The 57131-nt window shown below is 65.5% G+C and carries 50 protein-coding genes, 1 pseudogene and 1 riboswitch (1 of these 52 only partly in view); of the genes and pseudogenes, 23 read left to right on the forward strand and 28 right to left on the reverse strand.

The features are described from left to right. Positions 1 to 316: 316 nt before the first annotated feature. Positions 317 to 547 (reverse strand): hypothetical protein, encoded by a 231-nt coding sequence (locus tag VGM61_RS18510; protein ID WP_331524395.1) that lies wholly within the window; start codon positions 545 to 547, stop codon positions 317 to 319. Between the two features lie 117 nt (positions 548 to 664). After that, positions 665 to 2266 (reverse strand): electron transfer flavoprotein-ubiquinone oxidoreductase, encoded by a 1602-nt coding sequence (locus VGM61_RS18515; RefSeq protein WP_331524396.1) that lies wholly within the window; start codon positions 2264 to 2266, stop codon positions 665 to 667. A gap of 120 nt (positions 2267 to 2386) precedes the next feature. Here VGM61_RS18515 and VGM61_RS18520 point away from each other — a divergent pair, with 120 nt between their 5' ends. Next, the gene (locus VGM61_RS18520) at positions 2387 to 3790 is read left to right on the forward strand and encodes an amidase (protein ID WP_331524397.1); all 1404 of its coding nucleotides are present in this window, start codon (positions 2387 to 2389) and stop codon (positions 3788 to 3790) included. Here VGM61_RS18520 and VGM61_RS18525 read toward each other — a convergent pair. From VGM61_RS18525 to VGM61_RS18540, 4 genes are read right to left on the reverse strand one after another with little or no spacing between them, the layout of a single operon-like run. Continuing rightward, positions 3787 to 4386, reverse strand: a complete 600-nt coding sequence (locus tag VGM61_RS18525; RefSeq protein WP_331524398.1) for an ABC-type transport auxiliary lipoprotein family protein — start codon at positions 4384 to 4386, stop codon at positions 3787 to 3789. The two genes, VGM61_RS18520 and VGM61_RS18525, sit on opposite strands and share 4 nt — an antisense overlap. Then, on the reverse strand, positions 4383 to 5321 hold the full coding sequence (locus tag VGM61_RS18530; RefSeq protein WP_331524399.1) for an MlaD family protein: 939 nt from the start codon (positions 5319 to 5321) through the stop codon (positions 4383 to 4385). Before VGM61_RS18530 ends, VGM61_RS18525 begins: the two co-directional genes overlap by 4 nt. A gap of 7 nt (positions 5322 to 5328) precedes the next feature. Continuing rightward, the gene (locus VGM61_RS18535; RefSeq protein ID WP_331524400.1) at positions 5329 to 6105 is read right to left on the reverse strand and encodes an ABC transporter ATP-binding protein; all 777 of its coding nucleotides are present in this window, start codon (positions 6103 to 6105) and stop codon (positions 5329 to 5331) included. Beyond that, positions 6102 to 7244: an ABC transporter permease gene (locus VGM61_RS18540; RefSeq protein WP_331524401.1), complete on the reverse strand. Its 1143-nt coding sequence runs from the start codon at positions 7242 to 7244 to the stop codon at positions 6102 to 6104. Before VGM61_RS18540 ends, VGM61_RS18535 begins: the two co-directional genes overlap by 4 nt. A 64-nt stretch (positions 7245 to 7308) precedes the next feature. Here VGM61_RS18540 and gcvT point away from each other — a divergent pair, with 64 nt between their 5' ends. The 5 genes and pseudogenes from gcvT (at position 7309) to VGM61_RS18565 (ending at position 11393) form a co-directional block, all read left to right on the forward strand. Continuing rightward, a complete protein-coding gene (gene gcvT, locus VGM61_RS18545; RefSeq protein WP_331524402.1) occupies positions 7309 to 8415 on the forward strand; it encodes a glycine cleavage system aminomethyltransferase GcvT in 1107 nt (368 codons plus the stop codon). A 55-nt stretch (positions 8416 to 8470) separates the two neighbouring features. Beyond that, positions 8471 to 8869: a glycine cleavage system protein GcvH gene (gene gcvH / locus VGM61_RS18550; RefSeq protein ID WP_331524404.1), complete on the forward strand. Its 399-nt coding sequence runs from the start codon at positions 8471 to 8473 to the stop codon at positions 8867 to 8869. A 555-nt stretch (positions 8870 to 9424) separates the two neighbouring features. Continuing rightward, positions 9425 to 9655: pseudogene (metJ, locus tag VGM61_RS18555) on the forward strand (met regulon transcriptional regulator MetJ); the annotation flags it as partial. Next, positions 9629 to 9973 (forward strand): hypothetical protein, encoded by a 345-nt coding sequence (locus VGM61_RS18560; protein WP_414694916.1) that lies wholly within the window; start codon positions 9629 to 9631, stop codon positions 9971 to 9973. The pseudogene metJ and the gene VGM61_RS18560, both read left to right, overlap by 27 nt. 385 nt (positions 9974 to 10358) lie before the next feature. Then, positions 10359 to 11393, forward strand: a complete 1035-nt coding sequence (locus VGM61_RS18565; protein WP_331524405.1) for a TonB family protein — start codon at positions 10359 to 10361, stop codon at positions 11391 to 11393. Here VGM61_RS18565 and VGM61_RS18570 read toward each other — a convergent pair. Then, positions 11390 to 12799 (reverse strand): serine hydrolase domain-containing protein, encoded by a 1410-nt coding sequence (locus VGM61_RS18570; protein WP_331524407.1) that lies wholly within the window; start codon positions 12797 to 12799, stop codon positions 11390 to 11392. The genes VGM61_RS18565 and VGM61_RS18570 overlap by 4 nt on opposite strands. Positions 12800 to 12966: 167 nt before the next feature. Between VGM61_RS18570 and VGM61_RS18575 the strand changes: the two genes are divergently transcribed. Next, complete coding sequence (locus tag VGM61_RS18575; RefSeq protein ID WP_331524408.1) at positions 12967 to 14298, forward strand: NTP/NDP exchange transporter; 1332 nt, start codon at positions 12967 to 12969, stop codon at positions 14296 to 14298. A 22-nt stretch (positions 14299 to 14320) separates the two neighbouring features. Here the strand turns inward: VGM61_RS18575 and VGM61_RS18580 are convergent, their stop codons facing one another. From VGM61_RS18580 to mtgA, 3 genes are read right to left on the reverse strand one after another with little or no spacing between them, the layout of a single operon-like run. Then, entirely contained in the window at positions 14321 to 14749 is a 429-nt protein-coding gene (locus VGM61_RS18580; protein WP_331524409.1) for a CBS domain-containing protein, read from the reverse strand. A gap of 34 nt (positions 14750 to 14783) precedes the next feature. Beyond that, the gene (locus VGM61_RS18585; protein ID WP_331524410.1) at positions 14784 to 15743 is read right to left on the reverse strand and encodes a glycosyltransferase family 2 protein; all 960 of its coding nucleotides are present in this window, start codon (positions 15741 to 15743) and stop codon (positions 14784 to 14786) included. 3 nt (positions 15744 to 15746) lie between these two features. Continuing rightward, positions 15747 to 16445 (reverse strand): monofunctional biosynthetic peptidoglycan transglycosylase, encoded by a 699-nt coding sequence (gene mtgA, locus VGM61_RS18590; RefSeq protein WP_331524411.1) that lies wholly within the window; start codon positions 16443 to 16445, stop codon positions 15747 to 15749. A 155-nt stretch (positions 16446 to 16600) separates the two neighbouring features. Here mtgA and VGM61_RS18595 point away from each other — a divergent pair, with 155 nt between their 5' ends. Beyond that, complete coding sequence (locus tag VGM61_RS18595) at positions 16601 to 17515, forward strand: Hsp33 family molecular chaperone HslO (RefSeq protein ID WP_331524412.1); 915 nt, start codon at positions 16601 to 16603, stop codon at positions 17513 to 17515. Between the two features lie 11 nt (positions 17516 to 17526). Here VGM61_RS18595 and VGM61_RS18600 read toward each other — a convergent pair whose 3' ends face one another. Beyond that, positions 17527 to 18249 carry a DUF2968 domain-containing protein gene (locus VGM61_RS18600; RefSeq protein ID WP_331524413.1) on the reverse strand — a complete coding sequence of 241 codons (723 nt, stop codon included), beginning with the start codon at positions 18247 to 18249 and terminating at the stop codon, positions 17527 to 17529. 324 nt (positions 18250 to 18573) lie between these two features. Here VGM61_RS18600 and VGM61_RS18605 point away from each other — a divergent pair, with 324 nt between their 5' ends. The 4 genes from VGM61_RS18605 (at position 18574) to VGM61_RS18615 (ending at position 21820) form a co-directional block, all read left to right on the forward strand. Further along, positions 18574 to 19548: an AraC family transcriptional regulator gene (locus VGM61_RS18605; protein ID WP_331524414.1), complete on the forward strand. Its 975-nt coding sequence runs from the start codon at positions 18574 to 18576 to the stop codon at positions 19546 to 19548. A gap of 82 nt (positions 19549 to 19630) precedes the next feature. Then, positions 19631 to 20401, forward strand: a complete 771-nt coding sequence (locus tag VGM61_RS18610) for a hypothetical protein (RefSeq protein ID WP_331524415.1) — start codon at positions 19631 to 19633, stop codon at positions 20399 to 20401. A 17-nt stretch (positions 20402 to 20418) separates the two neighbouring features. Then, a complete protein-coding gene (locus tag VGM61_RS19575) occupies positions 20419 to 20526 on the forward strand; it encodes a YadA-like family protein (protein WP_414694914.1) in 108 nt (35 codons plus the stop codon). 1 nt (position 20527) lies between these two features. Beyond that, a complete protein-coding gene (locus tag VGM61_RS18615) occupies positions 20528 to 21820 on the forward strand; it encodes an OmpA family protein (RefSeq protein WP_331524416.1) in 1293 nt (430 codons plus the stop codon). Positions 21821 to 21829: 9 nt separating this feature from the next. Here the strand turns inward: VGM61_RS18615 and VGM61_RS18620 are convergent, their stop codons facing one another. Further along, positions 21830 to 24730: a bifunctional diguanylate cyclase/phosphodiesterase gene (locus VGM61_RS18620; RefSeq protein ID WP_414694915.1), complete on the reverse strand. Its 2901-nt coding sequence runs from the start codon at positions 24728 to 24730 to the stop codon at positions 21830 to 21832. A gap of 230 nt (positions 24731 to 24960) precedes the next feature. Here VGM61_RS18620 and VGM61_RS18625 point away from each other — a divergent pair, with 230 nt between their 5' ends. Beyond that, complete coding sequence (locus VGM61_RS18625) at positions 24961 to 25938, forward strand: hypothetical protein (RefSeq protein WP_331524417.1); 978 nt, start codon at positions 24961 to 24963, stop codon at positions 25936 to 25938. A gap of 3 nt (positions 25939 to 25941) precedes the next feature. On the opposite strand, the gene VGM61_RS18630 is transcribed toward VGM61_RS18625, so the two are convergent. The 5 genes from VGM61_RS18630 to VGM61_RS18650 all read right to left on the reverse strand — a co-directional run bounded on the left by VGM61_RS18630 (position 25942) and on the right by VGM61_RS18650 (position 30362). Further along, positions 25942 to 26844, reverse strand: coding sequence for a DUF4097 family beta strand repeat-containing protein (locus tag VGM61_RS18630; protein WP_331524418.1), 903 nt, complete (start codon positions 26842 to 26844; stop codon positions 25942 to 25944). Between the two features lie 17 nt (positions 26845 to 26861). Then, the gene (locus tag VGM61_RS18635; protein WP_331524419.1) at positions 26862 to 27275 is read right to left on the reverse strand and encodes a hypothetical protein; all 414 of its coding nucleotides are present in this window, start codon (positions 27273 to 27275) and stop codon (positions 26862 to 26864) included. After that, the gene (locus VGM61_RS18640; protein WP_331524420.1) at positions 27272 to 27817 is read right to left on the reverse strand and encodes an RNA polymerase sigma factor; all 546 of its coding nucleotides are present in this window, start codon (positions 27815 to 27817) and stop codon (positions 27272 to 27274) included. The genes VGM61_RS18635 and VGM61_RS18640 overlap by 4 nt, the downstream gene beginning before the upstream one ends. A gap of 82 nt (positions 27818 to 27899) precedes the next feature. Further along, positions 27900 to 29681 carry a phosphoenolpyruvate carboxykinase (GTP) gene (locus VGM61_RS18645; protein ID WP_331524422.1) on the reverse strand — a complete coding sequence of 594 codons (1782 nt, stop codon included), beginning with the start codon at positions 29679 to 29681 and terminating at the stop codon, positions 27900 to 27902. Between the two features lie 99 nt (positions 29682 to 29780). Further along, positions 29781 to 30362, reverse strand: coding sequence for a TetR/AcrR family transcriptional regulator (locus VGM61_RS18650; protein ID WP_331524423.1), 582 nt, complete (start codon positions 30360 to 30362; stop codon positions 29781 to 29783). A gap of 62 nt (positions 30363 to 30424) precedes the next feature. On the opposite strand from VGM61_RS18650, the gene VGM61_RS18655 reads away from it, so the two are divergent. Both VGM61_RS18655 and VGM61_RS18660 read left to right on the forward strand, forming a co-directional pair. Next, positions 30425 to 31375, forward strand: a complete 951-nt coding sequence (locus tag VGM61_RS18655) for an alpha/beta hydrolase (protein WP_331524424.1) — start codon at positions 30425 to 30427, stop codon at positions 31373 to 31375. Between the two features lie 24 nt (positions 31376 to 31399). Beyond that, positions 31400 to 33871 carry an acyl-CoA dehydrogenase gene (locus VGM61_RS18660; RefSeq protein WP_331524425.1) on the forward strand — a complete coding sequence of 824 codons (2472 nt, stop codon included), beginning with the start codon at positions 31400 to 31402 and terminating at the stop codon, positions 33869 to 33871. A 174-nt stretch (positions 33872 to 34045) separates the two neighbouring features. On the opposite strand, the gene VGM61_RS18665 is transcribed toward VGM61_RS18660, so the two are convergent. Then, positions 34046 to 35647, reverse strand: coding sequence for a peptide chain release factor 3 (locus tag VGM61_RS18665; RefSeq protein WP_331524426.1), 1602 nt, complete (start codon positions 35645 to 35647; stop codon positions 34046 to 34048). A gap of 455 nt (positions 35648 to 36102) precedes the next feature. After that, a riboswitch (SAM riboswitch) is annotated at positions 36103 to 36217 on the forward strand. 82 nt (positions 36218 to 36299) lie between these two features. Between VGM61_RS18665 and metX the strand changes: the two genes are divergently transcribed. From metX to VGM61_RS18680, 3 genes are read left to right on the forward strand one after another with little or no spacing between them, the layout of a single operon-like run. Beyond that, positions 36300 to 37331: a homoserine O-succinyltransferase MetX gene (gene metX / locus VGM61_RS18670; RefSeq protein ID WP_331524427.1), complete on the forward strand. Its 1032-nt coding sequence runs from the start codon at positions 36300 to 36302 to the stop codon at positions 37329 to 37331. Continuing rightward, entirely contained in the window at positions 37328 to 38512 is a 1185-nt protein-coding gene (gene metB / locus VGM61_RS18675; protein ID WP_331524429.1) for a cystathionine gamma-synthase, read from the forward strand. Before metX ends, metB begins: the two co-directional genes overlap by 4 nt. After that, positions 38509 to 39567 carry a homoserine dehydrogenase gene (locus VGM61_RS18680; protein ID WP_331524431.1) on the forward strand — a complete coding sequence of 353 codons (1059 nt, stop codon included), beginning with the start codon at positions 38509 to 38511 and terminating at the stop codon, positions 39565 to 39567. The genes metB and VGM61_RS18680 overlap by 4 nt, the downstream gene beginning before the upstream one ends. Here VGM61_RS18680 and VGM61_RS18685 read toward each other — a convergent pair whose 3' ends face one another. Then, entirely contained in the window at positions 39568 to 41214 is a 1647-nt protein-coding gene (locus VGM61_RS18685) for an APC family permease (RefSeq protein WP_331524432.1), read from the reverse strand. Between the two features lie 83 nt (positions 41215 to 41297). Next, positions 41298 to 42680, reverse strand: a complete 1383-nt coding sequence (locus VGM61_RS18690) for an L-serine ammonia-lyase (RefSeq protein ID WP_331524433.1) — start codon at positions 42678 to 42680, stop codon at positions 41298 to 41300. A 42-nt stretch (positions 42681 to 42722) separates the two neighbouring features. Here VGM61_RS18690 and VGM61_RS18695 point away from each other — a divergent pair, with 42 nt between their 5' ends. Then, entirely contained in the window at positions 42723 to 42959 is a 237-nt protein-coding gene (locus tag VGM61_RS18695; RefSeq protein WP_331524434.1) for a glutaredoxin family protein, read from the forward strand. A gap of 12 nt (positions 42960 to 42971) precedes the next feature. On the opposite strand, the gene VGM61_RS18700 is transcribed toward VGM61_RS18695, so the two are convergent. Genes VGM61_RS18700 through VGM61_RS18720 form a run of 5 tightly spaced genes read right to left on the reverse strand, consistent with a single transcriptional unit; the run spans position 42972 to position 47611 of the window. Further along, the gene (locus VGM61_RS18700; protein WP_331524435.1) at positions 42972 to 44321 is read right to left on the reverse strand and encodes a GTP-binding protein; all 1350 of its coding nucleotides are present in this window, start codon (positions 44319 to 44321) and stop codon (positions 42972 to 42974) included. Between the two features lie 8 nt (positions 44322 to 44329). Continuing rightward, positions 44330 to 44881, reverse strand: coding sequence for a YceI family protein (locus VGM61_RS18705; protein WP_331524436.1), 552 nt, complete (start codon positions 44879 to 44881; stop codon positions 44330 to 44332). Then, complete coding sequence (locus VGM61_RS18710) at positions 44878 to 45456, reverse strand: cytochrome b (RefSeq protein WP_331524437.1); 579 nt, start codon at positions 45454 to 45456, stop codon at positions 44878 to 44880. The genes VGM61_RS18705 and VGM61_RS18710 overlap by 4 nt, the downstream gene beginning before the upstream one ends. Then, the gene (locus VGM61_RS18715) at positions 45440 to 46075 is read right to left on the reverse strand and encodes a YceI family protein (protein ID WP_331524438.1); all 636 of its coding nucleotides are present in this window, start codon (positions 46073 to 46075) and stop codon (positions 45440 to 45442) included. Before VGM61_RS18715 ends, VGM61_RS18710 begins: the two co-directional genes overlap by 17 nt. A 60-nt stretch (positions 46076 to 46135) precedes the next feature. Beyond that, entirely contained in the window at positions 46136 to 47611 is a 1476-nt protein-coding gene (locus VGM61_RS18720) for a GTPase (protein WP_331524439.1), read from the reverse strand. Between the two features lie 104 nt (positions 47612 to 47715). On the opposite strand from VGM61_RS18720, the gene VGM61_RS18725 reads away from it, so the two are divergent. Then, the gene (locus VGM61_RS18725; RefSeq protein WP_331524440.1) at positions 47716 to 51231 is read left to right on the forward strand and encodes a hybrid sensor histidine kinase/response regulator; all 3516 of its coding nucleotides are present in this window, start codon (positions 47716 to 47718) and stop codon (positions 51229 to 51231) included. 7 nt (positions 51232 to 51238) lie between these two features. On the opposite strand, the gene VGM61_RS18730 is transcribed toward VGM61_RS18725, so the two are convergent. Together VGM61_RS18730 and VGM61_RS18735 are read right to left on the reverse strand one after the other, a co-directional pair. After that, on the reverse strand, positions 51239 to 51661 hold the full coding sequence (locus VGM61_RS18730; RefSeq protein ID WP_331524441.1) for a DNA polymerase III subunit chi: 423 nt from the start codon (positions 51659 to 51661) through the stop codon (positions 51239 to 51241). 3 nt (positions 51662 to 51664) lie between these two features. Continuing rightward, complete coding sequence (locus tag VGM61_RS18735) at positions 51665 to 53158, reverse strand: leucyl aminopeptidase (RefSeq protein ID WP_331524443.1); 1494 nt, start codon at positions 53156 to 53158, stop codon at positions 51665 to 51667. A gap of 97 nt (positions 53159 to 53255) precedes the next feature. Between VGM61_RS18735 and lptF the strand changes: the two genes are divergently transcribed. Then, on the forward strand, positions 53256 to 54380 hold the full coding sequence (lptF, locus tag VGM61_RS18740; RefSeq protein WP_331524444.1) for an LPS export ABC transporter permease LptF: 1125 nt from the start codon (positions 53256 to 53258) through the stop codon (positions 54378 to 54380). Next, positions 54377 to 55480 carry an LPS export ABC transporter permease LptG gene (lptG, locus tag VGM61_RS18745; RefSeq protein WP_331524445.1) on the forward strand — a complete coding sequence of 368 codons (1104 nt, stop codon included), beginning with the start codon at positions 54377 to 54379 and terminating at the stop codon, positions 55478 to 55480. Before lptF ends, lptG begins: the two co-directional genes overlap by 4 nt. A gap of 8 nt (positions 55481 to 55488) precedes the next feature. Here lptG and VGM61_RS18750 read toward each other — a convergent pair whose 3' ends face one another. Beyond that, positions 55489 to 56274 (reverse strand): winged helix-turn-helix domain-containing protein, encoded by a 786-nt coding sequence (locus VGM61_RS18750; protein WP_331524446.1) that lies wholly within the window; start codon positions 56272 to 56274, stop codon positions 55489 to 55491. A gap of 194 nt (positions 56275 to 56468) precedes the next feature. Here VGM61_RS18750 and VGM61_RS18755 point away from each other — a divergent pair, with 194 nt between their 5' ends. Next, positions 56469 to 57131, forward strand: the 5' portion of a protein-coding gene (locus tag VGM61_RS18755; protein ID WP_331524447.1) for a M1 family metallopeptidase. It continues 2019 nt past the right edge of the window; the window shows 663 of its 2682 coding nt (coding positions 1–663); the start codon lies at positions 56469 to 56471; its stop codon lies beyond the right edge, outside the window.

The raw sequence follows: 57131 nt of genomic DNA on the forward strand, positions 1-57131 counted from the left end.
GAGGGACTGTGGGAGCGCAGCCGCGTTCCTTGGTCGTCCGAGCCTTAGCCGGCCTGACTACTATTTGTTAATCAACGACGACTCCAGCAACGTAGCCCCAAACACCGCCGCACACCCCACCCCATTACCACCACTGCTACTACACACCTGCTTACCCGCCGTGTCATGAACGACATACGGATCCATGTCTTTGTTGTAGTCAGGATGCGGTCGACTAGTAGCGCACCCTCCCAGGAAGGACGTCAAACCCAAGACGGCAAAAGTGACGGCAATGTTCCTGCTCATGGGCTCAATCCTTGATCGTGGCTAATGTAAGTCAGTTGCTGGCGAGCGTACGGTAAATCGCAGATACACCCATCTGTATCAGGCACCCCGCAGCCGCCACAGTTCCGGACCCCTCGCAATGCACCTGATTCTGCTGCGCTGGCGGTGTGATGCCTTCCCGCGCCGGTGGCAGGTTGTAGTTGTACGACTGGTAATTTGCCCGCTGGGTCGCACAGGCCGAAGCCAGGCAGCACATCAGGGCGATCAGGCAAGCGCGACGCATAACCATTCCTTGTTCGGACAGCGGCCGGCAAATTCTAGCGGATAACCCCTGCGGCTCCACCAGGGGCCCCATATTACTCCTACACCTTTTCGGCAAATGGGCCTCGGCCACCCCACCTCAAAGCCCCTGATAATTAGGCCCAGCCCCCCCCTCCGGCGTCACCCACGTAATAATCTCGTACGGATCCTTGATATCGCACGTCTTGCAATGCACGCAGTTCGCCGAGTTGATCTGCAGCCTCTTCCCCGCGTCATCCTCGACGATCTCGTACACCCCCGCCGGACAAAACCGCTGGCAAGGATTCCCATACTCCGTCGTACACCGGTCAATACAAATGGTCGTGTCCAGCACCTTCAGATGCACCGGCTGGTCCTCATCATGCTCAGTCGCCGCAAAATACACACTGGCCAGCCGATCCCTCGGTGGCAGGCTACGTTCAACGTAGTCCTTCTTCGGCGCCTCATACTGGTCAAGCTTCTTCAACGACGACCAATCCGCATGGTTGCGCAGCGTCCACGGCGAAGCACCGCCAGTCACAGTCTCCCAGGCCGCATTGATCAACCCCCACCACAGCCCCTTGTTGAACCCGGGCCGGATATTCCGCACCTTCCTAAGCTCGGCCATGATCGCCGAACCCCGAAGCTTCGCGTCGAACCCCGCCGGCGCCAAAGAATCAGCCACATGCTCAGCAGCCAGCATCCCAGAGCGTATCGCCTGGTGCGTCCCCTTGATCTTCGGCACATTCAGTAGCCCCGCCGCATCACCGATCAGCAACGCCCCTGGCATCTCCGTCTTGGGCAGCGACTGATATCCGCCCTCGACGATGGCCCGCGCGCCCGCCGAAACAATAGTCCCGCCCTCCAGCAAAGCCTTCACCTTCGGGTGGTGCTTCAACTGCTGAAACGCCTCGAACGGCGAGAACATCGGGTCGGGATAGTCCAGGCCGGCAACGAAGCCGATAGCCACGCGGTCGTTGTCCAGGTGGTAGATGAAGCTGCCGCCATAGGTGTCGTTGGCCAGCGGCCAGCCCAGGGTGTGCATCACCTTGCCCGCCGAGCCCCGTCCGGTAGGGAGCTGCCATAGTTCCTTGATACCAATGCCGTAGGTCTGCGGATCGGCATCCTTGTCCAGCCCGAACGTGCGGATCAGGTTCTTGGTCAGGTGCCCGCGGCAGCCCTCGGCCAGCACCGTCAGCCTGGCGTGGATGTCGATACCTTCGGTATAGCCGGGTTTGTGCGTGCCATCGCGGGCGACACCCATGTCGCCGATGCGCACGCCGGCTACGGCGCCGTCGCGGTCGAAGAGGTTCTCGGCGGCGGCGTAGCCGGGGAACACATCCACACCGAGGGCTTCGGCCTGGGGCGCAAGCCAGGCGCACGTGGCGCCAAGGCTCACGATGAAATTCCCAGAGTTGTGCATCTGCGGCGGGGTGGGCATCTTCGTGGCGCTGGCATGGTCGCGCAGCCACCAGAACTCGTCTTCCTTCACCGGCACGCATACCGGCGGCGGGTTGTCGCGCCAGCCGGGAAGCAGGGCGTCGAGCGGCGCCGGTTCGATCACCGCGCCGGACAGGATCTGCGCGCCGATGCTCGAGGCTTTCTCGATCACGCACACCGTGGTATCGGGCTTGAGCTGTTTCAGGCGGATGGCAAACGACAGGCCAGCGGGGCCCGCGCCAACGACGACAACGTCGTATTCCATCGATTCGCGCTCGCTCATGGCTGGCTCCGTGGTGTGGCCGCTGATTGTGGCGATTCACACGCCGGGCGGCAAATGTCTGCCGGTCATTGCACGGCGTTAACCAGGATTGTTCATAATCGTCGCATCAAAGGAGTGTCCATGAGCGCATTGCCACCGATCGACGACCGTGACATCCGCCGCGCAACGCTGGTGCAGTTGCTGCATTGGCTGGCCATTGGGCGACTACAGCCACTGGAGCTGGCGGCAAGCTACCAGGATGCGATCAAGCGCCTCAATCCGGCGCTGAACGCTTACCTGGAGACATCCGACGCACTGATCCAGGAACAGGCGATAGCGGCCGACCGGCGCCGGCGCGATGGCGTGATGGGCCGCCTGGACGGGGTGCCGGTGGCGATCAAGGACAACTTCGACTTCGCGGGCCTGCCCACGCGCGCGGGCATGCGGCGGCGCAGCAAACCGGCGACCCACGACGCACACGTGGTGGCGCGGCTTCGCGCCTCCGGCGCGGTGATCCTGGGCAAGACCAACATGGACGAAGGCGCGCTGGGCGTCACCACCGATAATCCGCATCATGGCGTCACGCATAATCCGCATCGCCATGGCTATACGGCGGGTGGTTCATCCGGTGGCGCGGCGGTGGCCGTGGCCGCGGGCCTGGCGGCGGCGGCGGTGGGCTCCGATAGCCTGGGCTCGATCCGCATCCCGGCGAGCTACTGCGGCATTTACGCGATCAAGCCGACGCACGGGGAAATCTCCGCCCGTGGCCTGGTGCCGGCAGCCCGGCGCCTTGATGCCGTGGGTATCCTTGCCCGCTCGGTGGACGACCTCACACTACTGCTGCAGGTGCTGGCGGGCTACGACGCGGACGACGCGCGCTCGCGCCGCCGCCGGGTGGCTTTCCAGTTGCCTGATTGGGAACCGGGCCACTTGCGCACCGGGCTATTGCCCGACCTCGCCCATTTCGGCATCCAGCCGGAGGTGATCGACGTGTTCAACCAGGCACTGGAAAAACTCCCCCGTGAATTGGGCGAGCGCCGCGCGGTGGACTTCGACGACTGGGATTTCGCCCGCACGCGACGCGCCGGCCTGCTGCTGATGGAATCGGAGATGCTTAATACCTTCGCCGAGGAATTGGCCGACGAGGCCTATCCGGTGTCCGCGCGCCTGCGCGGCATGCTCGACTATGCCCGGCACAAGTCCGCGGCCGACTACGCCGCCGCCGACCTGGTGCTCGACGCCGCCACCTTGAAGATGCGCCGCCTGTTCGCCCAGGTGGATGTACTGGTGATGCCCACCACGCCCCAGGGCGCGTTCCCGCTCAGCGATACGCCGCCTGCTTCGCAGGCCGACCTCACCAGCTTTGCCAGCCTCGCCGGCTGCCCGGCGGTGAGCATCCCGATGGGCACGCTGCCCAATGGATTACCCATCGGCATGCAACTGGTCGGTGCCCGCGGGTCGGACCTTCGCCTGCTGGAGCTGGCCCAGGTATGTGCGTCCACCCTAGATGCCGATCCAATCTATCCAGTAGAAGCGCGGGCCTAGCGCGCCACCGACCAGGCCACCACCTCAGCCGCCAGCGCATCGCTGGCGCGCCCGAATGCGGCTACCACCTGCGGTACATCCTTGCTGGCCGCGGGCTCACGCACTTCGAAGTTCTTCGTGGCGAGTATCCGGTGGTTGGCGGCGTCCACCAGTTGCACGTCGTAGCGCACCACGGCCACGGGCGCGCCGTTGTCGTACACCGACTGGAACGATCGCAACTGGCCGTCGAGCTCGCGGTCGGCATGCAGGTTGGTGTCATCGTTGCTGACCGCCGCCACCCGGCCGTCGGCACGGAAGGTGTCGATCAGGCGGTCGCGCACCAAGGTGGGCGCACGGTCGCTCCAGCGCGATGCCTTGTACGTGGTGATCGTGTTCCCATCTGGCACCACCGCGATGCGGCTGGAGTCAATCAAACCCGAAGCCTGCGGCGTGTCCACCCTGAGCGTCCACTTGACCGGCGCACCGGTGGCGGCCGGCACCGGCGCCGACGGCAGCAGGTACACGTTGGGCACTTCCGCCTTGGGCAGGATCGAGCAGCCGGCCAGCAGCGATAGCAACAAGGCACCGCCCGTGCTCTTGATCATCCACACACTCATGGTACGAACTCCTTGCTCTTGTCGCGGCCCAAGAGGTAACGGCCGGGGTTTTCATCCAGTTGCCGGGTCACCTGGCGCAGTCCCGCAAGGGTCTGGCGCAATTCACGGATGGCAGGACCGAGGTCGTTCAGGCCCTGCGCGCCGTTGTCCAGGGCGTCGTGGTTGCGGTTGAGTATCTGGTCCACCGTGGCCGTGGTGCGCTCGAGGGACGCCATGGCGTTGCGGGCGCTCTCCAGCGTCTGCTTGCCCGGGCCGTTCACCAGCGTATCGGCATGGCCGATCAGGGCTTGCGCCTGCACAAGCGCCTGGTTCGCTTCCTTGCTGGCCGCGGTCATCTGTTCGATCAGCGTACGCAGGTTGCCTCGCTCATCAGCCAGGGCGCCGGTGGCTTTCTCAATGTGGTCCAGCGTGTTCTGGATGCGGTTGATGTTTTCGTTCGACAACAACTGCGTGGCGCGCAAGGCCGCCTGGCTGAGGTTGGTCACCAGGTCTTCACCGTTGGCGAACAACTTCGCGAAAGGCGAGGGGTCGGCAATGATCACCGGCGGGTTGCCATTGGTGGACACCAGCAGATGGCTGCCGGGCGAGCCACCGGAGAGCTGGATCACCGCCACGCCGGTAACGCCGGTGAGCGTGAGCTTGGCACGGGTATCCTGGCGGATCGGCACGTCGCCGCCGGTGCGGATGCGCGCGATCACGCGCCGCGGGTCGGCCGGGTCAAGCTGCAGGCGGTAGATACTGCCCACGCGGATGCCGTTGTATTGCACGGCGCCGCCCTTGGTCAGGCCCGTCACGGCCTCGTTGAAGATCACGTCGTATTCGTTATAGGCCCTATCCGCGCTGGACTTCACCAGCCACAGGGAAAATCCCAGGCCCAGGGCCAGCACGATGACGGTGAACAGGCCGATAAGGATGTGATGCGCTCGGGTTTCCATGGCACACCTATATAGATAAGGAAGAACGCGCAGCGCGGCCGCGTGGACCATGGAAGTACTCGCGTATCCACGGATCGTCGGTGGCCGCCACCTTCTCCAGCGTGTCGGCCACCAGCACGCGCTTTTGCGACAGCACAGCCACGCGGTCGCACGTGGTGTAAAGCGTATCCAGGTCGTGCGTCACCAGGAACACGGTAAAGCCCAGGGCGTTGCGTAGTGTCAGCAGCAGCTGGTCGAAGGCGGCGGCGCTGATCGGGTCCAGCCCCGCGGTGGGTTCGTCCAGGAACAACACTTCCGCATCCAGCGCCAGCGCACGGGCCAGCGCCGCCCGCTTGGTCATGCCGCCGGAGAGCGATGCCGGGTACTTGCCGGCGGTGTCCCTGGCCAGGCCCACCAGCGCCAGCTTCACCGCGGCCAGGCGAGTGGCGTCCTCGCGGCTAAGCAGCGCGTGCTCGATCAGCGGCAGGGCGATGTTCTCGGCCACCGTCATCGAGGAAAACAGCGCGCCGTCCTGGAACAGTACGCCGAAGCGGCGCTCCAGTTGTGAGCGCTGCTCGGAAGGCAAGGCCAACAGATCCTTTCCGAACACCCGAACCGATCCCGCCGATGGCCTCCGCAGCCCCACGATCGAGCGCAGCAATACCGACTTGCCGGTACCTGATCCGCCCACCACGCCAAGGATCTCCCCGCGATACACGGTCAGATCCAGGTGTTCGTGCACGGTCTGCTCGCCGAAGCGGTTGGCCAGGTCCCGTACCTCGATGATCGGCTCGCGTGCGCTCACCAACCCATCCCCGTATAGAAGAGGGCGGCGATGGCATCGAACAGGATCACCACGAAGATCGACTGCACCACCGCCGAGGTGGTGTGCTCGCCCACCGATTGCGCGCTGCCGGCCACCTTGAAGCCTTCCATGCAGCCGATCACCGCGATAAGGAAGGCGAAGAACGGCGCCTTGGCGATGCCCACCAGGAACTGGCGCAGGTGGATGTCCTCGTGGAACAGGTTAATGAACATCGTGGGCGTGATGCCCAGGGTGGCGTAGCAAACCACCGCGCCGCCGATCACGCCGGCCATCATGGCGATGAAGGTGAGCAGCGGTAGAGCCACCAGCAGGGCCAGCACGCGTGGCAGCACGAGCAGTTCCACCGGGTCCAGGCCCAGGGTGCGGATGGCGTCGATCTCCTCGCGCGCCTTCATCGAACCGATCTGCGCGGTGAAGGCGCTGGCGGTACGGCCGGCGAGCAGGATCGCCGTCAGGATCACGCCGAACTCCCGCAGGAAGGCATAAGCGACCAGGTCGACAGTGAAGATGGTGGCGCCGAAGTCCGCCAGCACCGTGGCGCCCAGGAACGCCACCACCGCGCCCACCATGAACGACAGCAGCGCCACGATGGGCAGGGCGTTCAGGCCGGTCTGCTCGATGTGCGACACCAGCGAGGTGACGCGCCAGCGCTTCGGGCGCCAGAAGGTGCGCCCCAGGGCTTCGAAGACAATGCCGACGAAGCCGAGCAGCTTGAGTGTCTGCTTTCCAAAGCTCTCCACCCCTGCGCCGATCTGGGCGAGGAAATCCTCCAGCCCCTTCGACCGTCGCGGCCGCGCCGGCTTGCAGTACGCGGCCAGGGCATTGCCCACCGTCTGCAGCAGCGCCGCGCGTGCATCGGGCAGGCCCGTACCGGCGGCCAGCCGCGCGACCCGTGCAGGGCCCAGCAGATCGGCCAGCAACGAGGCGCCGGCCGTGTCCAGGGCGCCCAGGCCGGAGAAGTCCACGGCCGTATGGTCGCTTACCTGGTCGCAGCAGATGCGCATGTGCGCGTGCAGGGTGGCGTAGTAGGGGAGGGTCCAGTCGCCGGCGACCACAAGGCGGCCCGTGCCCGACGAAACGTCGATGCTGGCCGTGCCTGGTGTCCCCTCGGTTGCCATGCATGGAAGGCTAGCAAGATTCCAAGGATAATGACTGCTTCCCCAAGCAATCGAGCCCAAGTCGATGACCCAGAAAACCGTCCTCAACGCCACGCATCGCGAGCTCGGCGCCCGCATGGTGGACTTCGGTGGCTGGGACATGCCCATTGCCTATGGGTCGCAGATCGAAGAACACCACGCCGTGCGCCAGGCCGCCGGCATGTTCGATGTGTCCCATATGACCGTAGTGGACCTCACCGGCGAGGCCACGCGGCCGTTCCTGCGGCATCTGCTTGCCAACAACATCGACAAGCTGGCCAAGCCCGGCAAGGCGCTGTATTCGTGCATGCTCAACGAGCGTGGGGGCGTGATCGACGACCTCATCGCCTATTTTCTGCGCGAGGATTTCTTCCGCCTGGTGGTGAATGCCTCCACCCGCGACAAGGATCTCACCTGGATCGAACGCCAGGCCACGGCGTTCGGCGTGGCCGTGCGCGAGCGTCCGGAGTTCGCCATGATCGCCGTGCAGGGACCGACCGCCCGCGACACCGTGCTGGGCCTGTTACCTGAGGACAGCCGAGCGAAGGTTGCAAAGCTGGGCAAGTTCGTCGCCGCCGAGGTCGAGGGACCCAACGGCATCCCGCTGTTCGTGGCGCGCACCGGCTACACCGGCGAGGAAGGGTTCGAGATCATCGTCCCGGACACCCGTGCGGTGGAGCTGTGGCAGGCCCTGGCCGCCGCCGGCGTCGCGCCCGCGGGCCTGGGTGCCCGCGACACGCTTAGGCTCGAGGCCGGCATGAACCTTTACGGTCAGGATATGGACGAAGACGTCACGCCGTGGGAGGCCAACCTCGGCTGGACGATATCGCTCGACGAGGGTCGCGACTTCATCGGCCGCGCCGCGCTCGAGGCACAGAAGAACGCAGGCGTGCCGCGCACCATGGTCGGCCTGGTGCTCGATGAAAAAGGCGTGCTGCGGCACGGCCAGAAGGTGCTCAGCGCCGCCGGTGAGGGTGAGATCCTCTCCGGCAGTTTTTCCCCCACCCTCAACCGCGCGGTAGCCTTCGCCCGCATCCCGGTGGGCGACCCCGGCGATGTGCGCGTGGACATCCGCGGCCGCGAAGTGCCCGTGCGCATCGTCAAATATCCCTTCGTCCGCGACGGCAAGCCGCAGGACGGCATCGTCATCTGATCCAGCATGGCGCCGGTTACAATCCGGCCCGATCTAAAACCCCAGGAGCACCCCCATGAGCGAGATCCCAGGCGACCTGAAGTTCCTCAAATCCCACGAATGGGCACGCGTCGAAGACGACGGCACCGTGCGCGTGGGCATCTCCGACCACGCGCAGACCCAGCTGGGCGACCTGGTCTACGTCGAGCTGCCGGAAGTTGGCGCAACGGTGAAGGCCGGCACCGGCAACGGCGTTGCCGTGGTGGAGTCGGTCAAGGCCGCCTCCGACATCTATTCCCCGGTGTCCGGCGAAATCGTCGAGGTGAACGAGGCCCTCACCGACAAGCCGGAAACGATCAACGAAGACGCCTATGGCGACGGCTGGATCTTCCGCGTCAAGGTGGAAAACCGTGACGAACTGGAAGAACTCCTCGACGCCGACGCGTACGGCGAGCTTGTCGAGAACGACGACTGATTCCATCGCGCCATCCACGCCGCGCGCGGAATATTTGCGCGGAGTGGATGGTCGCCGTCGTGTTCGCGGCGGTGTCGAATATGCAGCGCGAGATGACGGCCAGGGCATCGCCCGGCCGGCGCGCATGAACCCATCGAAGAGTCGCCGATCACCCCCGCGGGGTGTCTCCGGGGTGCCTGGAGGGACTTTTCGGAAATTTTTTTTTACGCCCCGGTTGACTACCGTTCATCGCCCTGGAACGACGTTCGCGGACGTTCGGCGACGTGCATCGGCGATGCTGCATGCCACGCAATCGAATGCTGAACACAAAACGCCGTTGTCACGAAAATCGCTTGATTAAAGGGGTTTTCGTGTAACAGGACAACAATGCGGCAATTTTCATTTGGACTTCCATACGTCTTTCGATAGTGAGGCGAAAACACCGCCCGACCCCTTCGCAGGGGGCCTGGCGACCCTCGAGGGGGAATCGCAACGCCTTAATTTCATGGCCAAAATTGATTGACACCGGATATGGACAGGAATAGCTTCTGCAACAATTGACGGGGAACGGGTGATATGGGTACAGGAAGATTCGTCGCAGCGTATGTCGAACACGGTTCCAAAGCGGGTGCGGTCCGGAAGATCACGGTATCGATTCCACTCCACGTGTTGCGACTGCTTTCCGACGAACGCACTCGCCGACAAGTGAACAATTTGAGGCACGCGACGAATAGCGACTTGCTCGTCGAAGCGTTCCTCCATGCTTTTACTGGGCAACCACTGCCAACCGATGAGGAGCTGAAGAGAACTATGGCTACGACCAAGAAAACTGCAAAGAAAACTGCCAGGAAGAGCGCGGCCAAGAAGGCCGTCCGCAAGACCGTCGCCAAGAAGGCCTCCACCAAGCGTCCGGCGGCCAAGAAGGCCACCAAGCGTCCGGCCGCCAAGAAGGCCGTCCGCAAGACTGCCGCCAAGAAGGCCGTCCGCAAGACTGCTGCTAAGAAGGCTGTAAAGAAGGCCCCTGCCAAGAAAGCCGCCAGGAAGGCCCCGCGCAAGGCTGCCGTGAAGAAGACGGCCGCTGCCAAGGTGGCTCGCGCCACCCGCACTGCCAAAGTCAAGAAGTAATAAGCGGTACCCAAATAACTAGAAGTCGTATTGATCGAATTTTCCCTCCCCGCGACGCCCAGCGCGGGGAGGGCACTTCGAAGCCCTTCGCCCCGGCCCAAAGCCGGGGCGCTTCGTTTATGCGGCGCTAAAGTTATGGCCGCGCCGGCCGATGGTTTGCCGTGGAGCGGTTTTTACGGTTTACTTCACGCGTCCGTGACGTGCCTTTGGGCGCGCGGCGGGGAGAGCCACAGGGGGCTTTGCAAGGGGAAACATGCCAGGTCGCGCGTTGCGATGGATGCCAGGCGCACCGTTGCCCGGCATGGCCTGTACGGATTTTCCCCAGCGCCCTTGCCGGCATCGACCTTCACGTTCCATCCATACCTTAAGTCGGTGGTGAGAGCACATGCATAAGCGTCGTCCGGTTTTCGCACCACGCCTGGTCCGCGGTTCGACCAGCCAGATGCTCATCGCCGTGATCGCGGTGTTCTTCGCCCTCGCCGTCGCCGCCTACTTCCTGGTGTACCTGCCCAACAAGGCAGCGGTGGAGCAGATCAACGGCGCACCCACCGTTGGACAGGCTCCGGCAGCCGCCACCAGCGTGGCCGCACCCACCGACGTGGACCGTCTCAGCGTCGACCAGCTGCTTTCCGAAGCCCGCAAGGCGATGAACGATCGCCGCCTGGTGGCACCGGCGGGCAACAACGCTTACGAGTTCTACCTGAAGGCGCTCGAGCGCCAACCGGGCAACGCCGTGGCCGCCGACGCGCTGCGCGAAACGTTCACCTTTGCCTCCGGTTCCGCGGAATCCGCGATCAACCAGCGCGACTTCGCCGAAGCCCAGCGCGAGATCGACCTGCTGGCCAAGGCCGATCCGGAAAACTACACGCTCACCATCCTGCGCTCGAAGCTCGACGCGCAGCGCAAGACGCTCGATCGCGAGCAGCAACAGCTGCTCGACCAGCAGCGTCAGGCGGCGCTGGCCCAACAGCAACAGAAGGAAGCCGCGGCGCGCGCCCTGGCAGAGCAGCAGGCCGCCGCCGAAACCGCACGTCAGCAGGCCGCTGCCGCCGCCACCAAGGCTGCGGCGCCGCGGGCGACGGCTCCGGGCGCCGCCACGGGCAACGTCGCCGCGGTCACACATGCCACGCCCAGCGATGACGTCAAGATCACCGACGCGGTGCTCACGCATCGCGTCAACCCGCGCTACCCGACGGCGGCGCAGCGCGCCAACCAGGAAGGCTGGGTGGACGTGGAGTTCACCGTCAGCGGTACCGGCGGTGTGGATGCCGTAAGCATCGTCGATGCGCAGCCCAAGCATGTGTTCGACCGTTCGGCGATCGACGCGGTGAGCAAGTGGGAATTCACCCCGGCCACGCGCAACGGTGAGCCGATGCCGGTAACGATGCGCCGGCGGATCGAGTTCAAGCTCGGCCGCTAGTCGTCGTTGGCCGGCGCCTTCTTCTTCTGAGCCGTGTTGGTGGCGCGGGCCTTGCCCGCCCGCTTCTTCGAAGCCGTCGCCGCGGGCTTGCCCTTGCCATGCGACCGGGCCGCCGCAGCGGTAGCCTTACCCTTCGACGCCTTGCCACGGGCCTTGGTGGCGATCGCCGGCACGATACGCGTCGGTGCGGCGCCCTCCACGCCGGCCCAATCGACGTGCGGCGCACCGATCAGGCCATCGAGCACCATCGGCATCAGCCCCGATGGCACGGGGCCCGTGGAGTTCCACAGCGTGACAACGCCGGCGTGGTATTTGGGGAAGAAAGCGATCATCGTGCGGTAGCCTTCCACCGCGCCTGCATGGAACACGAGGGTTTCCCCGGCATAGGTGTAGACGCGCCAGCCCAGTGCGTAGTCAGCTGAGGTCAGGCGCGCAGCGCGCCAGGGCGTGGCGCGCAGTTCCGACGGCGTGGACACCTCCGGCGCGTGCAATACATCGAGCACCGAGGACGGCAGTACATCCGGATGCCCACCCATTTGCGCGATCAGCCACTGCTCCATGTCGCGGATGGATGCATTCACACCCGCGGCCGGGGCCACGCGGTAATAGTTTTCCTTCGGCTCGAACGAGATCCAGCCGTGGCCGGCCGCGCGATGGGGGCGCGCCCAGCTGGCGCTGGCCTCCAGTGAATCACGGCCATAGCTGGCGGTGTCCATGCCCAGCGGCGCGAACACGCGGCGTTCCACCTGGCGGTAGAAGAAATCGCCCGTCTGCGCATAGACGACATCGCCGATCAGGCTGAAAGCCACGTTCTGGTAGCCGTAGCACTGGCCGACACCGCAGGCCAGGTCCACCTCGTCGAGCTTTCGGACGAGGTCCTCATAGGACATGTTGTCCTCGAGCATGTTGTCGTAAGTGTTCCTGGGCAACCCCAGGCGCTGGCCCAGGATGTCGCGCACCGTGGCCTTCTGCGCCGCCTGCATGTCCTTCAATTTGAAGAAGGGCAGGGCATCGACCAGCTTGGTGTCCCAGCTCATCCGGCCGTCGTGCACCAGGATGCCGGTCACGGCGGTGGCGAAAGCCTTGGACAGCGAGGCCAGGCGGAACACCGTGGTGGGCAGCACCGGCGATTTGGTCGCCGCATCCGCGTAGCCGATGGTGTGTTCGAAGACGACCTTGTCGTCCACCACCACGGCAGTGGCCAGGCCCGCCACGGCATCGCGCGATTGAACCGTATCCAGCCACCCCTTGTAGTTCTCGATCGTCTCCTTCACGCGCTCCGGCGGCAGGTGGGCTGCCTGCGGATCGGCGTGGACGACAACAGCGGGGGCGGGTGGGGGCGCCGCCAGGGCCACGGTGGCGGGCAGGGCGGCAAGTGCGAAGAGCAGGCTGAAACGTGATGGCATGCGGGAAAGGCGACCGGCGGGGACAAGGGCTGCGAGCAAGAGCCGCACCGGCATTGTGGGCGACTTCGGCGTCTGTAACAACGTACGGTTTCGATCCGTTCAGCGCCCGGTGTGTCGCATCCGGCGTGATAGTCTGCGCCGTAACGCCCGTGGAAATTCCTGATCGCATGACTTCTGAGCGACCGGCCACTGGAGCCACCAGCCGTGAAGGCCTGCCGTGGTTGCCAGCTCTGGCGTTTTTCCTTGTGCTTACGGCGTATTACATCATCCGCCCGGTGCGCGACCAGCTGATCGGTGCGGTGGGTTCCACCGCGCTTCCGGCGTTTTATATTGCCGTGTTCGTAGCCACCCTGCTCCTTGCACCCCTCTTCGGCTACATGGTGTCCCGGTTCCGGCGTGCCCCGCTCCTGGCCTGGAGCTACAGCTTCTTCATCGCCTGCCTGGTGGCGTTCGTCCCGGCCTTCCTGGCCCAGGACCGCATCGGTGCCCGGAACCTGGGCATCGTGTTCTTCGTCTGGACCACGGTGTTCAACGTGTTCGTGGTGTCGCTGTTCTGGAGTTTCATGGCGGACATCTACGACAGCGTCCGTGCCCGTGCGGTCTTCCCGATCATCGCCATGGGCGGCATGGGCGGCGCGCTGTTCGGCCCCGTGATTACGTCCACCCTGGTATCGGTCGTGGGCATCGCGCCCCTGCTGGTGGTATCGGCATGCATGTTGGCGCTGGCGCTGGTTTGCCTGCTCTGGATGTCAAGTCGGCAACCGCCGCGCCAGGGCGCCGCCGTGGTGGAGGACGTGGCCATCGGCGGCTCCCTGCTGGCAGGCATACGGGCGGCGTGGTCGCAGCCCTTCCTTCGCAACATGGCCATCCTGATGCTGCTCAGCGACGGCATCGGCACCCTGGCCTATGCGCTGGTCGCCGACGCCGTGCATGCGACGATGCACGACAAGGTGGCCATCACGCAGTTCTACTCGCGCCTGGACCTGGCCATCAACCTCTTCGGCGCCCTGATGCAATTCACCATCACCCGGTGGGTGCTGGTGCGCCTGGGCGCGACGTGGGGGCTGATCATCCCCTCGGTGGTGAACGTGCTGCTGCTGTTGTGGGTGGCCGCCGCCAGCGGCTTCGTGCTGGCCTTCCCGCTGCCGTGGTTCAGTGGCGCAGTGGCGGTGTCGGTGTCCGTGATCACCATCATGCAGGTGGTCACCCGCGGTATGGCCTACGGCATGACCAAGCCCGCCAGTGACGTGCTGTACACGCGCGTGGCACGCGAAGAACGATACAAGGGCAAGAATTTCGTCGAGACCGCCGTCTGGCGGCTGGGCGATGTCCTGGTGACCTCAGGCGTCGTGGGCCTGCGTGCGTTGGGCGTGGGTGTCGCCGGCATGGCGCTGATCTCCATGTGTGGCTCGCTGGTGGCCACCTGGATCAGCCACAGGGCCGGTACGTCGCCCGATCTCCTGCCTGAAGCAGACATCGACACACGCCGCGCGGCTTGATGCTGCGCGGCGTTCGATATTTCTAAGAAGCGATGTACCGCTGCAACTGGTCGATTTCATGAGCCTGGTCGTCGATCACTGCCTTGACCAGGTCCCCGATGGACACCACCCCCACCACCTTGCCCCCATGTACCACCGGAAGGTGGCGGATGCGGCCGTCGGTGCAAAGGCGCATGCATTCATCCACGGTGTTGTCCAGGCCCACCGTCATCACCGGCGTGGTCATGATTTCGTCCACCGCCGTCTGCGCGGACGACTTGCCCTGCAGGATCACTTTCCGGGCGTAGTCGCGCTCGGAGATCACGCCTACCAGCTCGCTGCCCCTGAGCACCACCAGCGCGCCCACAAAGTGCTCAGCCATGGCTCGGATGGCCTCGTAAACCGGCGCGTCCGGGGCGACGGCGAATACCTCGCTACCCTTGCCCTGCAACAGATGCTTGACTTGCTGCATGTCCTGCCCCTCCGCGTGGAACGATGGAATCAGTCTAGTCCGGCGCGTGGCCGGCTCCGTTATCGCCATGTGAAGCGAGCCGGTCTTCGATGAAATAAATCGGCCTTGCCTTGCTCTCGGCATAGTTGCGGCCCACGTATTCACCGATCACGCCCAGGGCCAGCAATTGTGCGCCGCCCAGGAACAGGATCACCACCATCAAGGTGGGATAGCCACGTACCGGATCGCCGAAGGCCAGCACCTTGATGATCACCCACAGGCCGTAAAGAAAGGCCAGGCAGGCAGCGCTCACGCCTACCCAGGTGGCCAGCCGCAACGGTGCGGTGGAGAACGAGGTGATGCCTTCCATGGCGAGGTTCCACAGGCGCCAGTAGTTCCACTTGGTTTTGCCGGCGTGGCGGGACTGCCGGTCGTAGACCACGGCGGTCTGTCGGTAGCCCACCCAGGTGAACAGGCCCTTCATGAAGCGCTGGCGCTCGCGCAACTGGCGTAGGGCTTCCACGGCGCGGCGGGACAACAGGCGGAAGTCTCCGGTGTCGCGGGGCACGGGGGTATCGGAGAGCTTTTCCATCACGCGATAGAACGCCGCCGAGGTCAGGCGCTTGAAACGGCTTTCACCCTCGCGCGTGTGGCGTGTGGCATAGACCACGTCGTACCCGGCGCGCCAGCGCTCCACCAGCGCCGGAATCACTTCAGGAGGGTCTTGCAGGTCGGCGTCGATCACCACCACCGCGTCGGCGTCGACGTTGTCCAGGCCGGCGGTCATCGCCGCTTCCTTGCCGAAGTTCCGCGACAGGCGCAGGCCCGTGACGCGCGCATCGGCGGCGCCCAGTGCCGTGATGGCAGCCCACGTGAGGTCGCTGCTGCCGTCGTCGACGTAAAGCACCCGCACCGTGCCGGGCATCGTGTCGAGCACGGCCGCCAGCCGCGCATGGAAGTCGGGCAGACCATCGGCTTCGTTATAGGCCGGGACCAGCACAGTGAGTTCCGTCATCGGTTAGCGTCCTTGTCGTGGTACGGGATGATTCGAAGTGACATAGGCAGGGCCTCCCAGCTGCGACATCTGCTGGGTGATCCACGCGGTGCGCCGCATGACATAAGCGCTGGGCCTGTCCACGCGCAGGCGCCGTGGATTGGGCAGCACCGCGGCCAGCATGGCCGCCTGCGTCGTCGACAGCCGCGAGGGCGGCACATGGAAGAACGCGTCGCTGGCCGCGCCCACGCCGTAGATGCCGTTACCAAGCTCCACGATGTTCATGTACACCTCCACGATGCGCCGTTTGGGCCATGTCAGCTCCAGCAGCACGGTGAAATACGCCTCCAGCCCCTTGCGGATGAAACTGCGGCCATTCCACAGGAAAAGGTTCTTCGCCACCTGCTGGCTGATGGTGCTGGCGCCACGAAGCCGTTTACCTTCGTCCGCCGCATCGATGGCGTCCTGGATGGCGTCGACGTCGAAGCCATGGTGGAAAGGGAATTTCTGATCCTCGCCGGCTACCATGGCCAGCGGTACCAGCGGCGTCACTTCACTGGCCGGCACCCAGCGGTGGCTGAAATGGAAATTCGGCTCACTCGTGACAGCGGCCTCGATACGGCGCTCAAGCATCATCGCCGAAGTCACCGGCGGCACGAAGCGCATCACCAGCACGGCCAGCCAGGAGACCGCCACGAAGGCCAGCAGGGCCAGTCCGGCCATGCGCAGCAAGCGAATCCAGAAAGGTCGTGAATGCGTGGGCATGGATTGGCCGGGCGGAGGATGAGGCAGAGTATACGTAGGGCCGTCGTGGCCGGGCGGGAAGGTTGCCATCGAAGCTGCCCGCCCCCACGTTAGCGTGCTTGCCGGAGACCGACGTGACAGATACACCCACCTTCCCCACTGATGATGTCCTTTACCGCTTCCTGCTTGAGGAGGCCGGTGTGCGCGGCGTGCTTGTGCGCCTGGGCTCCAGCTGGCGCGAAGTAGCCTCGCGTGCCGACTATCCGGCGCCGTTGCGCAGCCTGTTGGGTGAGAGCCTGGCCGCCAGCGCGCTATTGACGGGCAACATCAAGCTGGAGGGCACGCTGTCGGTGGAGTTCAAGAGTTCCGGCCCGCTGCGCCTGCTCTTTACCGAGTGCGCCGACCAGGGCCGCCTGCGCGGACTGGCCCGCTGGAACGATCCGCTTCCCGGGTCGCTGGACCTGGGTGCGATGGAGAACGCGCTGATGGCCATCACCATCGGCAGTGCCGAGCGTGGCCAGCGCTACCAGGGACTGGTGTCGTTGGACAAACCTTCACTGGCCCAGGCGCTGGAGGGGTACTTCATGCAATCGGAGCAGTTGCCCGCGCGCATCATGCTGGTGGCCGATGGCGATCACGCGGTGGGCCTGATGTTGCAGAAGATGCCTGGCGAAGGCGGCCATGGCGGTGTGTCGGACGACGATGCATGGAATCGCGTCAGCCACCTGACCAACACATTGACCCTGGCGGAACTTGCCACCACGCGCCCGGAAGAATTGCTGTTCCGTCTGTATCACGAAGAGAACGTGCGTCTGTTCGAGCCACGCATGCTTGCCTTTGGCTGCAGCTGTTCACGCGAGCGTGTGCAGGCGATGTTGCGATCGTTGGGGCGCGAGGAAGTGCAGGCCGCGCTCGATGCCCGTGACGGCGAGATCGAGGTGATCTGCGAGTTCTGTGCGCAGCGCTACACCTTCGACAAGGTGGACGCCGAGCAGGTGCTTGCCGCCGATCCCGCGGCCGTGCCGGCGGCGCCGACGCGGCTGCAGTAAACCTCAGGGCATCAGGGCTGGTGGGCCGGCTCTGCCGGCGTCGGGGCCGGTGCCGTGGTCGGCGCCGGTGCCTCGGGCAGGGTGAGCAGGGGGTCGGCCTGCTGAGCCTCGAGCGTGCGGATGTTCTGCTGTACCTGTTCCAGTTGTGCACGGGTGCTGCGCAGGTCCGTGCTTAGCGAGGTGGCCTGTGCCTTGGCCTGCTGCTGCATCGCGGCCACCTGCGTGGCCTGCTGCTGCCGGTGCTGGGCATCTTCCTGCAACTTGGCCAGCCGCTGCTGGTTCAGGCTCAGGAGTTTCTCGCCGTACTTGCGACCGGCCTCCAGGCGCACGGTGTCGATGTCGGTCTGGGCCAGTTGCTCGCTTTGCTGGGCGAAGGTGCGGTAGACGCGCTCGGCGTCGGCCACCACGTCTGATTTGATCACGCGCCAGTACTCGGCGTTGTGCGACAGCACCACGTAGTACACCAGGTGGTCGGCATCGAACAGCAGGCTTGCGGCGTAGCTGCCGTTGGCGGTGCGGCGCAGTTCCGAAAGCGCGTGTTCATCGACCAGGCGCCGCAGTTCGTCGGCCGTGGCACCGCTGATCTGGGACGGGCCGGTGGGCACGTCGGCCGGGGCCGCTGCTGGCGCGGCTGCCGGGGGCCGCGGGGCCGGGGCATGCTTGGCGGCAAAAACCATGCCCACGGGGGCAAGGGCCAGCACAAGGCAGGCAGCCAGCTTGGAGGCGGTTGTCATGGCCTTTCGTGTCATGCGGATTCCCTGCGGCCATTTCGCACTGAAACGGCACCTGAATCCATACTTTAATGGGTGCGACACCTGTCCGCCACGCCGCCGGGGCGATTTTTCCGTCCGATTTGGTCCTGCCGGCAGCCAGCAGCCGGATATTGGCTCGCCGGGGGGCCCCAGCAGGGGTATTTACCCGGAGCAGCCGGAACCAGGCTCAAGACCGTGGGCTACGACTTAAATCAGCCCGGGTAGTTGCCGAATTCGTGCAGCTATACACCCAGGTGTTTGCTCCTATAAATTCTACGGTGCCACAGCCTGAATGGAGCAACGCGCGTGGGTGGGGAAATCAGCGACGGGGGAGGCGTGGTGCGCTCGTTCGACCTGGCCGGAGTATCGGCGGTGTTGGGCGTTTGCGAGGCAGATGTGGTGCTGTTGGGAGCCGCGGCACTGGAAGGTGAAGTGGTTACGCAACAAGCGGGCGATTGCGTGTTGATCACCGGCTGCTATGGGTTCTCATTCCGGGCCAGTTTCACCATGCCCGAGGACACGAGCCTGGTGGCTTACATCCATGACACCGCACCGCAGAGCTGGTGCCACGGCGTGGGGCTGGAACCAGGTTCGGTGGCCACGGTGCTCGCCGAAGGTAGTAGCGAGTTGCTGCTGGTTGCCGGTTGCCGCTGGACATTGATGCTGCTGCCCGCAACCACCCTGCGCACGGAATTCGCCGCATTGTCGCCCGACAATCCGGAGCCCACCGCCCATCGCCTGCGCATGTTCATCGCCGGTCACTCGGGAGAGGCCCGATCGCTTGGTGATGGCTACGACGAGCTGCGCGCCCGCCTGGAGAGCGGCGAACCTGCAGGCGAGCTGGTGACGCCACTGCTTCGACGGCACCTGGCGGCGACGCTTGGCGCCACCGCCGAGGAGCGCCCGGTTCCCACCCGCGGCCGCCGGGCGCACTACGTCACGGTGCGACGCGTGGAAGACTTCATGCGGGCGAACCTGCGCCGCGACATCTACATCCAGGAACTATGCAATGCGGCCGGGGCCAGCGAGCGTGCGTTGCGTTACGCCTTCGACGACCTGGTCGGCATCCCACCCAATCGCTTCCTGTCACTGCTGCGTCTTTGCGCGGCCTATCGCAGCCTGATGGAGGCCGACGCCAGCCGTCGTTCGGTGAAGTCGGTGGCGCTGAGTTGCGGCATGTGGGACCTGTCGCGTTTCGCCGAGCATTACCGGCAAACTTTCGGCGAATTGCCGCGTGCCACCCTGGTCCGCAGCCAGCAGGGCGAAATCGCCGGAGATTGATTGCTTTCCCCGCGACTTGCGATTGGTAGTCAATGACGCTGTACTTGCACCAACGGTGGCAAGGCGGGGCGGGAAGGCAACCATGGGGAAGGTAACGGGCGGATCGTCCGGAAGGCGCGCAGGCGCCGCCAGGAGCGTGTGGCTGGCGTGCATGGCTGCCGCGGTAGCCGCGCCGGCATTCGGCCAGAAGACGGCAACCCAGCTCGACGACCTCACCGGCACGATGACCCAATACACCCAGCCGAAGGCCCATGCCCCGGCTCGGGCAGCGACGACGGCGAAAGCGCAGGCATCCACACCGGTCAAACCATCCCGGCGGAGCACGATGGCACCGTTGCCCGAGAAGCCTGTCCGGTCCGAACACGAAGGCGGCGCCGCAGCGACCCGACCTGCATCCTCGTCCCACGACATCACCGCGCCAAGGCAACTGCCGCGCCCGGCAAATCGCGCAACGCCTGCGCCATCGGCGCCGAAGGTCGCCACGACACCCCGCCAGCAAGCTCCACCCTTGCCTGCCAGGGCGCCTGTCGTTGCGCCTTCTGCTGCCGCGGTGACGATATCCACCGGAGCGCCCGCGTCGACATCCAAGGGTGGTGCGACCGCCGCAGTCGCCGAACAGGACGATGGCGGTGTGCGCTTCTGGAGGCGGCCATGGAGCTGGATAGCTGGTGCCGTGGTGCTTGCCTTGCTGCTGCTCGAAGTGGTGGGATGGCGTCGCCACCACCGCCGCAAACGCGATGCCACGGTGCTGGCAAACATCGTTCCGACGGCGACGCCAGGTGATCGCGAAGCCGATTACCATCCACGGCCCTCGCATCCACCTGATCGTTCGCGTCAGTCGGGTGCCGGGTAGGTCGGCATGCCTATGGCGTGTCGTTGATTTCCGGGAATGGCCGCTGGGTGTATAACCTCAACTTAACGACGAATTCGCGGAGTGACGGTGGCGTCAACATCGGGGCAGGCATGTGGGAAGGATGAAGTGACCCAGGGAACGGGGCGCACGTCGTCATGGCGCGCGACCGGGACGAAGTTCCTGCTTGCGTTCGTGGTCATCGGGTCGCTCGCAGCGTGCGCGCAGGCTCCCAGGCGCGCGTCTTCCGCTCCGGCGGAGCCCGCCATCACGTTCCCAGACCCTGCCAGTGCGGCCATTCCCGGAGGCGTCTTCGTCGACACCTCCAGGCTCGCCCAGGTGCAGCCGGGACTGGCGCGCTCGCAGGTATACGCCCTGATCGGCATGCCGCATTTCCAGGAAGGCATGGATGCACCGCACTGGAACTACGTTTTCAACTACCGCGACGAGGCCGACCAGGTACAGCAGTGCCAGTTCCTGGTGGCGTTCGACGCGGACGACCGCGTGAGCGACATGCACTGGCAGCCCGATGGGTGCCAGGCGGCTCTGCTTGCCAAGGCAACGCAGGTACCTCCTGTAGCCACATGGCAGCCCAAGGCGCCGGTCGTTGTCGCGCCTTCCGCGCCGGCATCGACGACTGCTCCTGCACCGGCAGCTTCGGCCCCGACCCCGACCCCGACCCCGACCCCGACGCCGGCCCCGATCGCGTCGCCAGCGGTCGGCCCTGTCGCAAGTGCAACCGTCGCGGCACCCGCAACTTCGGCAACGGCACCGGCAACGGCTGTCGCACCTGCTTCGGCATCCACGCCTGCAACCGCAACCGCGACCGCGTCGCCGGCCAGTGACGCCGTGCTTGCCGCTACCAGCCAGACCCCGCTGCCGTCGCCTGCGTCGACACCTGCGACGCCGGTTGCGCCAACACCCGCGCCACCGGCGCCGACGCCAGTTGCCGCTGCGGATTCCTCCACGCCGGCGCCGACGGTGCAGACGCCGGTCGCCTCGAACGCAGCCGCGCTGCCCCTCCCGTTGGCGCCCATGCCGCCGGTCACCCTTTCCAGCGATGCGGCATTCGCGCCGGGATCGGCAAAGCTCACGCCCGCCGGCCGCGAACGCCTGGACATCATGCTGTTATCGGTGCAGGTGCCCACCCAGTTCCATGATCTTTCCGTCGTGGGTTTCAGTGACCGCATCGGTACGGCGAAGAACAACCTCAGGCTTTCGCAAAGACGCGCGGAGACCGTGCGCAGGTACCTTGTGGAGGGCGGTGTGCCTGCCGACACCATCACGGCAATCGGCAAGGGCGAGCAAGAGCCCGTGGCCGAGTGCGGGAAGAAGAAGGGCAAGGCCTTGTCCGAATGCCTGGCGCCCGATCGCCGTGTCGAGATCAATGGCCTGGCACCGCCCGACGCGATGTCGCACTGACCGGCGCCGTCAGGCGCTGATCTTGCCCGGGGAGTGCAGCCAGGTGGTGGCCGGTGCCGGCTGGGCGAACAGGAAACCCTGTCCGAACTTGCAGCCCACACGCATGAGCGCTGCGCGCTGTACCGGTGTTTCGATGCCTTCGGCGATCACCTGCATCTTCAGCGAATCGGCCAGCGCCTGGATGGCGCGGACCACGGCTGCTCCCTGGCTGTCGTTTTCGTCGCTGAGCTGGATCACGAACGAGCGGTCGATCTTCAACGTTTCGATCGGGTACTGGTGCAGGTAGCTCAGGCTCGAATAACCCGTGCCGAAATCGTCAAGGGCAATGCCAACACCCTTGTCGCGCAGGTTGTTCAGGATGCTCTTCACCTGCGCGGGGTTCTCAAGCAGCGCACGTTCGGTCACTTCCACACGGATCGTGCGCGGTGGCACGTTGTGTTCGGCAAAGAGCGCCAGCAAGCGTTCGTCGAGGTCGGGTGAGCGGAAATGGCGACCCGATACGTTGATGCTGACAAAGCCTTCATCGCGCGTGAGCGCGCGGGCTTGCCGGCACACCTGCTCGAAGATCTGCCAGTCGATGGCCTCCGCGCAGCCGGTTTCCTCGGCCACGTTGAGGAACTCACCGGGGGCCAGAAGGCCGCGCTCGGGATGGCGCCAGCGCATCAGCGCCTCGTAGCCGACGATGCGGCCGTCCTCGAGTTCCACCACCGGCTGGAAGAAGGGTACGAATTCATTGCGGCCCAGCGCGCGGCGCAGGTCGCCTTCCAGCTCCAGCAGGCTCAGCGCCTCGCGGCGCAGGCCGTCGTCGAACACGGCGGCACGGTGGCGGCCTTCGTCCTTGGCACGGTACATGGCCGAATCCGCATCGCGCAGGAGATCTTCCGGGCGCTGGTAGTCGGGGCCCGGCATGGCGATGCCGATGGACGCGGAGGTGAAGATCTCCTTGGCGCCCAGGCGGAAGGGCGTTTGCAGTTCCTGGATGATGCGTTCGGCAATCTGCATCGCCTGCGCAGGCTCGGTGATGCCCTCGGCAAGCACCGCGAATTCGTCCCCGCCCAGGCGCGCAACCACATCGCGGGTCTTCAGGCATGCGCGGATGCGCCCGCCCACCTGGAACAGCAGGTCGTCACCCACCAGGTGGCCCACCGAATCGTTGATCACCTTGAAACGGTCGAGGTCGACGAAGAGCACCGCGAAGGTTTCGGCCGTGTTGGCATGGTAGTGCGACAGGGCCTGGTCCAGGCGCTGCAGCAGCAAGGTGCGGTTGGGCAGGCCCGTCAGCGAATCGTGCAGCGTTTCGTACTTCAGGCGGCGCTCGACGCGCTCGCGTTCGGCAATCTGTTCGCGCAGGTCGCGGTTGGCCAGCGCCAGCGCGCGCGTACGCTCGGTGACGCGGCGCTCCAGGCTGGCATAGGCCTGCTTGAGCGATTCGGTGGTGTGCTTGCGCTGCAGCGCGTTGGCCACGTGGTAGCTGACGAACGTAAGCAGTTCCTGGTCGCGCGGGCTGTAGGTGTGCTCGGGCGAGTAACTTTGTACCGCCAGCACGCCCATCGAGCGTTCGCCCCAGATCAGCGGCACGCCCAGCCAGTGCAACGAGCGCGCGCCCGAGGCCACCAGGATGCCCTCGCGGTGCAGGCGATCGATTTCATCACGGTCGGCGAGCAGCGCCTTGCCGCTGCGCAGGACGTATTCGGTGAGGCCGCGGCCCAGTTCGCGCTGGTTGCGCGCGCGGTCGAGCTCGTCCACGGAGTAGGGGAAGCTGAGCCTGGACTGATCATCGGTGAGCAGCGCGATATAGAAATTCCGCGCATACAGCAGGCCGCCGATCACGCGGTGTACGGCGGCGTAGAAGTTTTCGAGGCTTTCCGAGGCGTTGGTGAGCTCGGCAATGCGGAACAGCGCCGACTGCAGACGCTCGCCACGCTGGCGCTGCAGCACTTGCTGGCGCAGCACCCGGTTGGCCTCACGCAGCGCCGCGGTGCGCGTGGCCACACGGCGTTCGAGTTCCTCGTGCGCCTGGCGGCGTTCCAGGGCGGTCTGCACATGCTGTGCCACGTAGGCCAGCAGTTCCCGGTCATTTTCGGTGTAGCGCGTGTCGTCGCGGTAACTCTGCACCACCAGCGCGCCCACCACGCGTTCGCCGCGCTTCATCGGCACGCCGAGCCAGTCGGCGCAGGAGGGACCCTGCCGACGGTGCGGGCCTTCGATGCGTTGCTCGAGGTCTTCGCTGGCGCCCATCATCGGGCGGCCATTCTTCAGCAGGTACCAGGTAAGGCTGTGTTCGATCGTGCCCAGCGGCGCCACGGCTTCGTGGTCAGGGATGTCAGGGTCGGCCGAATCGACGAAGTACGCGAAGCGCACGGTTTCGTTCTGCGCGTCGTACAGCACGATGAAGAAGTTTTCCGCATACATGAGACTGCCGACGATCGCGTGCAGCGCGCTCATCATGTCCTTCATGTTGTGCTCGGCGCTGGCCTGTTCGGCAATCGCATAGAGCGCGCGCTGCAGGCGTTCTGCCAGCGCAAGGCGGGAGATAGCCTCGTACAGGTTGGCGGTTTCGCCCAGTTGGCGCAGACGGGCTGCGGCAAGACGTCCCAGCCAGTCGATTTTTTCGCCCCAGCCCGGATCGGCGCCAGCATCCAGTGGGGAGGCCACGCGCAGTTCACGCTTGCCGTGGGTATCCTCAGCCAGCAGCAGGTCGATACTTTCCCGAAACTCGTCGGTGCTTTCGCCTGCCCGCCAGTAGACAACGGCATCAGGCAGCGATTGACGGGCAATTTCTTCGATTATGTCGCGAACGGCTGCCATGTCCACGGCCGCGAACAATTGCTCGATGGCCTCGCGCGGGACATCGTCCGGCAGCCCCTGGAAGGGGCTGAGTTCGGCGCTGGTTGTCGAGGCGAGCGTCATGCGAGCCTGGGTCCCGGATAGGTAGGATTCAGTTTATATCCGCGTCTTTCCCCGAAGGCGAGGAAAAAGGGCGAAACGGGGGGAACCAACGGAGCTTCCCCTCTGTCTTTTTCGACTATCTTGGCCCCAACTTGAGTCAGGGGACTGTTAGTTATTTGTAAAACGCGGTATATTCGGGTTGCTGCCGTCCGTGGGGGAGGGTGGCCCGACAACCGGGACCCATTTCCGACGTGTTCTCATTGCGCCGTTCCATCGCCATGTTGTTGATTTCGCTGCCGCTTGCGGCCGCGGGTCAGACCGTGGCCGGCGCAAATCCAGGCACGGATGCGGCAAAATTGCTGAACCAGCCGCCTGACCGCATGGCCGAAGTCGGCCCCGGTGTAGCGGTACCCCTGTGGCGCGCCCCTGATGGCCGCATGGTGGCCCTGCAAGCGGAATCGAGCAATAGCCGCGTGGGTAGTGAAATCAACCCGATCACCTTCAGCGCGGTCGATGCCTCCCAGGCACTTTCCACTCGCCTGAATTACGATTTGGGCAAGAATCTCACGGCCCATGCCGGCGTCACCGATCACTCGTGGGTCAATACCGCCGATGCCTGCGCGATGCCCAACAACGCCGCATGTGTTGCCGGCGGCACCCCGCCGCGCATCATCGCCAGCGAAATCGGCGCGTCCTACAACATTTCCGGCTATAGCCTTGGACTGGGCGTGGGTTCGTCGCGTCCTTCCGACGCCACGCTGCCGCGTGTCCTGCCTGGTACGCCAGGCGCATGGACGGCGAATGGACTGCCGCTTTCGGCCCTTGGCAGCAGCACCCAGATCAATGCCCAGGGACGCGTGCCGTTCGACGGCAAATCGGGTCTTGATGTCGGTGCCAGTGTCGGCCGCATTCGGCTGCTGCCGGGCAACCTGCTGGGTATCAGCACAGTCGACCAGAAAGCCCTGAGCCTTGGTGTGGATCGCGGCCCGCTGTCGGGCAGCATCGTCGGTCGCGTGATGCAGCCGGAAGCCGGGGCGATCAACCAGCTCAATGCCGATCGCCGCTGGAGTGCGATCGACCTTGGCGTCACGGTGAAATTGCCCTGGAAGGGCCAGCTGAGCATCGGTGCACAGAACGTGTGGTCCAGTGGCGCTGCACCGACACCCGCCGCCGGTCCCGAGCCCGACCAGTCGCGTACGCCGTACGTGCAGTACCACCAGGATCTCTAGGCCTTACTGGCCCTTGCGGATCTTCAGGTCGCCTGAGAAAGTTTCCACGTGCAGCTTGCCGCGTCCGTTACCGGCGGTGGCATCGAGTTCGCTGCCCGGGCCTTCATCGCCCTTCTTCGCTTCGCCGAAATCGCTGCGCAGCTGCCCGCTGAAGGTGTTGGCGGTGATCTTTGCCGACAGGTTGCCCGGCACCGATATCTGCACGTCGCCGCTCATCGAGTCGATGTTGATGCTGCCGTCGCCTTCGATGCCGCCGCCGAGTTGCAAATCACCCGATACGGTGCTCAGTTCCGCCTTGCGGTAGGGACCGCCGTTGATGTTCATGTGGCCGGAAACTGTTTCGGCCTTCAGCATGCTGCCCACGGATGGCGCGGTGATATCACCGCTTACCGTTTGTAGTTCCGCGTCGCCGACATGGCCGCCCAGGTCGATGCTGCCACTGACGGTATTGAAGTTGATGCTGCTGGTGCGTGCATTCATGCGCACACGGCCGCTCACGCTCTCCACGTTGACCTTGCCGCCGTCCAGGCCGTCGATGGTCACCGGTGCGCTGACGACATTGATATCCAGCGAAACGCCCTTGGGCACGCGGACGTTGAGCGTGGTGGAACCCATGCGGTTGTCGGATTTCCAGTTGAACCAGCGGCCTTCCTCGCTGCCTGACACCTTGATGTCCAGGTTGCGGTCGTCGCCTTCGATCTTCAGCGGCCGGGCGCCGCTGCCGAGGGATCCTGATACTTCCACCTGCGGCTTGTCCCAGGCGGTGACGGTGACTTCGCCTTTGACGTTGTCGATGCTGACATGCGCGTCGGGGCGAGCCGCGGCGCTCAGGTTGATCGGCGTGTCGGCCATGGCCTGGCCGATGGCCAGGGCGAGCAGCAGGGGCGTGTAGTGGATGATCTTCATGGGGTTCTCCTGCGGCCTTAGCCGGCCTGGCGGTCGAGTTGGCGCAGGCGTTCCTGCTGGCGCTGGGTACGGTCAAGGATCCGGCGCAGGGCCGGGGAATCGGGTGAGTCGTGCATGGCCTGCGTCAGCTCGCTATGCGCGGTGGCAAGTTCCACGGCAGCGCCGGTGAGGCGGGGATCGTCGGGCTTCCAGTGCGTGCTGCTGGCGACGTTGCTGCTTTCCGGGGCGGCCAGCCGCAGGGCGATGGAGCCGGAAAAGATCGCCACACCGAAGATGGCGGCGGCCACGGCCAGGCGCCGCGTCCACAGATGGCGTGACCGGGTAGCCGGTGTTTCGTCCAGGCGCCCGTCGATGGCAGCCCACAGGTCGCGCGAGGGCGACACGGGCCTGCGCAGCGAGCGCATCTGGCGGAGGTATTCGAATTCGTTCATGGAGTGTCTCCTAGCGCGCGCTTCAATAGTGAGCGTGCGCGATGCAACTGGGCCTTGGACGAGCCGACGGCCATGCCGAGCTCGTTGCCGATTTCTTCGTGTTTCCAGCCTTCCACGTCGTGCAGTACCAGTACCGCACGGGCGCGTGGCGGCAGCGCGGCGATGGCGCGCTCCAGTTCGTCGCGCTCGGCCGGGCAGAACGGATTGTCCGCAGGGTCGGGCAGGTGTTCGTCGTCGACGATGCTTACCGGATCCGCATTACGGGCACGGATGGCCATCAGCGCGGTATTCACCGCCAGCCGATAGATCCAGGTGCCGAAGCTTGAGTCGTGGCGGAAGGTATCGAGCTTTTGCCATGCCCGGACGAAGGACTCCTGTACGAAGTCTTCGGCGCGGGCGTGGTCGAACCCCGCCAGGCGCAGCACCGCGCCATGGACCTTGTCCACGTGCAGCCGGTAGAGCTTTTCGAAGGCGCGACGATCACCCGCGGCAGCGGCGCGAACGATGGCGGCATCCGAGGGCTCGGCGGCGAGCTCTGGCATGGGTGTTCCGATGGCGAGGCAAGCATTCATCTTGCCAGCTTGGATGCGCCCGCGGGCGGATTGGTTTAAGCCCGGCGGGGGTTTACATCGCCTGCGCCCACGTCCTCGGGGCCGTGTTCGCCAGGGCGGTGGCCATGCGCCGCTGTTCATCGTGGAGCGCCTGGGGCAGCCGGTCGCCGAAGCTTTCCAGGTAGCCGGCGATATCCTTCATTTCGGTCGCCCAGCCCTCGGAGTCCACCTCGAACAGGGCCCGCTGGGCAGCTTGGCCAAGGGCCAGCCCTTCCACGTTGATCTCGCCCTGCGCCGGCAGCGTGCCGATCGGTGTATCGATGCCCCGGGCGGTACCTTCCACGCGGCGGATGATCCACTCAAGCACCCGCAGGTTCTCGCCGTAACCGGGCCACATGAATTTCCCGTCAGTGTCCTTGCGGAACCAGTTGACGTGGAAGATCTTCGGAAGCTTTGCGCCGGGCTTGTCGAAGCTGAGCCAGTGGGCGAAATAGTCGGCGAAGTTGTAGCCGCAGAAAGGCTTCATGGCCATGGAGTCGCGGCGCAGCACGCCCACAGCACCCGTTGCCGCGGCGGTCGTTTCCGAGCCCATGGCGGCGCCCACCAACACGCCGTGCGTCCAGTCGCGGGCCTCGAACACCAGCGGCACGAGCGACGGACGGCGGCCACCGAAGACGATGGCGCTGATCGGTACGCCATGTGCCGCCTCGGCCTTGTCGGTATAGCTGGGGCATTGCCGTGCGCTGACGGTGAAGCGCGCATTGGGATGCGCGGCCGGTCCGTTGGCCTTGTCGTAGGGGCGGCCCTGCCAGTCGACGGCGGGGACGCGGTCGTCCAGACCTTCCCACCAGGGCTGGTTGTCTTCGGTCAGGGCGACGTTGGTATAGATCGTGTCGTTAGCCAGTGTGGCCAGCGCATTGGGATTGGTGTTGGCGCCGGTGCCCGGCGCGACACCGAAGAAGCCGGCCTCCGGGTTGATCGCCCAAAGCCTGCCGTCGTCGCCCGGTGTCATCCAGCAGATGTCATCGCCCACCGTCCAGACCTTCCAGCCTTCCTTCGCGTAACCGCCGGTGGGGATCAGCATGGCCAGGTTGGTTTTGCCGCAGGCCGATGGAAACGCCGCAGCGATGTAGTGGGTTTCGCCACGCGGGTCTTCCACACCGACGATCAGCATGTGTTCGGCCAGCCAGCCCTCGCGCCGGGCCTGGTGGCTGGCGATCCGAAGGGCATGGCATTTCTTCCCCAGCAGGGCGTTGCCGCCGTAACCCGACCCGATCGACTTGATCGACAGTTCTTCCGGGAAATGCATGATGAAGCGCTTGCCCGGATCAAGGTCGCCGGTGGAGTGCAGGCCGCGGACGAAGCTGCCGTCGCGCTCGATGCGGGTGAGGGCTGCGGCACCCATGCGCGTCATGATGCGCATGTTGGCCACCACGTAGGGGCTGTCGGTGATCTCCACGCCGCAACGTGCGATGGGGGAATCGATCGGGCCCATGCAGTAGGGAATCACGTACATCGTGCGCCCCTGCATGGCGCCATCGAACAGGGCGTCGACCCTTGTGTGGGCTTCGGCCGGATCCATCCAGTGGTTGTTCGGGCCGGCATCGGCCTGGCGTGGCGTGCAGATGAAGGTCAGGTGCTCGACACGGGCGACATCGGAGGGGTTCGAACGGTGCAGGTAGCTGCGCGGGTGGGTGGCCTGGTTCAGGGCGATGAGGTCACCGGTGGCCAGCATGCCATCCACCAGTTGCTCGTATTCGGCATCGCTTCCGTCACACCACTGGATCCGTTCCGGTTTGGTCAGCGCCGCCACACCGGCAACCCATTGATTCAACGCATCCAGACTGCTCGACATACCGCGTGGTCCTGAGGAAAGACAAGGTATGACGGTAGTTTGCGAGCGGTGGTATTGCAAGGTAGCCCGCCACAAAACGCTTCAGGCAAGGGCTTTCGTTCAGGACTGCGGGGTGAGCGTGGACAACATGTGTGCCACGTATTCGTCGAACTCGTCGTGCGACAGGCGGGGCAGGCCGAGGGTGAAATTAAGCTGCAGGAAACCGACGTAGGCAGCGTAGGTGAGCCTGGCCTGGTTGAGTGCTGGCTTGGCCGCCATGCCGGCCTCGCGATAGACCTCGGTAAGGAATTCAATGCGCCGTTGCGACACGCGCGCCATCACCGGCACCACCAGCGGGTGGTCCAGCGCCTTGAGCAGTGCCGCGTACACGCGATGCGGGTCGCGCTCGTGGGCCACCCGGCGGAACAGTTCGGGCAGGCGTTCGCGCGGATCGGCGATGGCCTTGATCTGGTCGATCACTTCACGCTCGCCGTATTGTTCCCATCGCTCCAGCGCCGCTTGCAGCAAGGCTTCGCGCGTGCGGAAATGCCAGTAGAAGCTTCCCTTGGTAACGCCCAGCTGTCGGGCCAGGGCTTCTACCGCGAGTGCGCCGACACCCTGTTCGGCGATCAGGCCCAGGGCTGCGTCTTCCCAGTCCTCGGCGGAAAGGCGGATACGATCGGTCTTGGCGCTCTCGTTCATCGCCGCATGGTAGCCGTTTACCGGCACTTTGCAATTCCCCGAAAGCGGAATCGGGATGCTAAATGGTTGAATCAACGAATCTTTCACAACCGTACGTGGGCGTATTGACGACGGTGTCCGCTACTCCCATACTCAAGCGTATGGTTACAGCTCCCACCCCTGCCACGTCACCGCTGGTCCGCCTCGTTGGGCACGATGGCATCGACCTCTCCATCGCGGAGTTCGGCAGCGGCGGTTCGCCGTCGGTCCTGTTCGCCCATGGCTTCGGCCAAACACGCCACGCATGGACCGGAGCCGCCGTGGCCTTGGCCGCGCAGGGCATGCATGTGGTTGCCTTCGATGCACGCGGTCACGGCGAAAGCGGCCGCGCGGCGGGCGGCGAATACCACATGGAGCAATTCGTCGGCGACCTGGCCTTCCTTGCCGGCGAACTTCAATCCCGCGATGGCCACCCACCGGTGCTGGTGGGTGCGTCGATGGGTGGCCTGCTGGGCCTGATGCTGGCAGGCACCGCGGCCCGGCCCCCGTTCGCTGCCCTGGTGCTGGTGGACATCACGCCGCGCTGGGAAACGCGCGGCGTGGAGCGCATCCTCGGTTTCATGCGCGCCCATCCCGATGGTTTTTCCAGCTACGAAGCGGCGGCCGATGCCATCGGCGCCTACATGCCGCAGCGCGAGCGCAAGAGCGAAGCGTCGTTACGTCCCTTGCTGCGCCAGGGCGACGACGGGCGCCTTCGCTGGCATTGGGATCCCGCCCTGCTGGAAACCGTAAGTCACGAAACCGAACGCTACCAGCCGCAGCTGTTCGAGGCCGCTCGTCGTATCAAGGTACCGATGCTGTTGTTGTCGGGCGGCCGCAGCGACATTGTCTCGCGGGACACCGTCACCGAATTCATGGGTCTGGTGCCGCATGCCCGGCATGTAGACCTGCCCGACGCAACCCATATGGTGGCGGGCGACGCCAACGACGCCTTTACCGGCGAAGTCGCGAAATTCATCAATCAGTTGAACTGAAGCAAAGCCACGAGGTTACTTCCGATGTCTGTGATCCTTACCATCCTGGCGGCTATCATCGCCTCCGGCGCCTGTGCCTACCACCGCACCTCCCTGCGCACGTGGACCATCGCCACCGCGGTCACCACGCTGGTGGTGGGGCTGATTGCCCGAGCACCCGTCACCACGGTGGTGTTGCTGGTGATCCTGGCCCTTGTGGCGGTGCCGCTGCTGATGGTGGATTTCCGCCGCAGGACGATCTCCGCGCCGCTGCTGAAGATGTTCGCGAAGGTCACGCCCAAGCTCTCGGCCACCGAGCAGACGGCATTGGAAGCCGGCACCGTGGGCTTTGAAGGCGAGCTTTTCTCCGGCAAGCCGGAATGGTCGCAGCTGCTTCGCCAGCCCAAGCCTGAGCTCAGCGTCGAGGAACAGGCCTTCATGGATGGCCCGGTCGAAGAACTCTGCGCGATGATCGACGACTGGCAGATCACCCACGAACTGGCAGATCTGCCACCCAATGTCTGGGACTTCATCAAGAAGAACAAATTCTTCGGCATGATCATCCCGAAGCGTTATGGCGGCCTGGAGTTCTCGGCGCTGGCGCATTCAGCGGTACTGCAGAAGCTGTCGTCGATATCGGCCACGTTGTCGTCCACGGTAGCCGTGCCCAATTCCCTGGGGCCGGCCGAACTCCTGCTGCACTACGGCAGCGACGAGCAGAAGGACCACTTCCTGCCGCGCCTGGCCGATGGCCGTGACATTCCCTGCTTCGCACTCACCGGCCCACAGGCGGGCTCGGACGCCACCTCCATCCCCGACTTCGGCATCGTCACCAAGGGCATGCACGAGGGCAAGGAAACGCTCGGCATCCGTCTTACCTTCGACAAGCGCTATATCACGCTGGCACCCGTTGCCACGGTGGTGGGCCTGGCCTTCCGCATGTACGACCCGGAACACCTGCTGGGCGAAAAGGAAGACCTCGGCATCACCCTGGCGCTGCTGCCGCGCGAAACCCCGGGGCTGGAAATCGGCCGCCGCCATTTCCCGTTGAATATTCCGTTCCAGAACGGCCCGATCCACGGCAAGGACGTCTTCGTGCCGCTGTCCACGCTGATCGGTGGTCCGCACATGGCAGGCCAGGGCTGGCGCATGCTGGTGGAGTGCCTCTCCGTAGGCCGCGCCATCTCGCTGCCGTCCAATGCCACCGGCGGTTCGCGCATGGCGGTGGCCGCCACCGGCGCCTATGCCCGCATGCGCAAGCAGTTCGGCCTGGCCATCGCCCGCTTCGAGGGCGTGGAAGAAGCCCTGGCCCGCATCGGCGGTTATACCTATGCCACGGCGGCACTTTCACGCGCCACGGCGGCCGCGGTGGATCGTGGTGAGAAACCCGCCGTACCCTCGGCGATCGCCAAGTACCACGCCACGGAGTTCAGCCGCGCCGTGGCGTCCGATGCCATGGACGTGCACGGCGGCAAGGGCGTGATTCTTGGTCCGAAGAACTATGCGGGCCGTGCCTGGCAGGGCGTGCCCATCGCCATCACGGTGGAAGGCGCGAACATCATGACGCGCAGCCTGATGATCTTCGGCCAGGGCGCCATCCGCTGCCATCCCTATGTGTTGAAGGAAATGCAGGCGCTTACCATCGAAGATAAACGCGAGCAGCTTCGCGTGTTCGATCGCGTGCTCTTCGGCCATATCGGTTTCGGCTTCTCCAATGCCGTGCGCAGCTTCGTGCTGGGCCTGACCTTCGCCTCCATCGGCGAAGGGGCGGGCGACGCCTACACCCGCCGTTACTACCGCAAGCTCAACCGTTACTCCGCTGCGCTGGCGCTGTGTGCGGACGTTGCCATGGGCGTGCTGGGCGGCAAGCTGAAGTTCAAGGAAAAACTTTCCGCGCGCCTGGGTGATGTCCTGTCCTACCTGTACATCGCCAGCGCCATGCTGAAACAGTACGAGGACAACGGCCGTCCCGAAGCCGACCGCCCGATGCTGGCCTGGGCCTTCCACGAATGCGTTTGGCGCATGCAGATGGCGCTGGACGGCACCATCCGCAACTTCCCGGTGCGTCCGGTGGCATGGCTGCTGCGCGCCCTGGTGTTCCCCTTCGGCCGCCGCGAAGTACCGCCCTCCGACCGCCTGGGCCGTCGCGTTGCGGCGCTCATCACCGCCCCCAGCGAGGCGCGTTCGCGCCTGCTTACCTGGACTTACCTCACGCCCGGCGCGAACAACACCGTAGGCCGCATGAATGCCTTGCTGCCCGATGTGATCGCCGCGGAGCCGGTGGAGCGCAAGTTCGTCAAGGCCATGAAAGGCGGGCAGCTGCACGCCCACGACTACGACGGCCAGCTGGCCGAGGCCGAGCGCATCGGCGCCATCAATGCCGCCGAGCGCGAGCTACTGAAGCGCGTGCGCGAGGGCGTGAACGAGTTCATCGCGGTGGACGACTTCGATCCATCGGAGCTTCGTTCCGCGGTGACGCGGGCTGATAAGAAGCCAACGGCCGTCAGGGCGGCCTGATCGGGGCCAAGGATGAAAAAAAACGGCCCTCGGGCCGTTTTTTTTTGCAGAGTTTTTAGCGGCGAGGACTTCTCGACGGCCGCACAGGCGCGGGAGGCGGACCCGCTCGCGAGTGGCTTCTGCGCCACTCGATGCTAAAAGGAAGTGGTCGCCCCTAGTTCGGGCTCGTTGCGTCTATACATCGACAGACGCTGCATGCTCGCGCGTGGCGGCGAACCGCACGTCGGGCCAGCGTTCCATCGCCAGCTGCAGGTTCACTCGGGTTGGCGCCAGGTAAACCAGTTCGCCGGCACCGTCCACGGCCAGGTTCATGGCGTTCTTCTCGCGGAATTCAGCGAGCTTTTTCTCGTCGTCGCAGTGCACCCAGCGGGCTGTCGCCACCGGCACGGTTTCGAAGCTGGCATCGACGTTGTATTCGTCTTTCAGGCGATAGGCCACCACGTCGAACTGCAGCACGCCCACGGCGCCGAGCACCAGTTCGTTGGACATCAGAGGTCGAAAGAACTGCGTGGCGCCTTCTTCCGACAGCTGCGCCAGGCCCTTCTGCAGCGCCTTCATCTTCATCGGATCGCGCAGGCGTGCACGGCGAAAGAGTTCCGGGGCGAAATTCGGGATGCCGGTAAATGACAAGGGCTCACCCTCGGTGAAGGTGTCGCCGATGGTGATGGTGCCGTGGTTATGCAAGCCGATCACGTCACCCGGATAAGCCCTCTCCACGATCTCCCGATCCGAGGCCATGAACGTGAGCGCATTGGCGATGCGTACTTCCTTGCCGGTGCGGGTCTGCTGCATCTTCATGCCGGCGGTGTAGGTACCTGAGCACACGCGCATGAAAGCCACCCGGTCGCGGTGGGCCGGGTCCATATTCGCCTGGATCTTGAACACGAAGCCAGTGAGTTTTTCCTCGGCCGGCTCCACCGTACGGGTGAGCGTATCGCGCGCCTTCGGCCCCGGAGCGTGCTCGACGAAGAAGTCCAGCAACAGCTGCACGCCGAAGTTATTCACCGCCGAGCCGAAGAACACCGGCGTCTGCTTGCCCGCCAGGTAGGTGTCCATGTCGAAGGGGTTGGAAGCGCCCAGCACCAGCTCAAGTTCGTCGCGAACTTCTTTCAACTCCGCCGCGCCGATCCTCTCGGCCAGGCCCGGGGCATCCAGTCCCTTGAAGATGGTGGAATCCTGGCGGGTAAAATTCTTGCCGGCTTCAAAGATGTGCACTTCATCCAGCAGCACGTGGTACACGCCCTTCAGGCGCGAACCCATGCCGATTGGCCAGGTCAGCGGTGCGCAGGCGATGCCAAGCACCGATTCCACCTCGTCGAGCAACTCGATGGGCGAACGCCCCTCACGATCCAGCTTGTTGATGAAGGTCATGATCGGCGTATCGCGCAGGCGGCACACCTCCATCAGCTTGATGGTGCGTTCCTCCACGCCCTTGGCGCAGTCGATCACCATCAAGGCCGAATCCACCGCAGTAAGCACGCGATAGGTATCTTCGGAGAAGTCCGCGTGCCCAGGAGTGTCCAACAAGTTCACGATGCGTTCGTTATAAGGAAACTGCATCACCGACGACGTCACCGAGATCCCACGCTCCTTTTCCAGCGCCATCCAGTCAGACGTGGCATGGCGCGCAGCCTTACGGCTCTTCACCGACCCGGCCATCTGAATCGCGCCCCCAAACAGCAGCAGTTTCTCGGTCAGCGTGGTCTTGCCCGCATCAGGATGGCTGACAATGGCAAAGCTTCGGCGACGACGGGTTTCGGCCAGGTGGCTGGACATGGGCTTCGGGGCAGGCGGGGATAACCGACTATTCTACCGTGTCGCCGGGTGGGGCGCTCCGGGGGTGAGGCAGGGAGCCGCCGGGGGCCACCCCGGTCACTAAGTCCTCAGTCGGCTTGGCCTCCCTGCGGAAGCGTTCCCAGGGTGGCCCCCGGCGGCTCCCTCCGGCTCCCTCCGACTCCTGAGACGGCCCAACGCGGGCCTGCGGGCCTGCGGGCACAGTGGCCCGCTCGCCTCATAACCCACCGCTGCGTCCGAAGGAGCCGTCGGGTGGCGTTTTCGGAACGCTTCCGCAGGGAGGCGAAGCCGACTGAGGACTTAGTGAAGAAAATGCCACCCGACGGCTCCCGCACCGCCACCGCCGGAGGCGACCCGCCGGGCGCTGGGTAGAATCCGGACGTTTAGACGTCCAGACGTCCGTTGACAACGTTGCGGAGTGGGCGTAGCCTCAGGTCCACTCATCGAGACCGGCTGAGGGACAGGCCCTTTGAAGCCGGGGCAACCTGCGGGAATACCGCAACGGTGCCAACTCCTGCGGAGCGCCGCCTGGCGCAAGCCGATAGATGAGGGTGCCGTTGGCGCGGGTGTTCCCGTGGCCGGTCGGTGGCCTCCGGCGCTTCGCGAGAGCTCGAGCTTTTTACTGGAGCCTTGCATGCCTGCTGAACCCGCCACGGTTTTTCCCATCTCCGCCACGGTTGCCGTTCCGACGCGCAGCGATTTTTCCTCGCAGCGGGGCAGTCGCGAAATTCACCTGGAGCCGAAATATGGCCAGGGGGCTTGCCGCGCCACGGTGCGCTATCTCTGGACGGGTGCGCCGGGTGCGCCCACGGTGATCGTGCAGGGGGGGATTTCGGCCGACCGCGACGTTTGTGCCAGTCCTGGCCAGGCCAATGGCTGGTGGAGCGAACTGGTCGGTGAGGGCGCCGCCATTGATCTCACCCGGTACCGGGTGCTTAGCATCGACTACCTGGTGCCGTCCGACCTTACCGGTGCTTCGGCGGTGTCCAGCGAAGATCAGGCCGATGCGCTGGCCGCACTTGTGGACGAGCTCGGTATTGGTCGCGTGTTGGCCTTCGTCGGTGCCTCGTATGGGGCGATGGCGGGGCTGGCCTTCGCCGCGCGCCATTCCGGCAAGCTGCGTCGGCTGGTATTGCTGGCCGGTGCGCATCGCCCGCACCCGCTGGCCACGGCGCAGCGCTCAGTGCAGCGTGGCATCGTCCGCCTGGGGCTGGAGTCCGGCCAGGTGGACCAGGCCCTGAACCTCGCCCGCCAGCTGGCCATGACAACCTACCGCGGCGCCGAGGAGTTTTCCCGCCGCTTCGCCGCGGGTCCTGAGTTGCGCGAAGGCCGCTTTCACTTTCCGGTCGAGGACTACCTCGAACACGCTGGCCGGAATTTCGTTGCCCGCTTCGATGCCACGCGTTTCCTGGCTTTGTCCGAATCGATCGACCTGCACGACATCAGCCCGGAAGGGGTGCGCACGCCTACCTCGCTGGTCGGTTTTCCGTCCGACCGCCTGGTGCCGCTGGCGGACCTTTGCGAACTGCAACGCCGCCTGGGCGGCACCGCTAGCCTCGATGTGGTTGAGTCCCCTTACGGCCACGATGCCTTCCTCAAGGAAACCACCCGCCTGGCGCCGCTCGTGCGCGAGGCCCTGGAATGTTGTCACGGAGAATATGCATGAGCCCGGCCAGCCCCCGTACCCGCGCCGTCCGCGCCGGCATCGAATGCGATACCCAGCACGGCGCGGTGGTCCCGCCGCTGCACCTGTCCACGAACTACAGTTTCGAGGGCTTCGGCAACAAGCGCCGTTACGATTATTCCCGTAGCGGCAACCCCACCCGCGACCTGCTGGCCGAAGCTCTCGCGGAGCTGGAAGAAGGCGCGGGTGCCGTGGTGACCGCCAGCGGCATGGCCGCGGTGGCACTGGCGCTGGAGATCGTTCCCGCGGGGGCCACGGTGCTGGCGGCGCATGATTGCTACGGTGGCACCTGGCGCCTGCTCGATGCCTGGGCGAAGAAGGGCCGCTTCCAGGTGCGCTTTGCCGATCTCACCGATCCCCAGGCGCTGGCCGAGGGCCTGGCCACGAAGCCTGCGCTGGTATGGCTGGAAACGCCGTCCAATCCGCTGCTGCGCATCACCGACATCCGCCACGTGGCCCAGGCGGCGCACGCGGTGGGCGCCCTGGTGCTGGTGGACAACACATTCCTTTCCCCTGCGCTGCAACGGCCGCTCACCCTCGGTGCGGACATCGTGCTGCACTCGACCACCAAGTACATCAATGGCCATAGCGATGTGGTCGGCGGCGCGGTGATTGCCCGCGATCCGGCCGTGGCCGAACAGTTGAAGTGGTGGGGCAATTGCAATGGCCTGACCGGTGCGCCCTTCGATAGCTACCTGACCCTGCGCGGCCTGCGCACGCTCTCGGTACGCCTGAAGGCGCACGAAGAGAACGCCCAACGGATTGCCGCACGCCTGGATGCTCATCCAGTGGTGAGCAAGGTGTACTACCCCGGGCTTGCCGATCATCCGCAGCATGCCCTGGCCGCACGCCAGCAGTCGGGCTTCGGTGCCATGCTCAGTTTCGAACTCGATGGCGATGAATCGGCCATCCGTGCCTTTGTCGACGGCCTTGAATACTTCTCGCTGGCCGAGTCGCTCGGCGGTGTGGAGAGCCTCATTGCGCATCCGGCCTCGATGACGCACGCGTCGATGGCGCCCGAAGCCCGCCGCACGGCCGGCATCAGCGACAGCCTGCTGCGCCTGTCGGTGGGTATCGAAGACGGCGACGACCTGATTGCCGACCTCGACGCCGCGTTGGTACGTGCGCAGGCTGCACAGCCCAAACGCCGGGTCGGTGCATGAGCGCGGTGCTGGCGACGAGCCTTGATCCTTCGCGCAAAGCCATTGTGCTGTTGGGTACAGGTGTAGTGGGTAGCGCGCTTCTGCGTCTGCTGCAGACCCCTGCCGCCAAGGGCTTGCATCTGGTGGGCGCAGCCAATTCCCGTCGGCAGCATGCCGACGCCGCCGGGCTCACCCCGGCGCATGTCCGTGAGCGGCTGGCAGCCGAGTGCGGCGAACGCGACGACGACGCGCTGCTGGCGACCCTCGACGCCAGCGGCGCGTCCCGTCGCGTCATCGTCGATGCCACCGCCTGTAGCCGCGAGGCTTCACAGCATGCCCGCTGGCTGCATGCCGGCTACCACGTGGTTACCGCCAACAAGGCTTCGGCCGGTGGCGAACTACACAGCTGGCGTGCCCTGCAGGCCGCCGGTGCGGGCGATCGCTATGGCGATGCCGCCACCGTGGGCGCGGGGCTCCCCGTGCTGTCCACACTGCGGCGCCTTCGCCAATGCGGCGACAGCCTGCTCACGCTGGAAGGGGTTTTCTCAGGCTCGTTGTCGTGGCTGTTCAACCAGTACGACGGCAAGCAGGCGTTTTCTACCTTGCTGCACGAGGCGCGCAAGCAGGGTTACACCGAGCCCGATCCGCGTTCGGATCTTTCTGGCGAGGATGTTGCCCGCAAGCTGTTGATCATCGCGCGCACGGCGGGCTTCGCGCTGGGTCACGATGAAGTGGAAATCGAAAGCGTGGTGCCGGCTTCGCTTCAGGGCGTATCCACCGGGGAATTCCTGCAGCGGGCCGCGGAACTGGATGCGCCCTTGGCCGAACGGCATGCGAGGGCGGCTGCCCGTGGTTGCGTGCTTCGTTATCTGGCCCGGCTGAACCAGCGGGGCAGGGCGCGCGTCGGGCTGGTAGAGGTGCCGCGCGATCATCCGGCTGCGCGGCTCACCGGCACCGACAACCAGTTCGCCCTTACCACCACGCGGTACCACGCCCAGCCGCTGGTGATCCAGGGACCAGGCGCGGGACCTGAGATCACCGCGCAGGCCCTGCTGGGCGACGTGCTGTATGCCTGATCAGGCGCGCGGCTGCACCACGTGCGGGCCGTGGTCGCGTGCCTCAAGATGGGCCTCGGCGCGGGCCTGGTCCACACTGGGCGTGCGCCAGCCGGACTTCACTCCCCAGATGTAGAACACCAGCCCCACCAGCGCCACCACGATCAGGTCCACGCCATAGGATAGATAGCCCATGCCGCCGAAGGTGGTGCTGCCTGCCCACGACAGCGCGGCAACGGAGGGCAGGTAGAAGATCAGCCACCAGGCGCCCTTCAGCTGACGGCCGAAGTCGTGCCAGCCTTGCTTGAACTGGTAGTACAGGTACACCGGCAGGGCCACCACCATCAGCAGGATGATTTCGCCCGTCAGCGGCCAGCGCGCCCAATACAGAAGCTCCGTGGCGAGGATGAAGGCGAGCCCCGCGACCACGGCAAGGCCCTTCAGGCGGAACGGACGCGCCATGTCCGGCGCCGTACGACGCAGAGTCATCGCGCTGACGGGGCCGGTGAGGTAGGAAATGATCGTCGCCACCGAGATCACCGCCGCCAGGGTTCCCCAGCCGCGGAACTTGAACAGGAACAGGAACGACACCGCAAGGTTCAGCCACATCGCCGGGCGCGGCACGCCCCACTTCGGATGCACGCGGCCAAGCACCTTCGGCAAGGTGCCGTTGCGCTCCATGCCGTAGAGCATGCGGGCGGTGGTGGCGGTGTAGGTGATGCCGGTGCCGCTGGGGCTGATGAACGCATCGGCGTAAAGCAACATGGCCAGCCAATGCAGGTTCACGATCACGGCAAGTTGCGCGAACGGCGAGCTGAAGTCGATGCCATTCCAGCCGGCCTTGGCCAGCAGTTCCTGTGGTACCGCACCGATATAGGCCACCTGCAGCAGTACATAGACGATCGTCGCAAGCGCGATCGAACCCAGCACGGCGAACGGAATGCTTCGTCCTGGATTGCGCGCTTCTCCCGCCAGGTTTACCGGGCTTTGGAAGCCGTTGAAGCTGAAGACGATGCCCGCCGTAGCGACCGCGGTGAGCACCGCTGCGAAGTCGATCGCGTGTTTTTCACCGTGGATACCGACAGAGAAATTCTCCGAATGGAACCCGCTGGCGATCAGCGCTACGCCCGTGGCCGCGGGCACGACCAGTTTGAAAATGGTGATGGCGGTATTGGAGTGCGCGAACAGCTTTACGCTCCAGAAATTGACCAGGAAGTAGATCACCACCAGCACGGCGGCGATGCACAGGCCTATCTCGCTGAGCTCGCCATGGCCGCCGGGAATGTGCACGTAGAGGTCTTTCGCCCACTGCCATTTCCACGAAGCCATGTACTGCACCGAGGCTTCCGCTTCCACCGGGATCACCGAGACGATGGCGATCCAGTTGGCCCACGCGCCGATGAAGCCCACCAGCGACCCGTGGGAATAGTGGCTATAGCGCACCATGCCGCCGGACTCGGGGAACATCGCGCCCAGTTCCGCATAGGTAAGGGCGATGGTCATGATGATCGCCGCGCCCAGTACCCAGGCCCAGACCGCGCCGGGACCGGCCAGGCCCGCGGCCTTCCACGCCCCGAACAGCCAGCCTGAGCCGATGATCGAGCCCAGGCCCGTAAGCATCAGGGCGAAAGGGCCGACTTCGCGGCGGATTCCGGACGATTGGGACATCGATGTTCCTTGCGGGGTGAACGCACAAGGCGGGGATAATGACAGGACCCGGCCCCGATGTCAGGGCCGGGCCGGGTAGGGCATCAGCACTCGATGACGTTGACCGCCAGGCCGCCGCGCGAGGTTTCCTTGTATTTGTCCTTCATATCGCGGCCGGTGTCGCGCATGGTGGCGATCACCTTGTCCAGCGATACGCGATGCTTGCCGTCGCTCTTCAGGGCCATGCGGCTGGCGTTGATGGCCTTGACCGCGCCCATCGCATTGCGCTCGATGCAGGGAATTTGCACCAGGCCGCCGATCGGGTCGCAGGTGAGGCCCAGGTTGTGTTCCATGCCGATCTCGGCGGCGTTCTCGACCTGGAAGATGTTGCCGCCCAGCGCTGCGGTAAGGCCACCGGCCGCCATCGAGCAGGCCACGCCCACTTCGCCCTGGCAGCCAACCTCGGCACCGGAAATCGAGGCATTTTCCTTGTAGAGAATACCGATGGCCCCGGCCGTCAGCAGGAAATTGAGCACCCCGTCGGTGTCGTGGCTGGGACAGAAGCGGTCGTAGTAGTGCAATACCGCCGGCACGATGCCGGCCGCGCCATTGGTGGGCGCGGTGACCACGCGTCCACCGGCGGCGTTTTCCTCGTTCACCGCCAGGGCATAGAGATTCACCCAGTCAAGGATGCTCAAGGGATCCTTGAGCGCAGCTTCCGGACGATCGCGCAGTTCCGCCGCCATGCGCGGCGCACGGCGCTCCACCTTCAGGCCACCGGGGAGCACGCCGGGCGAGCGAAGTCCGCGGTTGACGCAGTCCTGCATGGCCGTCCACAACGTCAACAGGCCCTCGCGGATCTCCGCCTCGCTGCGCCAGATTTTCTCGTTGGCAAGCATAAGCTGGGCGATGGTGAGCTTGTTCGCCTCGCACAGGGCCAGCAGTTGATCGCCACTGGTAAACGGGTACGGCTGCTCGGAGGTATCGGCCACGATACGGTCTTCGGCCGCCTCGTCGTGGTTCACCACGAAGCCGCCCCCAACAGAGTAGTAATCGCGCGTGGCCACTTCGTTGCCCTCGGCGTCGTAGGCGCTGTAGCGCATGCCGTTGGTATGGAAGGGCAGCTTCTGGCGTTTGTTGAACACCAGGTCGGCTTTCTCGTCGAAGTCGATCTCGTGCCGCCCCAGTACACGGATGCGCTTTTCCTTGCGGATGCGGGCGAGCGTGGCATCGATCTGGTCGGGGTCGACCGAATCGGGCCATTGGCCTTCGATGCCCAGCAGCACTGCCTTGTCGGTGCCGTGGCCGCGGCCGGTCATGGCCAGCGATCCGTAGAGCTCGCAGCGCACGCGAGTGACGCGGTCGAGCACGCCCTTGCCGGCCAGCCAGTGCTCGCAAAAGCGCGCGGCGGCGCGCATGGGTCCGACGGTATGGGACGAGGACGGCCCGATGCCGATCTTGAAGAGGTCGAAGACGCTGACTGCCATGGGGAGAGCAACTGGGGCGGGGAAGAACGTTATTCTACGCGCATGACAGATTTCGTCCTCTACCAGCGGGATTACTGCAAGCTTTGTGACCAGGCCCTGGCCCTGATGGCGGCGGTAAAGGCGCCGGATTTCGACAGCGCCTGGGTGGACGACGATCCCGTGCTTGAAGAGGCCTACGGCACCCGTGTGCCGGTATTGCGCGACCGCCGCGATGGCCGCGAGATGGACTGGCCCTTCGATGAATCGACGCTTCGCCATTTCCTGCACCAGGCGGATTAGCCCGGAGCGGACTTAAGGCAGGGCAGGGTCGCGGCGCAACCGGCGGAGGATTTCCTCGCGCGCCTCGCGCAGGATGGAGTCGCGGTCCAGGCCCGCCACTACCTCGGCCACGGCACGCTTGGGGCCATGCTCGCCCCAGGATTTTCCCGCCACCAGGTAGCGCTCGGCAGCGCGGCCGATCAACACCGTGGCGTACCACGCCAGTGCGCCCTGGGCCGCGCCGGTGACCACCACGGACAGCCCGCCGCTGAGACCCTTCAGCGCCGAGGCCGCCAGCTGCATGCCCCAGATCGCGCCCATCAGGGCAATCAGCTGCGCCGACACGGTAGCCACCAGTCGGCCGGATTCGGCCCGGGTGAGCGGCATGCCGTAGACACGCGAGAGCTGCACCACCATGGCCGCGTCCAGGCCCGCCGCGGCCAGAAGGTCGGCCACGGGGATCGGGTTCAGCGCCACCGCTACGCCCTTGGCCAGGCAGTACTGGCGGATCACCCGGCTGGCCAGCTGGCGACGGCTGATGGCGATGCGCTGGCCCACCTGGTCGGCCAGGCGGCCGGCAAACAGTCCGGCATTGATCGCGTTCAGCGCCTTTCCATCGCGACGGGCGATATCAAGAAGGCGCGTGCGCAGGGTGTCCACGTCCGGTGACTGGGGCAGGTTCGATTCAAGGCCCGAAGCATCGATCACTCGCAGCGGCACGGGCAACGCGCAGACGGCAATGACATCTTCGGGCCGCACCAGGCCCGCCGTGCGGGAGCGCAGGTGTGCAAGCAACGCCTCGCGCTCGGTATCGGCATAACGGTCGGCCTTGTTCAGGGCCAGCAGCACGGGGCGCTGGGTGGCCGCCAGGGTGCGCAGCGCGTCGAGCTCGTCACGGGTAAGGTCGCCATCGGCCACATAAATCACCAGGTCGCTCACCTGGGCCACGTCCACCGCGAGCGCTTCACGCGCTTCGCCACCGAGTTCGTTGATGCCCGGTGTGTCGATCAACACCAGGCCGCCGCTGGCGGCTTCGTCCAGCCGCGCAGGCTCAGCTTCTGTGGTGGTGCCATGGAGCACGCCCACCTCGAAGGCCTGGCGGCCCAGCAGGGCGTTGCCCAGCGCTGATTTTCCCGCCGAGACGCGGCCGAACACCGCCACGTGCAATTCATCGCGTTGCAGCTTGTCGAGCATGGTGGCGACGCGGGCGAAGTCCACGGCAAGCTCCTGCCGCACCGCGGGCGGCACGCTGGAGTCGTCGAGCAATTCCTGCAGCGAACGCGCCACACCGTGCCGCAGCGGCGTGGCGATTTCGCCAGGGGCATCGTCAACCGGCAGCGAAGCGCTTCGGCGCATGCGTTGCCAGAGCGAGCGCAGGTCCATCGATGCCTTTACTTCGGCTGCAGCAACAGGTGCGCGTTCACCTTCACCGCGTTGCCGATGGTCGAGGTGTCCTTGTACTCACCGCTGCCGACGCCGAAGTCCAGGCGGTTGACCACGGTGGCGACATCCAGCGAGGCGGCGCCCGAGCCGGGGGTGAAGGTGACCTTCAATTGCACGGGCTTGGTCACACCGTGCAGGGTGAGGCTGCCGTTGGCCACCACGCCGTTGCCGGCCTTGGCGAAGCCGGTGGTAACGAAGTGGGCCTGCGGGAATTTCGCCGTGTCGAAGAAATCGGCGCTGGGCAGCGCATGGTCGCGATCGTTGTCACCGGTGGTGGCGCTGGCAAGGTCCACCGTCACGTCGAATTTCGATGCGGCGAGGTTTGCCGGGTCGTAGCTGATCGCGGCGTTGAACTTGTTGAAGCTGCCGTCGAAGGTGGCGCCCTGGAACGTACCGGTGAAGCCCAGCGTGCTGGCTGGCTGCACGGTGTAGTCAGCGGCGCCGGCTGTCATCGGCAGGATCAGGAAGGCAAGCCCGAGGGCAAGGGTGGTGCGGGTCATGACGGGTCTCCTGGCGGGGGAACCTTGCGCGGGCGTCCGAACGGCAACATGCGCCGAAGGACGTTGTCACGCAGGACGAAATGGTGCCATAGCGCGGCGCCGACATGCGCGACGAGCACCAGCAACAGGAAGTAGAACAGGTATTCGTGAACGATGATCGCGACGTGCCTGACCTGGTCGTCCTTGGCCACCAGCGGCGGCAGGTTGAACAACTTGAACCATTGCAGTGGATACCCATGGGCTGAGTTGAACACCCAGCCAGACACTGGCATGGCCACGATCAACACGTAAAGCAGGCCATGCGTTACGTGGGCTGCCAGGCGTTGCCAGGCGGGGGCAGGTTCGTCCGGCGGACGCTGGTCGCCCATGCGCCAGGCCAGGCGCAGGAAGAACAGGGCCAGTACCGTCAGGCCGATCGACTTGTGCAGGGCGAAGGTGTTGATCTTCGCAAGCGAAGGCGCCAGGCCCGTCATCCAGAGGCCGAAAATACCGTTGCCGAGAATGGCCAGCGCCATCAGCCAATGGAAGAAGCGTGCACCGGTACCCCAGCGGGAATCATCACTGCGTAGTGCCACGGTCGGGCTCCTTGGCTTCGGCGCCATCGCCGCGGATGGCTTCGATTTCAAGCCACACGGTGACCGGGCGGCCGATTGAATTGGGATTGGAGGTCATGCCGAAGAGCGTGCGGTCCAGGGTGAAATTCGCCGAGAAACCGGCCACGTCATGCATGCCATAGATGGTTCGCCCGTTGCGGTTCAGGCGAAAGGGGATGTCCACCGGTTGGCTCATCCCGCGCAAGGTGAGCTTGCCGTGCAACACGCCGGTGTCGTCACCGGTTTTTTCAACCGATGTGCTGTCGAAGGTGGCGGTGGGGAAACGTGAAGCGGCAAAAAGATCATTGCCACGCACGGCTTCATTCCATTTCGCATCGCCCATGTCCACGCCGGCGGTATCGATAATGACGTGGGTGGAGGAATCGCCCCAGTTGGTTGCATCGAAGGAAAGGTTGCCCGATACGTGCAGCCGTCCGAACGAGCGCGAGAAGCCGTTGTGGTCGACGCTGAAAACCACCTGGCTGTGCACCGGGTCGTACTGGTATGCCACGGGTGCGGCGGCCGCCGTGCCTGCGCAGGCGAAAACCGCCACCGCCAGGGCGAGACGCAGAAGCGTGGTGCGGGGTTTCGAAGCGATCATGCCGCCCAGTGTGCCCTTGCTGCCCACCGCACCGCCACCCACCAGTTCATGAACGCATTGTCATCCTGGCCGAACACTGCCGCCGGGGCCGGGCGATTCGCGCAGGGCCTCGGCCGCCATCGCGGCCAGCGCCTTGACGCGCTCGCCATTGCTGTCGGCCAGCCAGGCTTTTAGCCGTTCGTTGGCATCGTCGTGATCCAGTGCCTGCCGCTCCGCCAGCGAGGCCGATAGGGCCTTGCCCATGCTGTCGAAGATCAGGGCATAGGCAAACGCGTGAAGCAGGCCGCCGCCCAGGGTACCCAGGCCCGGGAAGGCCTTGAGTGCGTTACCAGCTACCGCAAGCACGATGGACGATCCCGAGCGCAGGGTCAGCCGCGCCTGGCGGATGAAGTCATCCACCTGCACGTCACTGGCGTTCACTCCGTAAAGGCTGGCCAGTGCCCGCACCATGCCGGTGGCGATCACGCCCTGGATCACCAGGTCGCTGCCCGGCGCCACCGCCGCCATCGCGCCGACCACGGCGCGACGGGCGTAGCGCGCCACGATCCGCGCGGCCTGGGCCTCGCGAGCGGCGGCTTCGGACTCCGCAAGGCGGGCATCGAGGGCGGCGAACACGGCTTTCTCGCGCGCCGGTTCCAGTGCCTGGGCGCCACGGCCGAGCAGGCGGTCAAGGGCACGGGCCAGTTCGCGCGTGTCCGGCAGCCGCGTGCGCTCGACGCGCTCGCGGCGACCGTCGGGCAGTTCGCGTACGAATACTTCCGTGCCACCGGCGATCGTCGGCAGCACCGTATCGGCGCTGTCGCGCAGTTGGCTGCGTAACCTGCCAAGCACGAGCTTCAGTTCCCCGGTGTTGCGTTCATCCGCCTTGTTCAGGGCGACCACCATGGGCTTGCCGAAGCCGGCCAGCCAGGCAACGTCGTTTGCCTGGGAGCGGGTGAGTTCGGCGGTGCATACGTAGATCACGGCATGGGCGCGCAGGGCTTCCTCCCTGGCACTGGCTTCGAAGGCTTCGCCGCCGGCCTCGCGATTGCCCGGGACATCGGCCAGAACCCATGCGATGCCATCGCGATCGCCCTGGTGCAGGCGGATGTCCCGTGTGGTGCCACCGGCGACGCCGGTAACGGAATCGGCACCGGGCACCAGCGCACGCACCAGGCTGGATTTGCCTACCGAGATATCGCCGAATACGGCAACGTGCACCCGGCCACCTTCGCGCCTGCGATCGAGCTCGGCCAGTTCCTCACGAGCCCCGGGCGCCGCCGCGCCACTGGATTCCAGTTCCTCGATGCGCGCCTGCAGGGCGGGCCGGTCGGGCACGATGCGCGATGGACGCGGACGCGCCGGTCGCCAAAGCCACCGTGCGGCGACGCCCGTGGCAGAGAGGCCCGCGATCAGCAGTACCCCGATCGCCCATTGCCAGGCTGTCGGCAACGCCGCCACTTCGCGTGCCAGGGTGATTGCGTGTGCCGCGATCAGCAGCACCAGCAGCACCATTGCCGCCACCGCCACGATGGCCAATAGCCGCCCTAGGCGCATGGATCCGTGCCTGCATTCATCGCGTACTGGGGAAAGGTTCGGTTCGCGTCCATCCAAAGCCGATGATAGTCTGAGCGCGGCGCCCAACGAACATGGATGATCACGTGGCCCGATGGATCCTGGCCGGCCTGCTGGCCTGTCTTTGCCTTGCCGGCGTGAAGGCGACCGATGTCGTGGTCGCTGCGTCCGCCGATGCCGCCGTGGCGACGCAGCACAAGATGCAGTTCCGCCACTTCACGATGGCCGACGGTTTGCCCTCGCGCAAGCTTCGCTCAGTGGTGCAAGACACCACCGGATACCTTTGGATCGGCTCAGATGCGGGCCTGGCGCGCTTCGACGGCGTCGAATTCGACGTCTTCCGACGCGAGGCCGGCGTTGCCGGATCGATCGGCGGCAATCGCTTCGATGCCCTGATGGTGGACCGCGCCGGACGCGTGTGGGCCGGTGGCATCGGTTCGGGACTCAGCCGCCGGAATGCCGATGGCAGTTTCACTACATGGCGCCATGTGGAAGGGGAGCCGCGCAGCCTGGCCGACGACGACGTGCAGGCACTGGCCGCGGGCATCGATGGCGAGGTGTGGATCGGTACGCGGCATCGCGGCCTGTTTCGCTTGCGGCCGGAAGGAGGATGGCCTGAGCCTGAGGTCTTTTCCTTGCCGGACACGAGCAGGCCGGGCCCGGGGGAAGTCAATGCCCTGCACATGGATGCCCAGGGCGTCCTGTGGATGGGGGGCGCCCACGGCCTGGGACGCCGGGATGCCGAAGGCCGTTGGACATGGCTGGACTTTCCCGACGGCCCTCCCCCGGTGATCCACGCCCTGGACGTGGATGCGGGCGGCTTGCGGGTTGCCAGCGAGCGGGGCCTGTTTGTCGTGAGCGGCGATCACCTTCAGTTGGTGGAGGGGACAGCCGGGCTGTCGGTGACCGCCAGTCTTCGTGACTCGCGGGGGACGCTCTGGATCGCCCTGACGGGTGCCGGCCTGCTGTTGCTCGAGCCAGGGGGCCAAACCGCACAGGTGTCGCCGCGTCCTTTCCTTCCCCACGGGCTTCCCGGTCGCCACGTGGTGCGCCTGCTGGAGGACCGTGAGGGTGGCATCTGGTGCGCGCTTACCGATGGCGGGCTGGCCTATGTCGGCCCGGGGTGGGGACGTTTCTTCCTGCTGACCCATGTGCCCGACGAAACCATTGGCCTGCCGCACCGGGCGGCTACCGCCGTGGCGCGCGCCCGCAACGGCGAGGTCTGGGTGGGCGGCATGCATGGCTGGGTCGCACGCATGTCAGTGGCTTCCGAAGCCGTGCGCGAACGCCTGCCGGACGTCGGTGCAAGGGTGGACGCCTTGCTCGAGGCCGTCGACGGCACGCTGTGGATCGGCACGGCACGGGGTTTGATGGTGCGGCGACCGGGTGAAGGTGTGGCAAGTATGGTCGCCGGGCCTACGGAAGCTGTGACCGGCCTGGTCGAATCACCCTCTGGCACGGTGTATGCCAGCACGCGTAACAGTGGTGTGTGGAAGCTTGGGCCCGGCCAGGCCCGTGCGTCGACTTTGGCTGTGCCTGGTTCGGGTATCCACGACGATACACGGCAGCTATTGATGGTGGGCGCATCGCCATGGCGTGCCGGCAGCAACGGGGTGCAATGGATTGCGCCAGGCGCGCGCCGTTTCGAACCGGTACCCGGCATCGACCCGGGTGCGGTCGATGCCCTGGCTATCTCTGGCGACGACCTCTGGGTGGCCCGTGAAGACAGTCTCCAGCGCTATCGGTGGGGGGATGGACACGCGGTGAAACGACAATCGGTCGACCAGGCCGCCGGCTGGCCGCGCACCGATGTCCTGTCCATTGGCGTGGGCCCGCGCAAGCATGTCTGGGGCCTGGGCGTGGCAGGGCTCTGGACGTATGCGCCGGAAACCGGCGAGGCCATGACATTGGGCCTGACCGATGGACTCTTCAGCGCCGAGTTCACCGATGGGACCACCGCGGTACTGGCCAATGGGGTCATCCTGGGCGCCACCCTCGACGGCGTGCTGGGGTTCGACCCGTCAGCGCCGGTGTCCGTGATTCCGGCGCCGCCGATTGCCCTGCGCTCGATTTCCATCAGGCGGGATAACCAGCGTATCGACCTGCCGCTGGACGGCCGGCCGCTGCATCTGGGTTGGCGCGATCGCGACCTCACCATCCAGGTGCGCGCCCTTTCGTTCGTGGATGGGGAAGCCAACCGCTATCGATTCCGGCTCGACGGGCAAGACGAATCCTGGATCGATACCGGCCATCGCGACTTCAGGGAGTTCGCACAGCTGGGTGCCGGCCGCCACCTGTTATGGGTGGAGGGCGCTGCTCCCCATGGTCCATGGGGAGCATTGCGCACGCCGCTTGAAGTGATTGTCGAGCGGCCGCCGTGGACACGCGCCTGGGCATGGATGGCCTACATCGGGGCGGCGTGCCTGTTGGTGTGGATCGTGGTGTTGCGTACCCGCCGTGCGATGGATCGACGGATGCAGGTGCGCCTTGCCCGGCAGGCGCGACAGTTGGCTGAAGAGGCCAATGACGCGAAGACAAACTTCGTCGGCGTGCTCGGCCACGAATTGCGCACGCCGATGACGGGCGTGCTCGGTATGGCGGAATTGCTGGCATCCACGCCGTTGACGACCGTGCAGGCGGGGTACGTCCGTGCCATGCGGCAATCCGGACGACTGCTGTTGCGGTTGCTGGACAATGTGCTGGACCTCACCCGCCTGGGCCTGGCGCGGCTGGAACTGGAGAACGCAACCTTCGACCCGGCTGCGCTGATGGTCGACACCGTGGCCTTTGAACGGCCGCTGGCGACAACGCGGAGTCTTCAGTTGCTGGCGTCGTTGCCGCCTTCGGGCCTGCGCCGCCGGGTGGGAGACGAGGCGCGTGTGCGCCAGATCCTGCTGAACCTGATCAGCAACGCAGTGAAATTCACCGAACATGGGCATGTGGCGGTAAGCGGGTACGACGGGCCGGCGGGCCTGGTATTCACTGTCGCCGACACCGGTCCCGGCATCGCCGCGCACGATCGCGAGCGCTTGTTCGGGCGTTACGAGCAGGCGCGGACACCGCAAAGTGCACAAGGTTTTGGCCTGGGATTGGCGATCTGCCGGGAACTGGCCACGCTGATGGGAGGCGGCATCGAACTGGATTCGACCCCGGGGCACGGTTCGATCTTCACCGTGTGCCTGCCGCTTCCCGCAGCGGCGGATGATGGCGCGGCCGACGACCGGCAGTCCATGGGAGCCATCGCGAGTGCAAGGCGCGTCTTGCTGGTGGAAGACGATGCAACCGTTGCCGCGGTGATCGCGGGGCTGCTGCGCCAATCAGGCCATGCGGTAACTTGCGCCTCGCACGCACTCGACGCCATGGGCTGCATGGAAGACGCCGTGTTTGATGTGGTGTTGCTGGACCTGGACCTTCCCGGGATCGATGGCTTCGGCCTGGCGCGCTGGCTTGGCCTGCGGCAACCATCGCTTCCGGTCATTGCCGTGAGCGCCCGTTCGATGGGTGATGAGGAAGAACGCGTGGCTGCCGCCGGCATGCAGGGTTTTGCACGCAAGCCGGTGGATGCGGTGACACTGCAGCGCCTGCTGGCGAGCCTGGAATAGCCGCAGGTTACATGTCGTGCTTGGCCACTTCGAAGCCAAGCTGCTTGTATTGGGCCCAGCGCTTGCGCGAACCCTCGCGCTCGGCGGGATCGGCGGCCACCACCTCGAGCACGCGGTCGAAGTTTCCCGGGGCACAGGTATCGCGAAGGTTGATCACCAGTGCACGGTCGCCGGTGTCCACGCCAGGTGGCGCGATCAGCACGGCGCACTCCGTGTCGTCGTCATCGCCCGCCAGCTGATGCGGAACGTAGGCGTCGTCGTCGAACGACCACAGGAGGTCATCCAGTGCCTCGGCCTGCGGGAAGTCGCGTGTCAGTACCAGGGTGAATTGCTTTGCGGCCAGCGCCTTGCGCGCCAGTTCGCACACCAGTAGCAGCGGCTCTTCGCGGAACCGCGGCTTGTCGATGAGGTAGAAGTCAGCGCGCGGCATCGATCAGGCTTGGCCTGCCCGGTGGATCAGCCACTGCACCAGCATCGGCACGGGGCGGCCGGTAGCCAGGCCCTTGCGGCCCTCGTCCCAGGCGGTGCCGGCGATGTCCAGGTGTGCCCAGCGGCGGCCTTCGGTGAAGCGGGCAAGGAAGCAGCCGGCGGTGATCGCGCCGCCGAACTTGCCGCCGATATTGGCGACGTCGGCGAAGCCCGATTCCAGCCCGCTCTGGTATTCATCCCACAGCGGCAGGCGCCAACCGCGATCCAGGGTGGCCTCGCCCGCGGCGATGATCTCGTCGGCGAGGTCGTCGTGCTTGCTCATCACACCGGTGGCGTGCTTGCCCAGCGCGACCACGCAGGCGCCAGTGAGGGTGGCCGCGTCAATGATCACCGCCGGATCGAAGCGGTCGCCAGTGTAGGTAAGGGCATCGCACAGGATCAGGCGGCCTTCGGCGTCGGTGTTGAGCACTTCGATGGTGAGGCCTGAAAGACTGGTCAGCACGTCGCCCGGGCGGTAGGCCGAACCGTCGGGCATGTTTTCCACCGCCGGCACCACACATACCAGGTTCACCGGCAACGCCAGTTCCACCGTGGCGACGAACGCGCCGAGCACGCCGGCGGCACCGCACATGTCGAACTTCATTTCTTCCATGCCCGCGCCCGGCTTCAGGCTGATGCCGCCGGTGTCGAAGGTGATGCCCTTGCCGACGAAGGCATAGGGTTTCTCGCCCTCAGGTCCGCCGCGGTACTGCAGCACGATCAGCTTCGGTGCGTTGGACGAGCCACGGGCCACCGCCAGCAGCGAGCCGAAGCCGAGTTTTTCCATTTCGTCGCGCTCGAGCACTTCGCATTCGACATTCACCCGCCGGTCGGCGAAATCGCGGGCCTGGTCGGCAAGGTAGGCGGGGTTGCAGATGTTCGGCGGCAGGTTGCCCAGTTCGCGCGCCAGGCGGGTGCCGGTGGCGATGGCAGCAGCTTCGACAAGACCGCGTTCGCCCGCCGCCTCGGCCGTGAAGGTGACGGCGCCGAGCTCGGGTGTTTTCTTCGCATCCTTCGGCTTGAAGGTAGCGGTGTAGCGGTAGGCGGCGTGGTCGAAGGCCAGGGCGGCGGTGCGGGTGCGCCAGGCGATGTCACGTCCGGGCACGTCGATTTCGGCCAGGTGCACGATGGCGCTTTCCACCGGCAGGCGGCCCACCGCGCGGGCGGCCTCCAGGCAGACCTTCTGGTAGCGCTGGGCGTCGAAGCCCTTCTGTGCGCCAAGCCCGACCACCACCACGCGCTCGGCCGGGGCGCCGACAGGGGCGAACAGGACCACTGCGGTACCGGCCTTGCCGGTAATGTCCCCGGACTCGACCATCCGTTTGACGGCGCCGCCGCAGGCGACATCCAGCCGGGCCGCGGCGCTGGTGAGCACCCCGTGCTCAAAAACGCCGACGACGGCGCAGGGCGTCGGGCTGGTGTCGGGAAGGCTGGAACCAAGGCTGAACTGGAGCGTCATCGAAAACTGTCCTGCGCGAACCCGCCGATGCCTCGACAGGATAGACTTAACGATTGCCGCCCCTGCCGGGTGCGGCGCTAACCGTACATTCTAACGCTTGAGCATCCTCGACCGCTATTTCCTCCGCGAACTGGCCTATAGCATCGCCGCGACAGCCATCGTGCTGCTGGTGATCCTGGCCGGCGGCACCTTTGCGCGCGTGCTGGCCCAGGTGGCCAACGGCACCTTTCCCCCCGGCATCATGTTCCAGGTGCTGGGCCTTCGCATGACCGACGCTCTGTCGGGCATGCTGCCCCTGGCTGCCTTCCTGGGCACCCTGGTGGCCCTGGGACGGATGTACCGCGAAAGCGAGATGCACGTGCTGTCGTCATCCGGCATGGGGGCGATGGGCCTGGTCCGGCCAATCGCTGTGCTGGCCCTCATCACCGCGCTCATCGTGGGCACGGTGGCGATCTGGCTGGGTCCGCTGGCCAGCCGCACCTCCGACCAGATGATCGCCGATGCCAACCGCTCGGTGATCGCCGCCGGCCTGGATGCCGGCCGTTTCACTGCGCTGCCGGGCAAGGGCGGGGTGATCTTCGTCGATACGCTCAGCCGCGACGGCAGCAAGCTTGGCCACACCTTCCTGGCCAAGGACGTGATCACCTCCAAGGGCGAGCACGTGGTGCGCCTGGTCACTGCCAACAGCGGCCAGATGTACCAGGAGAGTGACGGCGACGGCCGCTTCATCGCCCTGCATACCGGCTGGCAGTATGAAATTCCCCTCGCCGGGGACAACTGGCGGCGCATGCGCTTCGAGCAGAACGATTCATCCCTTTCCGCGGTGCAGGCCGACGACGATGAAGACGATCCGGTGCACTCGATGAGCTTTGGCGACCTGAGCAAGGCCACCACCACCGAGGCCCACGCCGAAATCGCCTGGCGCATCGCCGCGCCCGTCACCGCGCTGGTGCTGTTGATGCTGGCAACGCCGCTGTCGCGCCAGTCGCCGCGCGAGGCGCGTTACGGCCGCCTGATGATCGCGGTGCTGAGCTATTTCCTGTACCTGGCCCTGATGCAGATCATCCGCACCATGATCATCAAAGGCACCTTGCATACCTCGGCGCCGATGTGGACGATCCACGTGATCATCTTCGGCACCGCGGCCTGGTTCTTCACCCGGCAGTACGCGCCGCGCAAGGTCCGCAACCCGGCCATAACCGCGCCGGCGGTTGGCGCATGATCTCCCTGCGCATCAAGCGCGCCGACCGTCTCGTGGCTATGAGCGTGCTCGGCACGCTGGTAGTGGTCTGGTTGATCCTGGTCGGTTTCGACGCGCTGCTGCAGTTCGGCAAGCAGCTGGGCAAGCTCGACAAGAACGGCTTCACCGCCACCCAGGCGGCGGCGTACATCCTGCTTACCATCCCGCGCCGCCTCTACGAATACTTCGGCAACGCCGCCCTCATTGGCGGCTTGCTGGGCCTTGGCGGCCTGGCATCGAGCGGCGAACTCACCGCGCTTCGTGCAGCAGGCATGTCGAAGCTGCGCATCGCGATATCGGTGACAGGTGTGGTTGCCCTGCTCACCCTGGGCGTGGTGATCCTGGGTGAAACCCTGGCTCCGGTGGGCGACCAGCGCGCCCAGGAGATGATGGTTCGCTACAAGTCATCGAACATTGGCCTTACCACCGACAGCGGCCTGTGGGCGAAGGACGGCCAAAGCATCATCAATGCGAAGAACGCGCGCCTGCTCACTGGCAACACGATCGGCGCCGGCGTGCAACTGGACGACGTGCGCGTGATACACCTGACCGAAGACGGCCAGGTGTCCAGTTTCGACCACGCGCGCCTGGCTGAACACGACGGCGTGAAGTGGACATTGAAAGACGTGCGCAGCACGAACCTCGATGCCACGGGCGTTCACAGCAGCACCGTTCCGGTGAAACCGTGGGACACCAAACTCGACGCCCGCGTGCTGGAGCAATCGGTGGTGCAGGTGGACAACCTCTCCATGCACGACCTGCGGCAGAACATGGCCTACATGGAAGCGAACGGGCAGAACCCCGGCTCCTTCGCCGTGGCGTTCTGGGGCAGGGCGCTCTACCCCCTTACCGTGCTGGTGCTGGTGCTATCGGCCATGCCCTTCGCCTTCGGCGCCCTGCGTTCGGGCGGCATGGGCAAGCGCATCTTCATCGGCATGCTCTTTGCCATTGGCTGGTACTTCTTCCAGAAGGCAGTGGTGAGCTTCGGCACCGTCTACGGCGTGCATCCGCTGGTAGCCAACCTGGCGCCCACGGTGTTGCTGGCGGTGGGCGCGACGTTGTACTTCCGCAAGCACGGTTAGCCTTTGTATCAGCCCAGGCGCATGCCTGGCGGTATGCCGTTATGGTCCAGGAACAGATAGCCGTTGCCGCGTGCGGTAAGCAGCGGCAGGGGCAGGCCGCTGCGGTCGTGCACCTTGCGGCGTAGCCTGAACACCAGCATCTCGAGGCGGCGGCGGGCATTGGCGGGATCGCCCTCGTCGAGCGCCTGCATGAGGTCCTCGCGCGAGAGCGGCGAACCACCAGCATCCATCAGCGCAGCCAGCACCGTGCGTTCGGTGGAGGTGAGGGCGATGGCCTGCTCGTCGGGTGTGATCAGGCACCAGCCGGCTGAATCCAGGCGCCAATGGCCACCGCCCGTGACGGCCGGCACGGATTCCATCGCCGGTGTCGACGCCCCGTTTGCCGGCTCGCCGGTGGCATCCATGCGCCGGGCCAGGCCGCGCACCGTGGCAATGACGGTATCGGCATCGGCGCTATCGGTTACCCAGGCATCGGCGCCCCAGTCCACCACCTGGCTGGGCGAGAGCATGCCCTGCCGGGCGACCCCTGCCACGATCCCCACCATCGACGCATCGCGCAGGTTGCGTACCAGTGGCGTGCCGTCGTCGTCGATCACTGCGGCATCGACCAGCACGATGTCCGCGCGCCGGCCCAGCAGGAGCCGGTAGAGCGAGCACGAAGAGCGCACCAGGTCGAGCGTGATGCCCACTTCGGCCATACGGACGGGGAGTTCGTGCGGGAAGACGTTGCTACCCGGGCTGGCGTGCAACACCACGCGTGGGATGGGCAAGCTGGTGTGACTGGCTGGAATCATTGGCATCGTTCCCTCGATGATCGGTGATCGGCCTCCGTGCCGAACGATGTTTATAGCAGTACGGGTGGCCCTTGGGGTATCGGGCAATGCCGCGTCGGCCGTTGTCGAATTCCTGTGTATGCCTTCTGGCACTGTGTCGTAGGTCATGGTGATCCCTAGGGTGGGAAGATCACCCAAGGGAGCCTAGGCCCATCATGCGTCCTCTCGTCCGTTCGTTCGTACTTACCGCCCTCGCCGCATGTTGCGGCGCGGCATTGGCCGCCACCCCGGAAGCCGCGCCCCTCGCCCGACTGCCGGCATGGGCAACGCCGGAGGCCTATACCCTTGCCTTCAAGGTGGACCCGAAGGAAACCAACTTCAGCGGCAGCAGCACCATCAAGGTCAAGCTGTCGCAGGCGTCCGATCACCTGTGGCTGCATGGCCGCGACCTCACCGTCAGCAAGGTTGTGATCACCACCGCCGACGGCAAGGCGCATGAAGGCAAGTACGTCGCGGCGGCGCCGAAGGAAGGCGTGTCCCGCATCGACTTCGGCAGCACGCTCAAGCCCCAGGAACTCACCCTGGCCATCACCTTTACCGCGCCGCTCAACCAGCAGTTGCAGGGCCTGTACAAGGTGTCGCACGAAGGCGTGCCCTATGCGATGACGCAGATGGAGCCGGTGAGCGCGCGCTTTGCCTTCCCGGGCTTTGACGAACCCTCGTTCAAGACGCCGTTCAACATCAGCCTTACGGTGCCCGCCGATGACCAGGCGGTAGCCAACACCAGCGTGGTGAAGGAAGAAAAAGCCGGCGACGGCTGGAAGAAGGTGACCTTCGCCAAAACCGAACCGCTGCCGACGTACCTGGTTGCCTTCGCC

Source organism: Pinirhizobacter sp., from assembly GCF_036499745.1.
GTDB lineage: Bacteria > Pseudomonadota > Gammaproteobacteria > Xanthomonadales > Rhodanobacteraceae > Pinirhizobacter.

Coding starts and splice junctions, on each gene's coding strand:
- VGM61_RS18510 (WP_331524395.1), bottom strand. CDS start 547: ATGCGTCGCGCTTGCCTGATCGCCCTGATGTGCTGCCTGGCTTCGGCC.
- VGM61_RS18515 (WP_331524396.1), bottom strand. CDS start 2,266: ATGAGCGAGCGCGAATCGATGGAATACGACGTTGTCGTCGTTGGCGCG.
- VGM61_RS18520 (WP_331524397.1), top strand. CDS start 2,387: ATGAGCGCATTGCCACCGATCGACGACCGTGACATCCGCCGCGCAACG.
- VGM61_RS18525 (WP_331524398.1), bottom strand. CDS start 4,386: ATGAGTGTGTGGATGATCAAGAGCACGGGCGGTGCCTTGTTGCTATCG.
- VGM61_RS18530 (WP_331524399.1), bottom strand. CDS start 5,321: ATGGAAACCCGAGCGCATCACATCCTTATCGGCCTGTTCACCGTCATC.
- VGM61_RS18540 (WP_331524401.1), bottom strand. CDS start 7,244: ATGGCAACCGAGGGGACACCAGGCACGGCCAGCATCGACGTTTCGTCG.
- gcvT (WP_331524402.1), top strand. CDS start 7,309: ATGACCCAGAAAACCGTCCTCAACGCCACGCATCGCGAGCTCGGCGCC.
- gcvH (WP_331524404.1), top strand. CDS start 8,471: ATGAGCGAGATCCCAGGCGACCTGAAGTTCCTCAAATCCCACGAATGG.
- VGM61_RS18565 (WP_331524405.1), top strand. CDS start 10,359: ATGCATAAGCGTCGTCCGGTTTTCGCACCACGCCTGGTCCGCGGTTCG.
- VGM61_RS18570 (WP_331524407.1), bottom strand. CDS start 12,799: ATGCCATCACGTTTCAGCCTGCTCTTCGCACTTGCCGCCCTGCCCGCC.
- VGM61_RS18575 (WP_331524408.1), top strand. CDS start 12,967: ATGACTTCTGAGCGACCGGCCACTGGAGCCACCAGCCGTGAAGGCCTG.
- VGM61_RS18580 (WP_331524409.1), bottom strand. CDS start 14,749: ATGCAGCAAGTCAAGCATCTGTTGCAGGGCAAGGGTAGCGAGGTATTC.
- VGM61_RS18585 (WP_331524410.1), bottom strand. CDS start 15,743: ATGACGGAACTCACTGTGCTGGTCCCGGCCTATAACGAAGCCGATGGT.
- mtgA (WP_331524411.1), bottom strand. CDS start 16,445: ATGGCCGGACTGGCCCTGCTGGCCTTCGTGGCGGTCTCCTGGCTGGCC.
- VGM61_RS18600 (WP_331524413.1), bottom strand. CDS start 18,249: ATGACAACCGCCTCCAAGCTGGCTGCCTGCCTTGTGCTGGCCCTTGCC.
- VGM61_RS18610 (WP_331524415.1), top strand. CDS start 19,631: ATGGGGAAGGTAACGGGCGGATCGTCCGGAAGGCGCGCAGGCGCCGCC.
- VGM61_RS18620 (WP_414694915.1), bottom strand. CDS start 24,730: ATGACGCTCGCCTCGACAACCAGCGCCGAACTCAGCCCCTTCCAGGGG.
- VGM61_RS18630 (WP_331524418.1), bottom strand. CDS start 26,844: ATGAAGATCATCCACTACACGCCCCTGCTGCTCGCCCTGGCCATCGGC.
- VGM61_RS18635 (WP_331524419.1), bottom strand. CDS start 27,275: ATGAACGAATTCGAATACCTCCGCCAGATGCGCTCGCTGCGCAGGCCC.
- VGM61_RS18640 (WP_331524420.1), bottom strand. CDS start 27,817: ATGCCAGAGCTCGCCGCCGAGCCCTCGGATGCCGCCATCGTTCGCGCC.
- VGM61_RS18645 (WP_331524422.1), bottom strand. CDS start 29,681: ATGTCGAGCAGTCTGGATGCGTTGAATCAATGGGTTGCCGGTGTGGCG.
- VGM61_RS18650 (WP_331524423.1), bottom strand. CDS start 30,362: ATGAACGAGAGCGCCAAGACCGATCGTATCCGCCTTTCCGCCGAGGAC.
- VGM61_RS18655 (WP_331524424.1), top strand. CDS start 30,425: ATGGTTGAATCAACGAATCTTTCACAACCGTACGTGGGCGTATTGACG.
- VGM61_RS18660 (WP_331524425.1), top strand. CDS start 31,400: ATGTCTGTGATCCTTACCATCCTGGCGGCTATCATCGCCTCCGGCGCC.
- VGM61_RS18665 (WP_331524426.1), bottom strand. CDS start 35,647: ATGTCCAGCCACCTGGCCGAAACCCGTCGTCGCCGAAGCTTTGCCATT.
- metX (WP_331524427.1), top strand. CDS start 36,300: ATGCCTGCTGAACCCGCCACGGTTTTTCCCATCTCCGCCACGGTTGCC.
- metB (WP_331524429.1), top strand. CDS start 37,328: ATGAGCCCGGCCAGCCCCCGTACCCGCGCCGTCCGCGCCGGCATCGAA.
- VGM61_RS18680 (WP_331524431.1), top strand. CDS start 38,509: ATGAGCGCGGTGCTGGCGACGAGCCTTGATCCTTCGCGCAAAGCCATT.
- VGM61_RS18685 (WP_331524432.1), bottom strand. CDS start 41,214: ATGTCCCAATCGTCCGGAATCCGCCGCGAAGTCGGCCCTTTCGCCCTG.
- VGM61_RS18690 (WP_331524433.1), bottom strand. CDS start 42,680: ATGGCAGTCAGCGTCTTCGACCTCTTCAAGATCGGCATCGGGCCGTCC.
- VGM61_RS18695 (WP_331524434.1), top strand. CDS start 42,723: ATGACAGATTTCGTCCTCTACCAGCGGGATTACTGCAAGCTTTGTGAC.
- VGM61_RS18700 (WP_331524435.1), bottom strand. CDS start 44,321: ATGGACCTGCGCTCGCTCTGGCAACGCATGCGCCGAAGCGCTTCGCTG.
- VGM61_RS18705 (WP_331524436.1), bottom strand. CDS start 44,881: ATGACCCGCACCACCCTTGCCCTCGGGCTTGCCTTCCTGATCCTGCCG.
- VGM61_RS18715 (WP_331524438.1), bottom strand. CDS start 46,075: ATGATCGCTTCGAAACCCCGCACCACGCTTCTGCGTCTCGCCCTGGCG.
- VGM61_RS18720 (WP_331524439.1), bottom strand. CDS start 47,611: ATGCGCCTAGGGCGGCTATTGGCCATCGTGGCGGTGGCGGCAATGGTG.
- VGM61_RS18730 (WP_331524441.1), bottom strand. CDS start 51,661: ATGCCGCGCGCTGACTTCTACCTCATCGACAAGCCGCGGTTCCGCGAA.
- VGM61_RS18735 (WP_331524443.1), bottom strand. CDS start 53,158: ATGACGCTCCAGTTCAGCCTTGGTTCCAGCCTTCCCGACACCAGCCCG.
- lptG (WP_331524445.1), top strand. CDS start 54,377: ATGATCTCCCTGCGCATCAAGCGCGCCGACCGTCTCGTGGCTATGAGC.
- VGM61_RS18750 (WP_331524446.1), bottom strand. CDS start 56,274: ATGATTCCAGCCAGTCACACCAGCTTGCCCATCCCACGCGTGGTGTTG.